Here is a 55,602-nt window from a genome sequence, read left to right as displayed (position 1 = left end):
GTCCTCCACAACCCGGCGAAGTCCCCCGCCTTCAGCGTGGACGAGCGCGTGGCCATGCTGAGAGAGCTGACGGCCGCCCTGCCCCAGGTGGAGGTGACCACCTTCCACGGCCTGCTGGTGGACTTCGCCAAGGCCCAGAACGCCCAGTTCATCATTCGGGGCGTGCGGGCCTTCAGCGACTTCGAATACGAGTTCCAGATGGCCCTCATGAACCGCAAGCTGGCCCCGGAGCTGGAGACGGTTTTCCTCATGCCCAAGGAGAAGTACAGCGCCGTCAGCAGCCGCTTCGTCCGCGAGATCGGCGGCATGGGCGGCAACCTGGCGGACCTGGTGCCCGAGGTGCTGCGCAGCCGCATCGCGGACCGGCTGATGAACCGGTAGGCTCCCCGGGGAGGGTTGGGCTCTCTTAGCCCAGGATCCGCTCGACCTTCGCCACGCGCATCACGACCACACCGCGGCACCAGGGGTACTTGGCCTTCATGCGCTCGTGGAGCGCTTGGCCCGACTGCACCTCCGCCGTCCCCGAGAGGCGGAACCCGACCGCCGGGCCCGCGGCGCTCCGCTGCCGGCCGATGATCATCTGGAAGGAGGGATCCCTGGCGAGGTTCGCCTCGGTCACCCGGTAGCCTCCTGCGGGAAACACCAGGGTCGTGGCATCGACCGCCTCGAGATAGCTCTGCCAGGTCGCCACCAGGTGCGGCCCCTCGGGCCCCTTCGTCACGAAGGTCGCGGACCCTTCTGCTTCGAGCACGGCAAGAACGGTTGCATCGAGCATCATCGGCCTCCCACCCCACGGTAGCACCCAGGCGCAGCCGGGGCCGGACAGGGCCGGCCCCGGGGGAGGGTCCATCAGCCTTCAGGTCTCAGCGCAGGGCTTCCAGGGCGTTCACGCGGCCCCGGCCCGAGTAGGGATCGACTCCGGGCTTGAGGATGTCGTCGGCGCGCTGCTCGATCCTCCGCTTCAGCTCGGCGGGCGTCATCTTGCCGTACCTGCCCACGATCAAGGCCGCCACGCCGGAGACATGCGGCGCCGCCATGGAGGTCCCGGCCGCGAAGAAGTACTGCCAAGCACCCCCGCTGGTGCGGCCTGCGGGGCTGATCACCATGTCGAAGGGGTAGCCCGCTGTGGAGGCGAAGTCGCCACCGGGAGCGGCCACATTGACGACCGAAACCCCGTAGTTGGTGTACGAGGCGGCCCGGTCGAAGTCGGCCAGCCCGTACGGCCCGGTGGCCGATACGGCCATGCCGTTGCCCGACTGGGCCGGGATCGCCCAGAGCCGGCTGTCGAGGTTCACGCCTTCGTTGCCCGCGGAGGCCACGCAGAGGGTGCCGGCCGCCGTGGCGTAGGTGATGGCCCGGTTGAGGGCCGCGATCAGCGGGCCGGACCCGCTGCCGCCCGCATTGATGCGGTCGAAGGTGGCCCCCAGGCTCATGTTGATCACGTCGGCCCGGACTTCGGGCCCCGCGGCGTAGAGGATGCCGGAGATGATCCACGAGAAGGACCCGCTCCCCGTGTCGCTGCGCAGCACCTTGACGGCGACGATCTCGGCCTTGGGGGCCACGCCCTGGATGCCGCGGTCGTTGATCGGCGCGGCGATGATCCCGGCGACATGGGTGCCATGGTTGAAGCCGTACACGATGGGGTCAATGTTGGGCTCGGCGGGGACGAAGGACCGGCTCAGCGCCAGGTTGACGTTGGGCCCGATGTCGGGATGCCCGCTCCAGATGCCCGCGTCGAGGACGGCCACCCGCGCCCGCGTCAGGCCCCAGCCCTGGTCGCCGTTGAGCGCCGTCTGGTCCGCGTGGATCTGGCGGATGTTCCACTGGTAGCTCCAGTAGGGTTCGCTGTTGAGCCCATTCGCCTGGAGGTCGGAGTCCTGCGCCGCCGTGGCGTGCACGTCGGGAAGCCACGGCACCTCGAGGTCTTCGGCGGCCTGCTGCACCCGGGCATCGGCGGTCACCTGCGCCAGGAAGGCTGGGTTGGCGGATGTCGCCAGCACCACACCGATGTCGGGTAGGCGACCCGTGATGGCGCCACCGGCCGAGGCCACCAGATCGTCCAGGTTGGTGCTGCCGCGGCCCTGCCCCCGGGCCAGGATCAGGTAGGCGCGCGGAGCGTCCGCGGCCAGGGCGACGCCCCCGGCCAGGGCGAGGGTCAAGAAGAGACCGGTGGGAAGGGACTTCATGGTCCATCTCCTTCTAGGACTGCCGGAATGCCGGCAGCAGGTTTGCATCGAGAAACCTTCATCAAGAAAAAACAACGATACGATTTTGATAACATGGTCATTTACAAAGACCATGTCAACAAACCCGTGGATCCACTGAAAGAGCGGCGACGTTCAGTTCATCGGCGCCTGTGCTCCGGTCCGGGGGTCAGCTCACCTCGGCCAGCCTCAGCCGCACCTGCTCGCGTTGCAGCCAGGCGGCTTGGGCCTCGCTGAGGCCGTGCGCCAGTGCCCGGTCCGCGGCTTCCCGGCAGCGGGCCAGGAGCCGGCGGTCGCGCACCAGATCCGCCACCTGGAACTGGGGCAGCCCCGCCTGCCTCACGCCGAAGAATTCCCCGGGACCGCGCAGCTCCAGGTCGCGCTGGGCGATGCGGAAGCCGTCCTGGGTCTCCACCAGCGTCTGGAGGCGCTCAGTCTCCGAGCCGCTGATCATGAGGAAGTGGCTGCGGTGCGCCCCCCGGCCCACGCGACCCCGCAGCTGATGGAGCTGGCTGAGGCCGAAGCGCTCGGCGTGGTCCACCACCATCACCGTGGCATTGGGCACGTCCACCCCCACCTCGATGACGGTGGTGGCCAGCAGGATCTTGGCCTCGCCGGAGGCGAACCGCGCCATCCGGGCCGCCATCTCGTCAGCCCGCACGCGGCCGTGAACCACCTCGAGCTCCACCTCCGGGAAGATGCCCCGCAGCAGGGCCTCCATGGCCTGGATGTCGCGGAGCTGCACCTTCCCTTCGTCGGAGGGGTCGATGCTGGGGCTCACCACGAAGGCCTGGCGGCCCTCGGCCAGCTCACGCCGCACCTGCTCCCAGGCCCGCTCCGCGGACTCGGGCTTGTGCAGCTTCGTGGTGATGGGCTGCCGGCCCGGTGGCAGCTCGTCCAGCACGCTCTGGTCCAAGTCGCCGAAGATCGCCAGGGCCAGGGAGCGCGGGATGGGCGTGGCGCTCATGACCAGCCAGTGGGGATCGCCCCCCTTCTCCTTCAGCGCCTCGCGCTGCTTCACGCCGAAGCGGTGCTGCTCGTCCACCACCACCAGCTGCAGCCTGTGGAAGGCCACGGCCTCCTGGAAGAGGGCGTGGGTGCCCACCACATACCGGGCCTCGCCACTGGCGATGCGGGCGAGGGCCGCGCGCTTCTCCGCGGCTTTCATGCCGCCCAGCAGGAGCTGGAGGCTGTCGGCGCGATCCCCCAGGTAGCGCCGGAAGCTGGCCGCGTGCTGACGCGCGAGCACCTCCGTGGGCACCAGCAGCGCCCCCTGCCCGCCCGTCTCGGCGACCATGGCCATGGAGAGCAGGGCGACCAGCGTCTTGCCGCTGCCCACGTCGCCCTGGAGCAGGCGGTTCATGACGCGGCCCGAGGTGAGGTCGTCCACGATGTCCTTGAAGGCCCGCCGCTGCGCCCCCGTGAGGTGGAAGGGCAGGAAGGACCTCAGCCGCTCGCGGAGTTCCGGTGAGGTGGGCACCACCAGGCCGCGGCGCTTCAGGCGGCCGGCGCGGCGCAGGGCCACACCCAGGGAGAAGGCGAACAGCTCCTCCGCCGCCAGGCGTTCGTGGGCTGGCGATTGGCCCTTCTCCAGCAGGGCGGGATCGCTGCCGTCCGGGGGATCGTGCAGCAGCCGGAACGCCGTCATGGCGTCCGGCAGATCCTTCGCCAGCTCCAGAGGGAGCCACTCCTCCGCCGCATGGGCCCGGCCCAGGGCCTCCTGCACCAGCCTCTGCCGCGCCCGGCCCGGCAGGGGTCCCAGCTTGCGGTAGAGGGGCAGGAAGCGCCGGACCCAGGCGAGATCCTCGCCCCGGCCCATGACCTCGAACTGAGGCGCGCGCATCTCCAGGCCCTGGCGGCCCACCGAGAGAGGGCCGAAGGCCAGCAGGCGGTCGCCCACCTTCAGCGATCGGCCCAGGTAGGGCTGGTTGAACCAGATGAGGCGCAGGGTGCCGGTGCCATCCTCCAGCAGGGCCTCGGTGAGGGCCATCCGCTGCACGCGCGTGGTGCTCTGGCGCAGGCCCCGCAAGGTGCCCAGGACGGTCACGATCCCCGAATCCACCGGCTCGAAGCCCCTCAGGTCCAGGCTGCCCAGGGTCCGCAGGCTGCCCCGGTCCACATAGCGGTAGGGCAGGCTCCACAGCAGGTCCCGCAGGGTGTCGACGCCCGCCTCCTGCAGCGCCGCCGCGCGCGCCGGGCCCAGGCCCCGGAGGACCGTGACCTTGGTGGATAGGGGCAGGGGCGCGAGCGTCATGGCGGCTGTTTCAGCCTAGCCGCGCCTCTATGGACTCCACCATCTTGGCGACGTAGCGGTCTCCGTACCAGGCCCCGTGGCGGGGATCCTCCAGCTTCCGGAGACCAGCCATCAGGGCCGGCAGATCCAGGATCCCGCGGTCCACGAGGCCCCGGATCTGGGTCCGGGTCCGGCCGGGGCCGGCGACGGGATGGTCCTCTGCGAGCCGCGCCAGGGCCCGGGCCATCCAGGGGAGGGCCGGGATGCCGCAGCCGGCGAGCGCCCGCCAGCCCCCTTCCAGGAACGCATCCCAGAGGCCCCGGGCCTGGGCCAGCGTCTCCTCCTCGAGCAGGACCCGCCCGGCGAACAGGCCAGGCAGGGCGGCCGGCGCGGTCTGGGACACGCCCCGGTCCAGGGGGACCAGATCGGCGAGGGTGCCCTCGGGCAGCCCTGCCAGCACCCACAGCAGGCAGGCCTGCTCCCAGGGGTCCGGACCGAACCAGAGGACGGGCTCAGCGGTGCCGCCCAGGTCGTCCAGGACCAGCTTTGGCGGGGCCTCATCCCCGGGCAGGTCCCACCAGGCGGCCCTCAATCCAGGCAACCGGGAGACTTCGGAGGTCCAGGGACCCACCGCGGGGGAATCCCGGCAGACGCGCACGATGCCAGGCAGGCCGGACCGCCGATGCACCGCGGCTGCGGCATCGCCGCAGTGGAGGTGGATCAGGCTGTCACGTGAAGCCATGGGCCTCTCCGACATGGAGACACCCAAGCATACGACCCGGGTCAATCGATCTGCCGACCCGATCTCGGACGAACCGAAGCCTTCAGCGGGCAGTACCGACAGCCTGCTTCGCCATGGCCTTGGCCAGGGCCTGCTCCAAGTCGGCCCACAGATCCTCGGGGCTCTCCAGACCCACGGAGAGGCGCATGAGGGACTGGGACACGCCGCTGTGCTCGCGCGCCGCAGGATCCACCACGCGGTGGGTGAGGGCCGCCGGGTGCTGGATGAGCGTATCCACGCTGCCGAGGGATACGGCGGCCGTCATGAGCTTCACCTCGGCCATGACCACGGAGGCGGCCTCGAAGCCCCCCTTCAGCTCGAAGGCCATGAGGGAACCGGGACCCTTCATCTGGCGGCCGAGCAGGCCCTTGGGATCCTGGCCGGGAAGGCCCGGGAAGTGGACGGCGGAGACGGCGGGATGCCTGGCCAGGCGCTCGGCGATCACCTGGGCGCCCGCCTGCTGCGCGCGCACGCGCAGGGGCAGCGTGGGCAGGCCGCGGTGCAGCAAGTAGGCCGCCAGGGGGTGCAGCACGTTGCCGGTGATGACGCGGACCTTGCGCAGCTCCGTGGCCCAGTCGTTGTTGGTGGCCACGATGCCCGCCAGCACGTCGCCGTGCCCGCCCAGGAACTTGGTGGCGCTGTGGAGGACCAGGGTCACGCCCTGCTTGATGGGGTTCTGGAGGATGGGGGTGGCGAACGTGTTGTCCACCAGCACGGGGACCTTGCCCGCCTGGCGCACCACGTCGTCCAGGTCCACCATCGCCAGGGTCGGGTTGGCGGGCGTCTCCACGATGACCATGGCCGTGTCGGGGCGAATGGCGGCAGCGATGCCGTCGGCCGCGGCCCAGGTCACCTCGAGGCCCAACATCCCGGAGGCCAGCAGGTGATCCGTGCCGCCGTAGAGGGGGCGCACGGCCACCACATGCCCGCCGCGCTGCTTCGCCGCCATGAGGCAGGCGGTCACCGCCGCCATGCCCGAACCGAACGCCACCGCCTCCTCGGCGCCCTCCATCTGAGCCAGGGCCTGCTCGTAGCGGGCGGTGGTCGGATTGTAGAGGCGGGAATAGACGGGGCTCCCGATGGGCAGGCCGCCCATGGCCATGGCCTCCAGGCTGCGGCCGCCCTCATCCAGGTCGTGCAGGGGATAGGTGCTGCTGAGATCGATGGGCAGGGCATGGACGCCTTGTTCGTGGAGCACCTCGCGGCCGGCGTGGACGGCCTGGGTCTCGATGGACAGGGCGGTGTTGGGCTTGGACATGGGGACACTCCTGTCCCCAATGTAGGTTTCATGAATTCGGCAATCCCCCGAATCTTTTTCGTGGAATGATGTCATTCATGGAACTTGACAGAATCGACTGCGCCATATTGGATCTTCTACAGAAGGATGCTCGGCTATCCAACAAGGAACTGGCCGCCGCCGTGGGTCTGGCGCCGTCTTCCTGTCTGGCGCGTGTGCAGCGCCTGCGTTCCGAGGGCGTGCTGAAGGGCGCCCATGCGGACGTGGACCCCGGAGCCCTGGGGGTGGGCCTCCAGGCCCTCATCGCGGTGCAGCTGCGCCAGCACAGCAGGGCCCAGGTGAAGGCCTTCTGGAAGCACGCCATGGGCCTGCCGGAGGTGCTTGCCGTCTTCCACGTGGCCGGCACCCATGACTTCCAGGTGCACGTGGCCGTGCGGGACGCCCACCACCTGCGCGATCTGGCCCTGGACGCCTTCACCACCCGGACCGAGGTGGCCCACATCCAGACCAGCCTCATCTTCGAGTGGGCCAAAGGCCAGGCGATGCCGAACTACCGGGCCTGATCCTCAGCGTCCGCGATCTGGGTTCCCCACTGGGTGACGGCCTCCACCACCTGGCGGAAGCCCTGTCCCTTGCAGGTGAGCTCGTACTCGACCCGCACGGGCGTGGTGGGCAGGACGCGGCGCACCAGCAGGCCCTGGCACTCCAGCTCTTTCAGCCGGGCGGAAAGGACCTTCTCGCCGATGCCCTGGACCCGCGTGGCCAGCTCATTGAACCGGAGGGGACCCTCCTGGAGGATCCACAGGATCTGGCCGGTCCAGGGCTTGCCCAGCAGGTCGATGGCCATGCGGAAGCAGCGGCAGCTGGGTGATTCGGAGAGGTTCATGAGGCGGTCCATGGGCCCGGGAGAGCTCGGGGGCACCACAAAACTATCCCAAAGAAAGCTGCTTGACAAGGGGAAGCCGTGATCTCAATATTGCTTTCATAGGGAAATAGGCTTCCCGAAAGAAAGCACAAACCGGACGACTCCGGCATCCAACCACCCATCGCCAGCGGCATCCCCGCGTGGCTGGGGAGGGTCATCGACCCGTCTTCACCAAGGAGCACCTCCCATGCGCGCCGTTCTCGCGCTGGCCCTCGGCCTGTCCCTCCAGGCCCAGGACGAGCCCTACCCCGAGATGGGCCCCCTGCCCACCCGGAACATGTTCACCCTGCTCCAGGCCCCCATGACCTACCAGCCCCAGGCCCCACGCCCCATCGGCGAGGGTCGCTGGCAGGTGACCCTCACCCATGTCCGGGCCAACGTCTTCGAGTTCTCCGACCTGATCAAGGACCACCCGCCCGCCTGGTTCCAGGGGCGCCACCGCATGGACCGGGCTTCCCTTGAGGCCCTGGCCGCCGAGTATCCCACCGCCCCCTTCGTCTTCTACTTCGACGAGGAGATTGCCCGGACCACCCTCCAGGTGCGGCGCGGCCTCACGGAACGCACGGATGTCTGGGCGGAGCTGCCGGTGGAACGCCATGGCGGGGGCGACCTGGACGCCCCCATCGAAGCCTTCCACAAGACCTTCGGCTTCGAGCAGTGGGGACGCACCGAAGTGGCCCGCAACCAGGCCGTGGTGGCCACCATCCGGTACGGACGCCTGGATTTCGTGCGGGAGGGCGCCCAGCCCACCCGCGTCCAGGATCCCCTGTTCGGCCTGGTCCACCTGATCCACCAGGACGCGTCCACGGGCCTGAGCGCCACCCTCACCGTGAAACCCCCGCTGGCCCGCACCTACAACTCGTTCAAGTCAGGCTGGGACGTCGAAGGCGGGCTCAGCGGCTGGTGGCAGCCCTCCGCCACCCAGGTGGTCTACGCGGGCGCCGCCTACACCCACCGGGGGCGCGGCAACGCCGCCTACAACCAGCTCGACTACACCTCCGACCTGGGGGCCCACCTGACCTGGCAGGGGCGCCGCAACAAGGTGATCCAGCCCTTCATCCAGCTCTACTTCCTGAGCGGCTTCAGCACACCCCAGCCCTTCGCCAAGCTGCACGACAACAGCCTCCAGCACGACCTGGGCTTCCATGCCTACCTGAACCGCCGGACCACCTTGACCTTCCGCTACGTGAACAACATCACCCACCACGAAAACACCGACGATGCCTCCTTCGCGCTGGGCGCCACCTACCGGTTCTGACCTGGATCCCCTCCCCTCCCGTCAGCGCCCGGAGCCGTCCTCCCCGGCGGCCTCGCGGGCCAGGATCTTCTCGATGCGCCGGTCCGGCACCAGCCAGATGAAGGCGACCACCCAGTAGAGGGCGAACCCGGCCCAGCGGCTGACGAAGGACAGGAGTATGGCAGCGGCATAGATCGCGATGGAGATCTTGCCCTTGAAGTCTCCGCCCACCGCGGCCTCCAGAAGCGACCCTCTTCCGTGGTGGTGGATGAGGCACTGGCTCAGCAAGTAATAGGCCAGGCCCGCCATGAGCAGGACGAACCCGTAGAGGGCCACGGGCCGGGCCGCGAAGTGGTTGGCACCCATCCAGGCCGTGACGAAGGGCACCAGGGAGAGCCAGAACAGCAGGTGCGTGTTGGCCCACAGGATCGGCCCGTTCACCTTCCTGGCCGTATGAAGCAGGTGGTGGTGGTTGTTCCAGTAGATGGCGATGTAGATAAAGCTCAGCGCATAGCCCACGAAGGTCGGCAGGAGCGGCTGGAGGGTCGAGAATGCGTCGCCACGGGGCGCCCTCAGCTCCAGCACCATGATCGTGATGATGATGGCCAGCACGCCGTCACTGAATGCTTCCAGCCGGTTCTTGCCCATGCGTGACCTCGGATCCGCGATTGTTCCATAGCCAGAGGCCGGGGGGTCAAGCCTTCAGGTGCTTTGCCGCCAGCCGCTTCAAGGTGCTGAAGCTGCGGATGGTGCCCCGCACGCCGAGGGCCCGCTCGATGACGGCATTGGAGAAGGTGGATTCGCTCTGCTTCACCTGACAGAGCCACCACACCTCGCGGCCGGTGGTTCGAAAGGCATCCACCGCCGTGGCGAGGGTCTGGAGCTTCGTTTCCTGGGCCTCCGTGAGCGGCGCGGCGAGAAAGGCCACGTTCAAGGCCTTGGCGGCGGACACTTCGGCCTCGCGGAAGGGACACCCCGCCACCAAGGCAGCCAATTCCGCTTCTCCTCGGAGAAGGACCGCCACCTCGTAACCCAGGGCTGCCTTCAAACCCGCTTCGATGCGTCTGGAAAGGACCGCCTCGGTCTCCCGGCCAGTTTCGAAGATGAGATTGCCACTGGCGATGAACGTTTCCACGTCCCGCAGACCGAAGTCCGCGAACAGCTCCCGCAGCCGTTCCATGGTGACCGTATGGCCACCGACATTGATGGCACGGAGGAAGGCAAAGGTTCGGCTCACGGCCGAGCTGCGGCCAGCGCCCGGTCCGCCAGCCGGCCCAGGTCCCCGCTGCCCTGGCTGTTGGCCAGGCTCTTGGCGAGCGCCACCAGCATGGCCTCGCCTGCGGGAGGCGGCAGCTCGGGCAGCAGGTCGGCGGCGGCCGCCACGGCCAACACCTGGTGGGCGTGGTTGAAGGTGGGGTCGTCCTGGGCTGCCGCCTCCGCCAGAGCAGCCAGGGCCGCCTCAGCCCGACCCGTCCGCGCCAGCCCACCGGCATGGGCCATGGCCAGGGCCGGCTCCACGTCCAGGATGGCCTCCGTCAGGGCCCCGGCATCCGGTTCCCCGATGTGGGCCGCCCGCACCCGCTCCTCGGGCTCGTCCGTGGGGAAGAGGTTCACCAGGGCCGCGGCCTGGCACCAGATTCGCGGATCCGCCGGCCGGGCCCGCGCCACCGCGGCCAGGTAGACGTAGGTCCAGGCGGTCTTGCCCTCCAGGTCGCGCCGGGCATCCAGCTGCTTCTCGGAAGCGGCCAGCACCAGGGCCGCCAGCGTGTCCCCGCTTCCCTGGCCCGCTTTCAGCCGAGCCGTGAACGGATCCAGGAGCGCCACCAGGCCCAGGTCGCAGATCTCGCGCACCTGGGATTCCCAGGCCGCCTCGCCGAGCGTGGCCGGGACCCAGGGCACGGACACCGCTGCATCCCCCAAACGCTTGGCGGCTCGGCGGGCCCAGAAGGTGTCCTCCGGCGTGGCCGCCACCCAGGCAGCCAAACCGAAGAGCCTCCGCCCGGTGGCCTTGGGCCGTTCCAGCCTCGCGTGCAGGTCGGCGAGATGGTCGCACACCACCGCCTTGTGCCCGACCGTGGCCATGTCCAGCTCGGTGAGCCCGCGAAGGCGCTGGAAGTCATCCTCTGCGGGAACGTCGAAACCCTGGGCCTCCGCGTAGGCCAGCCCGGGCCGGCGGGACTGGATGAAGGCCTCCAGGTTCCGCCACTGGCCGCTGCCCTTGGCGGCCGACACCTGCGCCAGGTTCTGGGGCGACCGGCGCCCTTCATGGGCGGCCATGTGCAGCTGCGTGGCCAGGGCGCGACGGAAACCCGCCTCGCTCAGCAGCGGTTGTAGCCGCAGCACCGCCCGCAGGCCGAGGATGCCGTGCGGCACGTGGGGCAGGTAGGCCTCCCAGTCGATGCGGGGGGCGAGGGCCTTCACTGCCTCACGCACCCCGTCGCGCACACCGTCCGGTTGGGCGAGCTGCGCCGCGAAGCTCCCGAAGAATTGTTCCGTCGGAGCCTCCAGCTCATGCTGCCAGCGGGGATCCACGGTCATGCGCCCTCCAGCGGCAGGTTCCAGGCGGCGGCCACGTGGCGGGCCCAGTGGTGGTTCCAGGCCCGCTTCCACACGAGGCTGCCTTCCTTCATGTCGGAGGCTTCGAGCCGCTGGCGCAGGTCGGCCTTCAGCGCCTCGGCCGCGGACCCCAGGGCCGCCTCGGCCAAGGCCAGCAGGACGGCGCGGGCATCGCGCTCCTGGTCATGATGGGCCAGGTAGCCGGCGGATTCCGGCGAGGGTGCGGCAGCCCGCAGACGCTGCCAGGCTTCGAAGGCAGCCTTCGCGGCGGGATCCCCCCTCAGAGGCTTCTTGACCTGATCCCAGCCCTTGCCCGCATCCAGCTCCGGGCCTGCGCGGACCACGGCTTCCCGCAGCTTCACGGCCTTGGCCACGTCGCGGTCGAGGTGCTTGAGGGCGACGAAGGTGCGCGGCTTCTCCCGCTTCTCGCGGCGGTCGAAGAATGCGTTGAGGGCGGACACCACCAAGTCCATGGGCACGCCATCGGCCTCCCAGGCCAGCACCTGGCGGTAGTCGTCGGTGCTGAGCAGGCCGGCGCGGCCCCAGGCCCGGAAGGCCCACTCGCGCTCCAGCCAGTCCTTCTCCTCGCGGGTATAGGGCATCAGGGCGCGGCCGGGGCTTCCTGCACCAGCACGGTGCCGTCCCTCAGCTGGAGGACGCCGTTCTGCCAGGACACCACTTCCTCGGGAACGATCTTGGCCTTGGCGAAGCCGCGCAGCCGGAAGGAGCCCGAGGCCAGGGAGCGGCCCTTTCGGTCCCAGATCTCCAGCTGCCAGAGCGTACCCTGGTGGCCTCCCACCTTGAGGAACACACCCTCCTTGGCCTCCGCGCACCACATAGCCTCGGAGGAGACCGAGGCGGGGCGGGCGGGAACGCCACGGCAGGCCATCAGGCCCACCACCAGGGCGGAAGCCAGCAGGGTTGTCGTCGCCAGGATCTTCAGAGCTCGCGCCATGCCGACATTCTACCGCCACCCCGCTAGACTGGTGACCGAGGGCAAGATGGTCCTGATCCGAGAACAGATCCGCTACAAGAGCCGCAAGGAGATCGAGAAGCTCCGCGAGGCGGGCCGCGTGGCCGCCAACGCGCTCCGCCTGGCCGCCCGCGCCGCGAAACCCGGCGTGAGCCTCCTGGAGATCGACCGCGTGGCCGAGGCCTACATCCGCCAGCAGGGCGCCTCGCCCAGCTTCAAGGGCTACCACGGCTTCCCCGCCACCCTCTGCACGTCGGTGAACGACAAGGTGGTGCACGGCATCCCGTCCAAGTACGTGCTCCAGGAGGGCGACATCATCGCCATCGACTGTGGCGCCAAGCTGGACGGCTATCACGGCGATACCTGCCTCACCGTGGGCGTGGGCAAGATCAGCGACGAGGCCCGCCGCCTCATCCAGACCGCCCAGATGGCCATGTTCGTGGGCATCGAGCACTGCCGCCCCGGCGAGCGCCTGGGCGACATGGCCACCGCCGTGCAGACCTTCGCGGAGGAGCGCGGCTACTCGGTGGTGCGCGAGTACATCGGCCACGGCCTGGGCCGGGACCTCCACGAGGATCCCCAGGTGGTCTTCGCCGACCAGCGGCCGGGCACCGGGTTCCGCATGGAGCCGGGCATGACCATCACCATCGAGCCCATCCTCAACATCGGCAGCCACAGGTGCCTGGTGGAACCCGACGGCTGGACCGTCCGTACCCGCGACGGCCAGCTCTCCGCCCAGTTCGAGCACGACATCGCCATCACCAAGGACGGCCCTGAGATCCTGAGCATTCCCGATCCTGAATTCGAGCTGGAGGACGGGCTGTAGGCCCGGTCTCCAAGGGTCGCAAGGAACGCCGCACCGGCGGCGCTGCGAGTGGGGCCCTGCTCGAATTCATGCCACGAGCTGGAGGACGGGCTGTAGGGCAGTCTTCAGGCGTGCGGGCTATGCCCGTGCGCCTACGAAAAACGCGAATGCATTTTTCGACTCACCCCTTCGCCCACCGCTTGATGGCTTCTGGCACTTCGAGCTGGGGCCCTTTGTACTCCATCAGGCGTAGCACCTCGGCCATGGGGACGTTGCCGGCCTTCCCCCGGAAGAGGGCCTTCACGACGCCTTCGGCGGCGAGGTCGCCGTCCCGCTTCAGGAAGCGCTGCTCCAGGAAGACCCACTTCTCGTCCCAGCCCAGCAGCCGCGTGTGCAGGGTGAAGGGCTCGAACAGCTCGAGGCTGCGGCGGTAGCGCATGGTGATGCCGCCGACCAGCGGCTTCCAGCGGTGGCCCAGCATGGCCCGGCCCAGCTTCGTCCGGAACGTGAGGTCGAACCGGCCAAGGTCCATGATGCTGAGGAAGCGCCCGTTGTTCATGTGGACGTTCATGTCCAGGTCGTTGGGCCACACGCGGAAATGGAGCACGGAGACGCCCATGGGATCCAGGGCCGGACGGCGCCAGAGCGTGAGCAGTTTCCAGAGGGTGCGAAAGAAGAGGACCATCCGACCAGCCTAGCGGAGCGATGCGCTACCTTGGAGCCATGGCTCTCCAGGTTCCCGCCCCTGCCAAGCTCAACCGCTTCCTTGCCGTGCTGGGCCGGCGCGCGGACGGGTTCCACGAGCTGGAGCTGGTCACCACCGTGCTGGAGGGTGTGGCAGAGCTGACGGACACGCTGTCGGCCGAGCCAGCCCCGGCGCTGACGCTCGAGATCACTGGCCCCACGGGCCAGGGCCTGACGGCGGACGGATCGAACCTGGTGGTCAAGGCCTGGCGCCTGCTGGAGGAGGCCGCCAAGCGGCCCCTGCCCGCGGCCCTGCGCCTGGAGAAGCGCATCCCCCACGGCGCCGGCCTCGGCGGCGGCAGCAGCGATGCGGCGGCGGCCCTGCGCCTGGGCAACCGGATGTTCGACCTGGGATTGGAAGATCAGGTGCTGCTGAGGATGGCCGCCCGCCTGGGCAGCGACGTGCCCCTGTTCCTCCTGGGCGGGACGGTGCTGGGCCTGGGCCGGGGCGAGCGGGTATTCCCCCTGCGGCCGGTGCCGCTGGAACCCATCCTGCTGGTCCATCCGGGCCTGCATGTGAGCACGCCCAGCGTGTACCGGGCCCTCCAGGACGTGGGCTATCCCTTTCCCGAGGCCCTGGCCTCGCAATCTGAAGGCGCCGCGGCGCCCTGGCGCAACGACCTCACGGGCGCGGCCCTGTGGGTGTGCCCGCCCCTGGCCGAGGTGCGCGACGCCCTGCGCGATACCGGCGGCGAGCCCCTGCTCTGCGGCTCCGGCAGCTGCTGGGCGGCCCGGTACGACAGCGTCCAGGACCGGGATGCCGCTGCGACGCAGATCTCCGGCCTCCGGCCCAACTGGGGCCTCTGGCGCGTCTGATCGACCCCAGGAGTAGGATGGCCCCATCCCATCCGGACGGAGGGCAGGTGGCGGCATCCACGGAAGGCGCAACGCCCAGGATTCTCGTGATCCTCGGCCATCCCCGCGTGGGCAGCTTCTGCGGGGCCCTGGCCAGTGCCTACGAGGCAGGCGCCCGGGCCGCCGGGTTCGAGGTCGAGCGCTTCGACCTCGCCGGTCTCACCTTCGATCCCCACGTGCGGCTGCCCTCGCCCCGGGACCAGGCCCTGGAGCCGGACCTGGCCCGGGCCCAGGCGCTGATCCAATGGGCCGACCACCTGGTCTTCGTCTACCCGGCCTGGTGGGGCACCCTGCCCGCCCTGCTCAAGGGCTTCCTCGATCGCGTGCTCACCCCCGGCTTCGCGTTCGCGGCCGACGAGGAGGATCCCGCCAACTGGACGAAGTTGCTGAAGGGGCGCTCGGCACACCTGCTGGTGACCATGGACACGCCATCCTGGGTCTACCGGCTCATCTACCGCCAGCCCGGCCACCAGGCCATGCGGCGCGCCACCCTGGGCTTCTGCGGCGTAGCGCCCACCTTCATTTCCACCTTCGCCCCCGTGAAGCCCGCCACTGAGGAGGCGCGGGCCCGGTGGCTGGACCAGGCGCGAGCCGAAGCGGCCCGGCTGCCCGGTCGCCTCCACCGGCACGCCCTCCTCCACCGCGCCGGGGCCTGGCTGCGGCTGCTCCGCCTGCAGTTCTACCCCATGGCCTGGGTGGCCTACACCATCGGCGCCCTGGCGGCCGCGCGGCACGGCTCCTTCTCGCACCCCGTCTACTGGCTCGGCTACCTGTGCCTCTTCCTGATGGAGGCGCTCACCGTGGTCAGCAACGAGTGGTTCGACCAGGACACGGACCGCCTCAACCGCCACGCGGGCCCCTTCAACGGCGGCAGCCGCGTGCTGGCGGACGGGGAACTCGGCCCCGGCAGCGTCCGGCGGGCCATGGCCGGGCTGGCCCTGGCGCTGGGCGCGGGGTTGGCGGCCCTGAGCGCCGCCCTGGCCCCGTCCGGCGGGCCGGGCCTGGCGGCGATGATCGCCCTGGCGGCGCTCGCCGCGGGCTACACCGTGCCCCCCCTGAAGCTCGTCTACCGGGGCCTGGGGGAGCTGGACGTGGGCCTCACCCACAGCTTCGCGGCCATCTTCGTCGGGGGCCTGCTCCAGTCCGGCATCTGGCGGGACCCGTTCCCCTGGCTCATGGGCCTGCCCCTGTTCCTGGCCACCCTCTCCGCCATCACGCTCTCGGCCCTGCCGGACCACGAGGCGGACGGAGCCGTGGCCAAGCGGACGCTGGCGGTGCTCCTGGGCCGCCGGGGGGCTGCCTGGGCCGCCCTGGGATTCGCGGTGGCGGCTGCCGCCTGCGGAGTGGCCTGGCAGCAGTGGGGCCTCTTCGGCGGGACCAGCGGACTCGTCGTCTACCTGGCCATCCCCCACGCCCTGCTGCTGGTCCGCGCCATCCTCCGCTACCTCCGCCGGGGCGCGCCCTGCGAGCGCATCGACGGCCTCATGGCCCTGGCCCTGACCTACCTCCTGTGGTTCGGGATCATCCCCCTGGCCCACCTGTCCTAGGCGCATCCCGCCGGGATCGCAGACGTGATGCCTGGGCTTTGCTCAGGCATCACGAGGGGGTCCGCCATTCATGGCAGGTCCTCGTCCCCCACCCGGAAGAGCCAGTAGGCCTTGGGTAGATGCTCGATCACGACGAGCAGGAAGTAGATCCGCTCGTAGAAGGCCATGCTCATGAGGTGGATGCCGGCGTAGGTCAGCAGCCGGACCGTCATCCGCGCGACGGCGATCGCCATGACGGACTTCAGGGCCCAGTGGATGCGCGGGCTTCCGGGGAACAGGAAGTACACCCCCAGGCTGCCCAGGCAGGGCGCGAGCATCAGGGGGAAGTAGAGGGCATGCTGGACGGACTGGAAGGTGGCGACCTTGTCGAGGATTCCCGCGCGGATCACCGGATCCACCGCCTTGAGGTACTCCGCCGGGAGCTGGATCTGGGTCCAGAAGAGCTCGACCGAGCGCAGGGCCACCTCGAACAGGCCGAACATGAAGAACCCCAGGAACGCGGCCCAGGCCAGGAGCGGGCGCCGGCGCATGCCCTGGGCGCAGATGACCCAGGCGATGAAGACCAGCGCGAACATCCAGATCAGCATGAGGGCCGAGCGGGCGAGGTGCAGCCCCGCGGCGCCCTGCAGCAGTTCCTCGGCCACATCCAGGGGAGGCCGGAAGGCGTTGAACACATAGTCCTGGAAACCCTGCACGGCGACATAGCCGAGCACGAGGAGGCCCGCCGCCACGCGGAAGGCCCGTCCGGCCGGGTCGAAGCCGGGGACCGCGAGGGCGGCCGGTGGTGGCAGGGCCGGAGAGCTCGACGGTTCCATGATCCTGCCTCCACGGAGATGGACGGGTCCGTCAGGGTGGCACCGCATGCACATGGTGTCCACACAGGAAAATGGAGGCGGAAGCCGGTGCCATCGGACTCGCCGGCCCGCCCCTCCGCCGGCCGGCGGAATTCCAGACTTCGCCGATCTGGGGTGGTCACGCGCAGGGCATCGTGGAAATCTGAAGGATCGAGGTGGCCATGGCCGAACTTGCCTTGCACGTGAGGGGGCTCAGGAAGCAGTACCCCAAGACGCTCGCAGTGGATGGCGTGGATCTGGAGGTTCCCCGGGGCGAGGTGTTCGGCCTGTTGGGCCCCAACGGCGCGGGGAAGACCACCACGCTGGAGATCATCGAGGGCCTGACCGAGGCCGACGGCGGCGACATCGAGATCCTGGGCCTCACCTGGGCGAACCAGGGGCAGGAGATCCGCGCCCGCATCGGCGTCCAGCTCCAGAGCACCAGCCTCTTCAACAAGATCACGCCCCGGGAGGCCCTGGACCTCTACGGCAGCTACTACCCGAAGCGCCGGAGCACCTCGGAGCTGCTGGACCTGGTGCAGCTCCAGGAGAAGGCCGACGCCTACCACATCACCCTCAGCGGCGGCCAGCAGCAGCGACTGGCCCTGGCGCTGGCCCTGGTGAACGATCCGGAGCTGGTCTTCCTGGACGAGCCCACCACGGGCCTCGATCCCCAGGCCCGGCGCAGCCTGTGGGATGTGGTGCGGCGCATGAAGGCCGAGGGACGGACGGTGATCCTCACCACCCACTACATGGATGAGGCGGAAGCGCTCTGTGACCGCCTGGCCATCATGGACCACGGCCAGGTCATCGCCACGGGCACGCCGGCCTCGCTCATCGCGGACCTGGCCATTCCCAGCGTCGTGGAGCTGACCTTCGAGGGCGACGCACCCGACCCCGTGGCCTTCGCCGCACGGCTGGGCCAGGCCGTGGAGCGCCGCGCGGACCTCTGGGAGATCCCCACGCCGGATCCCAAGGCCCTGCTGCCGCGGCTGCTCGAGGCCGCCGAGTCTGCCGCCGTCCCCTTCCAGCAGGTCCATGTCCGCCGGGCCACCCTGGAGGATGTCTTCCTGCACCGCACCGGCCGCAGCCTGAGGGAGTAGCGATGATGCTCTGGCGCCAGTTCGCAATGGAATGGCGGCTCTACCGCCGGGACCGCGTGGCCATGTTCTGGACCTTCGCCTTCCCGGTGGTGCTGCTCCTGGGCTTCGGCACCATCTTCCGGGATGGCGGCGGACCGAAGCTCTCCGTGGTCCGCGTGCAGGCCCCGGCTCCAGGTCCGCAGGACACCGCCCTGGACCAGGCGCTGACCGATGTGCAGCTCAAGGTGCAGGCCCTCCCGAAGCCCGAGGCCGAGGCCCGCTGGGCGAGGGGCGAGACCGCCGCCCAGCTGGAGACCGATGGCGCGGGCTATCGCCTGCGCCTGAACAGCTACCTCATGGCCCAGGCCGGGGCCACGGCGGGGCTGGTGAACCAGGCCTGGCTCATGGCCCAGGCGCGATTGAACGGATCGCCCGAGCCCCAGCGGATCCCCGTCTCGGTGGAGAGCCCAGGCCACAAGCACTCCGCCAACTACGCCGCCTTCCTGCTGCCGGGCCTGCTGGGGCTGAACCTCGTGAGCATGGGGCTCTTCAGCGTGGGCATGGTGAACGTGTCCTACCGCGAGAAGGGCAAGTTCCGCCGCCTGGCCGTCACGCCGCTGCCCAAGTGGATCTTCCTCCTGGGCCAGGTGCTGCACCGGCTCACGGTGACGGTGATCCAGGCCGCCATCCTGCTGCTGGTGGGCCGCCTGGTCTTCGGCATCGAGAACCAGGGATCATTCGTCGATCTGTTCCTCATCATGACCCTGGGCACCGGCTGCTTCATGGCCTTCGGCTTCGCCCTCAGCGGCTTCGCGGACACCTCGGAAGGCTACGCCGCCATCTCGAACCTGGTGTTCTTCCCCCTGATGCTGCTCAGCGGCGTGTACTTCACGCTGGATTCCGCTCCGGCCTGGCTCCAGCACGCCGTGGCCCTGGCGCCCCTGGCTCCCTTCCTCCGGGCGCTGCGGGCCGTGTTCAACGACGGGGGCTCCCTGGTCGGACATGGGACCGGCCTGGCCATCGTGGCCGCCTGGGGCCTGGCCGCGTTCGCTCTGGCGGTCCGACGGTTCCGCTGGGCCTGAGACCATCCATTACTTGTGCGGCCACCAGGAAGGGCCGATAACGAGCCCATGCATCCACCGAGGGAACCCCGGGATCCGGCCGAGGCTCTGGCTCTGGTGCGTCGGTACCTGAAGGCCACCTATCGCATCGCGGAAGCCGCCATGCGGGCCACGGACCTGCGAGAGCTCTACGGCCGGGTTCACACCATCATCCGCGACCTCATGCCGGCGGAGAACCTCTACTTCGCCCTGTGGGACCGGCCCTCGGGAACCGTCTCCTTCCCCTATTTCGTGGACACCCAGGATCCCGTTCCGGAACCCCGAAAACTCCGCCGGGGGCTGACGGAGTACGTGCTGCGCACGGAGCGGCCGCTGCTCCTGGACCGGGACATCCTCCACCAGCTGGAGGCTTCAGGCGAAGTCGAGCCGTTCGGAACGGATTTCCTGGACTGGCTGGGGGCCCCCCTCCTGGGCGCCGAGGGCGTGTTCGGGGTCCTGGCCATCCAGATCTACGAGGGCGACCGGCACTACACCCCCGAGGAACGGGACCTGCTCGTGTTCGTGTCGGGCCAGGTGGCCATGGCCATCGAGCGCAGGACGGCCGAGGATGCCCTGCGACTCAGCGAGGACAAGTTCTCGAAGGCCTTCCAGGCCAGCCCGGATGCCATCAACCTCACCCGGCTGGCGGACGGCTCCTACTTCGATGTCAGCGAAGGGTTCACCCGCCTCACCGGCTGGACGCGGGAGGAGGCCGTAGGTCGCTCGGTCCTGGAGCTGGGGATCTGGGCCGACCCCGAGGATCGGGATCGGGCCGTCCAGCTCATCCAGGAACACGGAGCGTTCACAGGCCTGGAAGCCCGGTTCCGGCGGAAGGATGGCGGAGTCGTCACCGGCCTCATGTCCGGGAAGCTCATGGAAGTGGATGGCACGCCCTGCCTGCTCTCCATCACCCGCGACATCACAGACCGCAAGGCCGCGGAACAGGCGCTGCGAATCGCCGAGCGGCGCCTCCGGACCGTCCTGGCCTATTCCGAGGCCATCATCTACCAGCTGGATCCCGAAGGCCGCTTCACCCTGTCCGAAGGCCTGGGGCTCGCGAAGATCGGCCTGAGACCCGGCGAGGTGGTGGGACACTCCGCCCTCCTGGAGCCCGCCGGATGGGACCCGGTGGTGCTGGACCAGATCCGCCGGAGCCTCCACGGTGAGCCCTCCCGCGAAGTGGCCCGGTTCCGGGACCGGATCTTCGACAACCTGCTCACACCCGTCTTCGACGATCGCGGCCACCTTGAATCCGTCATCGGCATCGCCACGGACATCACGGACCGCCGGCGGGCCGAGGATGCCCTCCGCCAGGCCCAGAAACTGGAGAGCCTCGGCGTGCTGGCCGGGGGCATCGCCCATGACTTCAACAACCTGCTCACCGTGGTGCTGGGGAACCTGAACCTGGCCCAGCTCAAGCTCGAGGACACCTCCCGGGCCCGTCCCTACCTCGCAAACATGGAAGCGGCCATCCTGCGCGCCACGGAGCTGACGAAGCAGATGCTGGCGTACTCGGGGCGCGGCCACTTCGAGGTCCGGCCCCACGACCTCAACGCCGTGGTCCGGGACCTGACCCACCTGCTGGAGGTGTCCATCTCCAGGAAGATCCGCCTCCACCTGGACCTGGCGCCGGCCCTCCCGGCCGTCGAGGCCGACGCGGCCCAGTTCCAGCAGGTCATCATGAATCTGGTCACCAACGCGTCTGACGCCATCGGCGACCAGGAAGGTACGATCCACATCACCACCTCGGCCCTGGATCTCGACGACTCGACCCTCCGGAACGAGTTCAGGCTCGAGGCTCCGAGACCCGGCCGCCACGTGGTCCTTGAGGTCGAGGACACGGGTTGCGGCATGACGCCGGAGGTCATGGAGCGGATCTTCGACCCCTTCTTCACCACCAAGGCCACGGGGCGCGGCCTGGGCCTCTCCGCCATGCTCGGAATCCTCCGCGGCCACGGCGCGGGGCTGGACATCCGCAGCCAGGTCGGCCTGGGAACCCGGTTCAGGCTCTGCTTCCCCGCCGTGGAGGGGGCCTCCACATGCGCGGAGCCGCCGGTCCCGATGCCCGACAAGCCTCTCCTCCGCGGTCTGGTCCTGCTCGTGGACGACGAGGAGCAAATCCTCCGGACCACGGGGATGGCCCTCGATTCACTCGGATTCCAGGTGCTGGTGGCCCAGGATGGCCTCGAGGCCCTGGAGCGCTTCCGGGAACACGGGAAGGACCTCCATCTGGTGATCATGGACCTCACCATGCCGCGCCTGGATGGCCGGGAGGCCTTCCGGACCATGCGGAACCTGGATCCGACCATCCCCGTGGTCCTCAGCAGCGGGTATTCGGAGCAAGACTCCCTCCAGACCTTCCCCGAGGGCGGACCGACGGGTTTCCTCCAGAAGCCCTACCAGCTCAAGGATCTGAAGGCCGTCATCCAGAGAGCCCTGGGAAGCTGAGACGCATCCCAAGCTAAACTGGTCGGCTGGAGATCCTCATGCCGTCTTCCAAGCGCGCCAGGCTGGCCATCTTCCTCACCGTGTTCACCGACCTGCTGGGCTTCGGCATCGTCATCCCGATCCTGCCCCTCTATGCCAAGGAGATCGCGGACCACCCGAGCGCCTGGATGGAGGGCGTCAACCATTTCCTCGGCCTCGGCGGAACGGGCACCACCCCGGGAGCCTTCTGGGCCGGCGTGGGTTTCCTCAGCTTCAGCCTCATGCAGTTCATCGCCTCGCCCATCCTGGGCCGCACCTCGGACAAAGTGGGGCGCAAGCCCGTGCTGTGGATGAGCCTGGTGGGCTCGGCCATCGGCTACCTGATGCTGGCCCTCACCAGCCGCTTCGAGTGGATGCTGGCGGCGCGGATCCTGGACGGCATCACCGGCGGCAACATCTCCGTGGCCCAGGCGGCCATGGCGGACAGCTCGGCCCCGGAGGAACGCTCCAAGGCCATGGGCATGATCGGCGCCGCGTTCGGCCTGGGCTTCGTGCTGGGCCCGGCCATGGCCGGCATCCTCAGCGGCAGCGCCTTCGGGCATCACCTGCTGGCGACCCGCGGCTGGCACCTGCCCTTCTTCGTGGCGGCGGGGCTGTCGCTGACCGCCTCACTCCTGGTGGCCCTGTGGGTGCCCGAGACGCTGGACCAGGAGGCGCGGGCGCGGTCCCGCGAGACCCGCGGCCATGCCCTGGTGAAGGCCTTCAAGCGCCCGGGCATGCCCCAGCTGCTGATCGTGTCCCTGCTGGCCATGGCGGGGTTCTCCATGATGGAGGGGACCTTCGCCTTGCTCGTGCATGCCCGCTTCGATTTCCACCAGCGGGAGGTGGGCTTCCTCTTCGCGGGCATCGGCATCCTCATGGTGATCTACCAGGGCGGCCTCGTCCGGATGGTGTCCAAGCGCATCCCCGAGCGGATGGCCCTCATCACCGGGCTGCTCCTCCTGGGCATCACCCTGCCCCTCATGCCGAAGGCCGCCTGGATGTGGCCCTTCGTGCTGCTGTTCATCCCCCTCTCCTGGGGCAGTGGCATGAGCAACACCGCCGGCTCGGCCCTCGCCAGCCGCCTGACCCCGCCGGAGGACCAGGGCAGCCTCTTCGGCGTGCTGAATGCCATGACGGGCCTGGGGCGCATCATCGGCCCGGCCGTCGGCACCTTCGCCTTCGCCCGCTGGGGCGGCCAGGCTTCCTACACGGTGGCCGGCCTCACCATGGGCCTCGCCCTCCTCCTCGCCCTCACCCTCTCCCGCAAGGTGCCCGCATGATCCGCCTCGATGGACGCTCCCTCACCGCCCCCCTGCTCGCGCGCATCGCCGCCGGCGAGGGCGTCTCCCTCGATGAAGGCGCCCTGGCCCTCGTGGCCGAGAACCGGGTCGTGGTGGACCGCATCGTGGCCGAGGGCCGCACGGTCTACGGCATCAACACGGGCTTCGGCCAGTTCGCCACGGTGGTGATCCCCCCGGACCAGCTCCAGCAGCTCCAGCTCAACCTCGTGCGCAGCCACGCCGCCGGCGTGGGCGAGCCCCTGCCCGTGGACCAGACTCGGGCCCTGATGGCGGCCCGCATCAACTGCCTGCTGAAGGCCCACAGCGGCATCCGCCCCGAACCCATCCGCCTGCTGGCAGAATGCCTCAACCGCGGCGTGGTGCCCGTGGTGCCCAGCCAGGGCAGCGTGGGCGCCAGCGGCGACCTGGCCCCCCTGGCCCACATGGCGCTGCTGCTGGTGGGTGAGGGCCTTGCCTGGTCGCAAGGGCGCCACATCCCCGGCGGCGAGGCCCTGGCCCAGGCCGGCCTGCAGCCGGTGACCCTCCAGGCCAAGGAGGGGCTCGCCCTCATCAACGGCACCCAGCTCATCACCTCGCTGGGCAACCTGGCCGTGGAGAAGTTCACGCGCCTGACGGCCCTGGCGGATGAGATCGCGGGCCTCAGCTTGGAGGCCCTGCGGGGCACCCGCGCCGCCTTCGACCCCCGCATCCACGCCGCGCGGCCCCACCCGGGCCAGATCGCCGTGGCCGAGCGCATGCGGGAAATCCTGGGCGCCTCCAGCGAGATCTCGGAAAGCCACAAGGACTGCCATCGCGTGCAGGACGCCTACAGCCTGCGCTGCATCCCCCAGGTTCATGGAGTGACGCGGGACGCCCTCCAGTTCGCCGGTGCCATCCTCGAGCGGGAACTCAACAGTGCCACGGATAATCCGATGATCTTCACAGACACCCAGGAGTCCCGTTCCGGTGGCAACTTCCACGGCCAGTATCCCGCCTTCGCCTGCGATGTCCTCGCCATCGCGGCGGCGGACCTCGCCAGCATCTCCGAGCGCCGCCAGGAGCGCCTCGTGAACCCGGCCTATTCGGATCTTCCGGCCTTCCTCACCCAGAATGGCGGCCTCGAGTCCGGCTTCATGATGGCCCACGTCACCTCGGCCGCCCTGGTGAGCGAGATGAAGGGCTTGGCCCACCCGGCCTGTGTGGACACCATCCCCACCAGCGCGGGCAAGGAGGACCACGTCAGCATGGGCCCCATCGCCGCCCGCAAGCTGTTGCGCGCCGTGGATGCCCTGGAGCAGGTGCTGGCCATCGAGGCCCGCATGGCTCTCGAGGGGCTGCGCATTGTCGGGCTCGCTCCGGCCGCGGGCCTCCAGCCCCTGGTCGCCCGCTTGGCGGAGGCCTGCGCCCCCTGGACCGACCGGGTGATGTTCAAGGAGATCGACGCCACCCTTGGCGCCCTCCGCGCCCACCAGGACGTTTGCCCATGACGACTCCCTGGCGGCCTGCCTGCGAACTGGCGCTCCGGCAATTCTCCGATGCCGACGCCATCCGGTTCTGGGGCATCGGCCACCAGGTGAACGGCGAGTATCAGCCCATCTTCAACTACCGCTTCGAGCACACCTACGCGGCAGTGCTCCTGGCCCGGTGGCTGGCGCCCCTGGTGGGCGCGGACCTCGAGGTGGTGGAGTGCGCGGCCTGGCTCCATGACGTGGCCAAGCGCCTGAAGGACCCCCAGGCCAAGGACACCCACGCCCAGGACGCCTCGGCCCGGGTGGAGGAAATCCTATCGACCACGGACTTCCCGCCGGAGAAGATCCCCGCCGTGCGCCACGCCATCGAGCACCACGTGGGCCTCAAGCTCACGAAGCGGCTGGAGCCTCTGGAGACCGCCTGCCTCTGGGACTGCGACAAGCTCAGCAAGATCGGCGCGGCGAGCCTCATCCACTTCGGCTGCATCAGCGGCGCCTTCCAGCCCATCACCACGGCGGAGATCCTCCGGCGCGGCGAGGCCTGGCTGGACCTGGCTAGGGGCATCACCGCCAGCTTCAACACCGAGCCCGCCCGGGAGGAGGGCCGGCGGCGCCTGACCTTCCTGGAGGCCCATTACGCCCAGCTGCGCCGGGAATGGTCCGATCCCATGAAGGCCACGCCCCCATGAGCGACTTCCTCTCCCTCGCCCAGGCCCTGGCCCTGGCCTTCAAGGCCCTTCAGATGTACACCGCGGCCCACCCGCGGGCCAAGGATGCGGTGGGCGCCGCCCATGCCGAGCTGGAGCGCTGGCTGGCGGAGACTGGGCGCCTCCAGTTCGTGGTCACCGGCGCCAAGGCCTTCGTCGATGGCGCGGTCCAGGATGGCCGCAATCCCCATGTCGCCGTGCTGGTGCGGCTGGTGTCCGAGCGGGGCGTGGGAGGCCTCGTCTTCGAGCGGGGGGTCACCGAGGCGGAGTGCCTCGCCTTCCTCCAGGCCCTCGCGCTCAAGCCCCAGAAGCTCGAGGAGCTGGGGGGCCTCGAGTTCCTCCTGCAGGCGGCGGACGTGCGGCGCATCAAGGTGTCGCAGATCCGCTACCAGGCGGTGCATGAAGGGCAGGAGGATGTCGTGGCCCAGCCGGCGACCGTCGCGCCCCCGCGACCCGCTGAAGATCCACTGGTGAAGGCCATCCGGGAGGCCCTGCTGGCGGTGCTGCCGGGCATCCCGGGCCCTCCTGGGCCCGGCGGGCGGCGGGGACTCGGATTCCTGCAGGGTTTCCAGGCCACGGACCTGAGCGGCCTCGGCCCCCTCGGCCATGAGCTGGGGCTGGATGACACCATGCCCTCGCCGGCCCAGCTCGGAACCCTGCGCCAGATCCTCATGGGCCTGGAGCCGGACGTGCAGCTGAGCCTCCTGGGAGGGTTGGCTTCGCTGCCGGCCCATCCCGCGGGGCTGGCCCTGGGCATCAAGGCCCTGGCGGGCGAGATCCTCTCGGTGTCGGTCACCTCCGCCCTGGCCCTGGGGGCGACCTGGCCCCAGCTCCGGGGTCCCCTCGAGCGCATCCTGCTTCCGCTGCCTGACCGCGAATCCCTCGTTCGCATCCTGGCCGCCCAGCTCCGAAGCGCCGGCCACGACGCAAGCCAGGCTGAGCTGCTGCTCCGCCAGGCGGACTGGGAGGCCCTCAGCCTGGAGGCCAAGCTGGTGAAGGTCCTCGAGGAGGGCCACCTGTTCGAGCTGAGCCTCGTCCAGCGCCTGGCCTTCCTTCGCGAGCTGCTGGACCTCCGCCAGTTCGACGCCTTCCTCCGGGTGCAGGACCTCCTGCTGGACACGCTCCGCGACGACCGGGTCGAGGTCCGGCTCAAGGCGGCCCAGACCCTGGCCGGCGTGGCCAAGTGGGCCCATGAGCCGGGACTGCCGCCCGGCGGCGAAGGCGCCCTGACCGAGGCCCTCCGTGCCCATTTTGCCTGGGAGCCGGAGCCCCCGGTGCACCGGTGGACCGCGGAGGCCCTGGACGCCCTCCTGGCGGCCACGGTCCTGCGGGGCGAGCTGGGCCGGGTGGTTTCCGAGCTGCGGGAGCTCGAGGAGCTGTGTGCCTTCCTGGAAGAGCCGCAGCCATGGCGCATGGAGGCCGTGGGACGGCTGCGGGCGGCCCTGGCGAGGCCCGAGCTGCTGGATGCCGCCGCGACCCACATCCTGGGGGTGGACCGGCACCAGATGGTCGCCGAGGTCCAGCCCTACCTGGAATTCCTCGGAGCGCCCATGGCCCGCCACCTCGTGGCCCGGCTCGAGGATGAAGGTGATCGCACCCGGCGAGGCCGCCTGGTAGAGGCCTTGCGCGGCCTGGGCCCCCTTGCGCTTCCCCCCTTGCAGGAGGCCCTGGTTTCGCCGGCCTGGTACCTGGTACGGAACGCTCTCACGCTGCTGGCGGACCTGGGGGATGCGGGTTGCCTGCCCGCCATCGCCCCCCTTCTGCGCCACGCGGAGCCCCGGGTGCGCCGCACGGCGGTGCGGGCCCTCTGGCGGCTTGGGGGACCGGCCTCGGAGTCGCATCTCCTGGCCCGGTTGGGCGAGACGGATTTCGAGACGCTCCAGGAGATCCTGTTCGCCCTGGGCCAGCTCCGCGCCGAGGGAAGCGTCGCCCAGGTGGCCGGGCTGGCCCAGGACCGGCGCGTCCAGGAACGCCTCCGCGTCCAGGCCATCGATACCCTGGGCCTCATCGCGTCCCCGCGGAGCCTGCCCGCCCTGGCCGACCTCCTGCGCCGGAAGGGACTGTTCGCCAGCTCCGAGCCCCCGCCGGTGCGCCTGGCCGCCGCCCGGGCCCTGGCACACCTGGGCCTTCCGGAGGCGCAAGCCACCCTCCGCCGAGTGATCGAGGCCGAGCCCCGGGGCGAGGAACGCGAAGCCTTCCTCAGCCTCCTGGAGCGGACCACCTGAGCGCGTGACGCGCATCACAGGACATGTGAAAATCGAGGTCTTCGCGGAGCTTCCATGTCTCTGGTCCACCTTGATCCCGGCAAGCAGGCGCCCGAGATCGTCAACGCCATCATCGAGATCCCCACAGGCTCCCGGATCAAGTACGAGATCGACCACCACACCGGCCTGGTCCACGTGGACCGCGTGCTGTTCTCCCCCTTCCACTATCCGGCCGAGTACGGGTTCATCCCCGGCACCTTGGCCGAGGACGGCGATCCCGCGGACATCCTCGTGCTCATCAACGGCGCCACCTATCCCGGCGTGGTGATGCGCGCCAGGCCCATCGGTCTGCTGCGCATGAGGGATGACAAGGGCCTGGATTCGAAGGTCCTGGCCGTGGCCACGGACGACCCCACCTATGCCCACGTGACATCCCGCAGCGACCTGCCCCCGCATTTCCTGCTCGAGGTGGAGCACTTCTTCCTCACGTACAAGGATCTCGAGCGCAAGAGCGTCTCCAGCGACGGCTGGGGTGGCAAGGACGAGGCCCACGCCTTCGTGCGGGCCGCCATCGAGGCCTTCGACAAGCAGAAGAAGTAGGATACCGATGACGGCTTCGGAGGAGGCGCCCGGCCTCGTCTGCTTCGACCTGGACGGAACCCTGGTGGACCCCCTGCTGGGCGTCCGCAACTGTCTGCGGAAGACCTGCGACGCCTTCGGCCTGGTCCTTCCGGACGAAACCACCGTCCGCGGCTGGATCGGCTTCGGCATGCGCGAATCTCTGGCCACGCTCCAGGGCCTGGAGAATCCGGAGCGGCTGGAGGAGGCCCTGGACTTCTACTGGGAGCGGTACCGGGAGGACGGCGTTTTCGAGCATGAGCTGTATCCGGGTGTCTTCCACCTCCTGCATCGGTTGAAGCGCCAGGGGCACCGCATCTACATCGTGTCCGCCAAGCCGACCCTCTTCGCCCGGCGCATCGCCTACCAGTTCGATCTGAACCTCATCTTCGACGACATCTTCGGCAGCACCCTGAAGGGGCGCTGGCAGCCCAAGACCGACGTGGTGGCGGGCCTGGTCCGCCAGGGCACCCTCTGGCCCGGCGGCGTGTTCATCGGCGACCGCGGCGTCGACATGGTCGCGGCCCGGGACCACGGCCTCGAAGCCATCGGGGTGGGCTGGGGCTATGGCAGCCGGCGGGAACTGGAGGAGGCGGGAGCCGAACGCATCTTCGACACGGTGCCGGAGCTGGATGTCTGGCTGCGGGAGCGGTTCCCGCAGGCGGAAGTGTTCGACGCCTTCAGCCGTTCGGAGTAGCCCAGCGGGTACCGGCCGGCACCTGGGCCTTGAAGGCCGAGGGCGCGGGCGGCGGGGCGACCTTCGCATCCAGCAGCTCCAGCCGCTGGCGGGCTCCCGTGGGATCCGTCCACTCGAGGGTGTGCAGCAGCCCTTTCCGTCCCGTGGCGGTCAGGGCGGGGATGTCTGGCGCCCGGGGCACCAGCTTCACGGCCTCCCCGCCGGCGGATTCGGCCCGGTAGAGGGTCCCGATCCGGGCGGGGTCCAGCAGGATCCCCAGCAGGGGGAAGTCGCGCACGGCCCGGGCGAGTTCCACCCGTTGGGCCGTCCGCGTGTCGGGATCGTACTGCACCAGATGGCGGCCATCGGAGGTCACGGTCAGGCCCGAGTCGTAGGTCACCTTGAGCTTCCCACCCCGGGCCAGCAGCAGGTTTCCCTCCCGGGCCATCTTCCCGAATACGGCGCTGTCGCTCTCCTGGCGGAAGCGGCTCGCCAGGACCGGCACCTTCGGGAAGGCGGTCCACCACCCGGGCAGGGCTGCGGCCAGGGGCCCCGCGAGCAGGGCCGCGAGGCAGAAGGCATGTGGACGGAAGGCCATCTCAGCTCCGCTTCAGCTCGACGCTGAGCTTGGCCGTGCTGCCCTTGGCCGGGGCCGGCCGCTGGATCTGCCCCTCGGCCAGGACCACCCCCTGGCGGCGCAGCTGGACGACCACCTCGATCTCCTGGCCCTCCAGATCCGAGGGAACCTCGATCCGCAGCACCGACGGGGCACCTTGGCGGCCCACCTGGGTCAGTTCCTCGAGCAGCGACGAAATCGCATCCCTGGGATCCGGGTTCTTGGAGGGCGGGGCCGACCGCCGCGTCTCGACCTTCAGGGAGGCCAGGGCCGCCAGCGGATCAGCCTTTACGATGGGCTTGGGCGCGGGCGGGGGGACGGCGGGTGCGGGTTCCCAAGGCGTCAAGGCCTCGGGGGCCGGCCCCTGGGCCTCGGCGGCCGGCCCCTGGGCCTCGGCGGCCACGGCTTCCCCCTGGAAGGCCGAGAAGGCCTCGGCATCGAACCCGGCCTCGCCCTCCTCCGTGAGGAAGGCCAGACCGTCGTCCTCCGCGGGTGGTTCCGGCAGATGGGGGGCCTCGATGAAGATGCCGGTATCGTCGTCCAGATCCGGCAGCGGGCCGATCCCGGACGGCTGGACGGGACCGTCCATGTCGAGGAGATCCGTGACGGATGGCAGATCCGACAGGGTGAGGGCCTCGATCTCGGACGATTCGGAAGGAGCCCTGGAAGCCATGGGACCGGGAGCCGCCTGAGGCTCCTCGAGCACATGGGTCTTGATGTGGGACAAGGCCAGCTTGGTGATGCCGCGCAAGGTCTCGAAGACACCCGTGCCGTCCGACGCCACGGACTGGAAGCTGGGCACGCCCCGGGGGTTGAAGACCGCTTCCAGCTCGTCCACGGAGACCACGTTCTTCAGGTCGCGCTTGTTCCACTGGAAAACCACTGGGATGTCCTGGAGGTTGAGCCCCAGCTCCCGCATGTTCTCCTCCAGGTTCATCCAGCTCTCGCGGCAGGCGTCCAGCATGGGCACCTGGCTGTCCACCACGAAGACGATCCCGTCCACGCCCTTGAGCACGAGCTTGCGGGTGCTGTTGTAGAACACCTGGCCGGGCACGGTGTAGAGCTGGAGCTTGGTCCTGAAGCCGCCCACCACGCCCACGTCCATGGGCAGCAGATCGAAGAACAGAGTCCGGTCCGTCTCGGTGTTGAGGCTGACCATCTCCCCGCGGGCTTTCTGGCTCGTCTTACTGTAGATGGTGTTGAGGTTGGTAGTCTTTCCGCACAGGCCGGGCCCGTAGTAGACGATCTTCGCCGTCATCTGCCGGGTGGCGTGGTTGAAGAAGACCATTCCTGAACCTCTTGGGAGAAATAAGTTTAGCCCGGAAAACCCGCCGGGCTCAACGCAAATGCGGCTTTTCCGCCTTCAGGACAGGTTCTTGAGAAGGGCCAGCACCTGCTGATCGTGGTCCTTCGTGCGGACCTCGGTGATGACCTTCCGGACGATGCCCTGCCGGTCGATGAGGACCGTGATCCGCTTGGCCATGCCAAGGAGGGGCATCTTCACCCCGTAGCTTTCGATGATCCGCCGGTCGGGATCCGCCAGGATGCTGAAGGGCAGGTGGAACTTCTCGGCAAAAGCCTTGTGACTCTGCGTGGTGTCCGCACTCACCCCGAGGATGACCGCCCCCGCGGCCTGGATGGCGGCAAACCCATCCCTCAGGCTGCAGGCCTCGGTGGTGCAGCCGGGCGTGTCGTCCTTGGGATAGAAATAGAGCACCACGGCCGACTTACCCTGGAAATCCGCCAGGCGGACGTGGGTCCCGTGCTGGTCCGGGGCCTCGAAGGCCGGGGCCTTCATGCCCTCCTTGACCACCCCTGCACTGGCCGCCCCGAAGATCGCCAGGATTCCCATCGCCGCCCTCCATCCCCCGCCCATGGCCGCCTCCCGAGGGGTGGCAGTGTGGCACCATCGGTTTGGCACAGAAACAGAAAACGGAGTAGACACGTTGAATGTCGCGACACGTATTGCCCTCATCCCCGGCGACGGGGTCGGTCCAGAGGTCATGGCCGAGGCCAGACCTTTGCTGGATTGGGCCAGGGTGCGGGGACGCCATCTGGAGGCGGTCCCGATGCCCTACGGGGCGGAGCACTTCCTCGCCACGGGCGAGACTCTGCCCGAGGCCGCCTATGCCGACCTCCGCGACGGATTCGACGCCATCCTGTTCGGGGCCGTGGGCGATCCGCGGGTGCCGGACGGGCGCCATGCCGAGGAGATCCTCCTGCGCCTCCGCCAGGGGTTGGAGCTCACCATCAACTTCCGCCCCTGCCGGCCCCTTCCCGGTACCGGACCCGAAGGACTCCACCTCGAGGTCTTCCGGGAGAACACCGAGGGCCCCTACTGCCTCCAGGGCAGCACCGAACCTGATCGGGCGGTGGATCTGGCGGTGCATACCGCGCCGGCCGTGCGCCGCCTGCTGGAAGCGGCCTTCGTCAGGGCCGCGCAACGGGGCCGCGTCCTCACCCTGGCCCACAAGGCCAATGTGCTCAAGCATGGCCACGGCCTCTGGGTGCGGCTGTTCCAGGAGCTCCAGGCGCTGCATCCCGAGGTGTCCGCCCGCGCCATGCACGCGGATGCCCTGCTCTGCGCCCTGGTGCAGGATCCCCGTCCCTTTGGCGTCATCGCCGCCGACAACTACCTGGGAGACCTCATCAGCGACCTCACCGCGGCCTTCGCCGGGGGCATGGGCACGGCTCCCTCCCTGAGCTGGGCGCCCCACCGCCCCTTCCGCTGCGCGGTCCTGGCGGAACCGGTGCATGGCTCCGCGCCGGACATCGCGGGAAGGAACCTGGCCAACCCCGTGGGCATGATCCTCAGCACCGCCCTGCTCTTCCGCCATCTGGGCTGGGAACCCGAGGCCATGGCGGTGGAAGAAGCCGTGGCAGCCGCCCTGCGTGACGGCGCGAAGACGCATGATCTCGGCGGTACCCATGGCACCGCCGCGATGGGCCGGGCCATCCGCGAGCGGCTGCCCTAGAAGCAGCATCTCAGGTCTTCTGGAAAAACTTTTATAGAAGCGGGGGGTTGTGGCGCAGGGGAGGAAAGCGGAGAGCAGGTGAAGGCCTGTTTCTGTTCTCCGCTTTCCTCAGCCCTTCAGCGATCCTCCGCATATCTCATCTTTTCCAGGAGAGCACTCGGCCTTCGGCAGCTGCGCATGACACCAATGGATGCTCTGTCGGCGTCAACAGCTGCGCATGACGCCAATGGATGCTCTGTCAGCGTCAACAGCTGCGCATGACGCCGACGAGCACGCCCTGGATGTCGATGTTCTCGGGGGCGTAGCAGCGGGGCTGGAGCTCGGGGTTGTGGGGAATGAGCCACACGCCCCTGCTGTCCCTTCGGAACTCCTTGAGAGTGACCTCTTCCTGGTCGATGAGCGCCACCACCCGGTCGCCGTTGCGATACTCGCCCTTGCGCTGCAGCACCACCAGATCCCCGTCGAGGATGGCGTCGTCCACCATGGAGTCACCCCGCACCCTCAGCACGAAGAGCTCCTCCTTCTGCCGGTGGATGCTGTTCGGCACTTCGATGGGGAGGGCCCGGCTCTCGGGCAGGATGGGGGAACCGGCGGCCACATCCCCACAGAACGGGAAGATCCGCACGGGGCTCAGGGGCTCGGCACGCTCTGTCCGCGGGGACACCTCATCCATCACCGGTCCCGCGGCCACCACCAGGTTGTTCCCCTTGCCGTGGCTGCGGACGAGGAATCCCTTGTCCATCAGGTGCTGGACGTGTTTGTGGATGGTTGAGACGGCACTCGACCCCACCCCTTTCGCGATTTCCGCCAGGGTCGGGCTTCGCCCTTCCTCCTGCACGAAGGTGCGGATGAACATCAGGACGGCCTGCTGGCGTTTGGTGAGATCGCTGGCTTTCATGCTCTTCAAAGTAAGAGTCGATCCCTGGGTCGTCAATCCCTTTTTTTTCGCTTTATTTCAGATCCCTCCAGAAGGCGGTTCCGACACCTTGCCTGGATGCCCTCGGTGGCCTCTGCCATACTCGAGGATGCTTTGGTGAACCTAGTATTTACGCCCTCTTCGTCGCCATTGCCCCGCTGAGAAAGGAGTCCTATGACTGCCGCCCTTGCCGCCCCCTCGCCCGTCGGTGGAGCGAAAACCCGGATCAATGATTTTTCCATCCAGGTGGCCACGGTCAACGGATCGGGTTCCCAGACGGCTAACACGGTTCTCCTGCGCGCCATCTTCCAGATGGGCGTGTTCGTCAGCGGCAAGAACCTCTTCCCCTCGAACATCGCGGGGCTGCCCACCTGGTTCACCATCCGCGCCAGCGCCAAGGGTTACGTGGCCCGCAAGGCCAGCAACGAGATGCTGATCCTCATGAACCCCGAGACGGCCAAGGAAGACATCGCCAAGGCCGACCCCGGCGCCCTCGTGATCTACGACGAGCCCCTGCAGCTCGACAAGCTGCGCAGCGATCTGGCCTACACGCCCGTGCCCTTCCAGAAGCTCGTGACAGCTTCCTGCCCCGAGCCCAAGCTGCACAAGCTCGTGAAGAACATGATCTACGTGGGCGTGGCCGCCCGCCTGCTCGGCATCGACATGGAGGAGGTCAAGAAGGCCATCGCCAAGCAGCTGAAGGGCAAGGCCAAGGCCATCGAGCTGAACCAGACCGCCTGCGTGGCCGGCTACGACTGGGCCATGGAAAACCTGGAGGATCAGGACCACATCAAGGTCGTGCGCGACAACAAGACGCAGGGCCTCATCATCATCGACGGCAACGAGGCCTGCGCCCTGGGCGCCCTCTTCGCCGGCGTGACCGTGGTGGGTTGGTACCCCATCACCCCGGCCTCCAGCCTGGTCGAGACGTTCATCGAGTACGCCGAGGAGTACCGCAAGGATCCCAAGACCGGGAAGTCCACCGTCGCCATCGTGCAGATGGAGGACGAGCTGGCTTCCGCGGGCGTGGTGCTGTCCGCCGGCTGGGCCGGCGCCCGCTCCATGACCTCCACCGCCGGTCCCGGCGTCTCGCTGATGAGCGAGTTCATCGGCCTGGGCTACTACGTGGAGGCGCCCGGCGTGTTCTTCAACGTCGCCCGCACGGGCCCCAGCACGGGCCTGCCCACCCGCACCCAGCAGTCCGACGTCGAGCTCTGCGCCAAGTGCAGCCACGGCGACACCCTGCACGTGAACCTCTACCCCGGCAACATGGAGGAGTGCTTCCAGTTCGCCTACGACGCCTTCGACCTGGCCGAGCGGTTCCAGACGCCGATCTTCGTCGTCACCGACCTCGACCTGGGCATGCAGAACTGGTCCTCCAAGCCCTTCGCCTACCCCTCGAAGCCCTATGACCGCGGCAAGGTGCTCAACCAGCAGCAGCTGGCCGAGGTGAAGGACTGGGGCCGCTACAAGGACGTGGACGGGGACGGCATCCCCTACCGCACCCTGCCCGGCACCCCCGGCGGCAAGGGCGCCTACCTGACCCGCGGGTCCGGCCACAACGCCTACGCCCAGTATTCCGAGAAGCCCGAGGACTACCTCGAGGTGATGGACCGCCTGAAGCGGAAGTACGAGACGGCGAAGTCCCACGTGCCGGGCCCCGTGTTCCGCAACCAGGGCTCCGACAAGGGCGTGCTGGCCTTCGGCTCCAGCGATCCCGCCGTCATCGAGGCCCAGGACATCCTGGCCGAGGGCGGGCTCAAGACCGACTACCTGCGCCTGCGGGCCCTGCCCTTCACCGCCGAGGTGGACGCCTTCGTGAAGGAGAAGAAGGTGGTCTACGTGGTCGAGCAGAACCGCGACGGCCAGATGGCGAACCTCTTCCGTGAGACCTATCCGGAGCACGCCACCAAGTTCAAGAGCGTCCTGCACTACGACGGCCACGCCATCGACGCCAAGTCCGTCGTGGACCAGATCACCGCCTTCGAGCAGAAGTAACTGAGGAGCCGACCATGACCACCACGACTTCTGCCACCCCGGCCCCCTCCGCCCCCACCAACAAGCTCGGCTTCACCAAGCAGGACTACGTGGGCTCCAAGTCCACCCTGTGTGCCGGCTGCGGCCACGATTCCATCACCGCCCAGATCATCAACGCCGCCTTCGAGTCCAGCCTCGAGGGCTACCGCGTCACCAAGTACTCCGGCATCGGCTGCTCGTCCAAGACGCCCGCCTACTTCATCAACCAGGGCTGGGGCTTCAACAGCGTCCACGGCCGCATGCCTTCCATCGCCACCGGCGCCTCCCTCGCTAACCGGACGCTGATCAACATCGGCGTCTCCGGCGACGGCGATTCCATGTCCATCGGCATGGGCCAGTTCGTCCACGCCGTGCGGCGCAACATCCCGATGATCTACATCATCGAGGACAACGGCGTCTACGGCCTCACCAAAGGCCAGTTCTCCGCCACCGCCGACAAGGGTTCCCACCTGAAGTCCGGCGCGGTGAACGACTTCCCCTCCATCGACCCCTGCACCCTGGCCATCGAGCTGGGCTGTGGCTTCGTGGCCCGCAGCTTCTCGGGCAATCCCAAGCAGCTGAACGCCATCCTGAAGGCCGCCTTCGCCTACCAGGGCACGGTGGTCCTCGACGTCATCAGCCCCTGCGTCACCTTCAACAACCACGACGCCTCGACCCGATCCTACAAGCACGTGAAGGACCACGACTTCCCCCTCCATGACCTGGGCTTCATCCAGTACTCCGAGGTGGAAGAAGTGGACATCCCCGCCGGCGAGACCGAGATCGTCACCTTCCCCGACGGCTCCAAGGTCTCCATCAAGGCCATCCACGAGGGCTACGAGCCCACGGACCGCTTCGGCGCCATGAAGGCCATCCATGAGTCCATGGCCAAGGGAGAGTTCCTCACGGGCCTGCTCTACATCAACCCCACCCAGCCCCCCCTCCCCGAGGTGCTGAACCTGGTGGACGAGCCCCTGGCCACCCTGGGCGAGGATCTCCTCAAGCCCAGCCCCGCCGAGCTGGACAAGATCATGCAGGCATTGATGTAGGCAACCCAGGCCAAGCCAACGATGCAGGAGGCCGCTGAAAGGCGGCCTCCTGTCGTATCTGGAGCGGAATTCAGTCGTCGTCATCCTCCGAGAGGGGCGCGCCGCCCCGCTCGGCTCCCTCTGCAAGTTGCAGCCTGACCTGAGTCCCAGGAACGACCAGGGATCCGGTGTGGGCATCGAAGGAGGTCACCAGGACGGCGCCCCATCCGCCCAAGAGCAGGAGCACAACCAGTGCCGGAATGCGGTGGAACGAGGAGATTCCCTCCTTTCCCATGCCCCGTTTCAGGCCAGTCACCATGCTCCCGATCGTCCGGTCCCGGTGGCGGAAAGCATGGAATCCCAGGCCCAGGAGATGGGCCGCCACGGCCGCCGCCATCCCATAGGCCAAGGCTTCGTGGAGATCCTCGAAGGCATCCTTCCGCCCTTGCATCATCAGACCTGTCGCGACGATCGCCAGCGACAGAACCAGCATGGCGATGGCCCCATAGGCAGCCCCTGGGTTGTGGCCGGCCTGCCTGGCATCCCTGCCTTTCAAACTGTCTCCCAGGTAACGCCACAGCGCCCCCGGGCCACACAGGAAGGAGCCGAACCTGGCATGTTTCGATCCGAAGAGCCCCCACACCACCCTTAGCGCCACAACCGCGACCATCATCAGACCTGCGAGCATGTGCCACCGGAATGCGGGGCTGTGCTCCGACGTCAGCCCGGCCAGGACCATCGCGGCCGCAAAGAGGCCTGCCAAGGCCCAATGCAGCAGGCGAGTGGGCAGGTCCCAGACCCGGATCGTCACGTGGGATGCTGGATCATCCTTGGATTCCGTTGAAGTCGAACCATTTTCGGTCATGGTAGCCTCCCGCCTGAGCAGCATCAGCCACAGTGAAAAGACGGGCCATCCAACGCATGGCCGATGCAGGGAGGGCCTCATGGGGCAAGGCATTGGACGGGAGGATCCGACAGAAGGCCGATGGCACCCGACCCGCGCCTTCGCCTTGGCGCTGCTGGCGGTAGGTGCCCTGCTCATCTTGGATCTGGCGACCGACCGCCTGCTCCGCTCCGCAGGCTGGGGTCATCTCATCGTCGAAGGATTGGCGGCGGTCCTGGCACTCGCCATGTCGCTCTGGATGTTTCGCGCGCTCCAGGCGCGCAGCCAGGATGTCCATCGGCTCCGTCGCGACCTGGCCAAGGTGCAGGCCGAGGCCAACCACTGGCGCGCGGAGGCCGCCGATCTGCTCCGGGGGCTCTCGGAAGCCATCGACCAGCAGTTCGACCGGTGGCACCTGACCGACGCGGAGCGGGAGGTGGCCCTGCTCCTACTCAAGGGATTGAGCACCCGGGACATCGCTGCCCTTCGTGACACCCGGGAGCCCACGGTCCGCCAGCAGGCGCAGGCCATCTACCGCAAAGCTGGGCTGGAGGGCCGAGCAGAACTCGCCGCCTTCTTCCTGGAGGATCTTCTGGCCCCCCATCCATTGCATTGACGCGAGCCGAGAGCTCGCTAAACTGGGGGATCCAGGGCCTGTAGCTCAGCTGGGAGAGCGCTGCGTTCGCAATGCAGAGGTCGTCAGTTCGATCCTGATCAGGTCCACCAGTCTCATGGTTACGGCGGTCTTCGGGCCGCCGTTTCTCTGTCATGGACGACCTCGCCGATATCTCCTGTCGGTCGTCAGCCCACCTATCGCAGGCTCCACTGGAGCCTGCTCCCGCTCGCACGGCTCGCGGAGGCGGGCCCCATGATCCTGATCAGGTCCACCAAAGGAAAAGCCCCCTGTCGCCAGGGGGCTTTCTCATGGGCGGGCAGGTGCCTAGAACACCGCCTCCATGGGTGCGGTCTCGCCAGCGCGCAGAGCCACCGCCTGGGCGGCCACCAGGGGCAGGCCGCGATGGGCGAAGTGGATCGCCGCCTGCACCTTGTTCTGGTAGAAGGCGGCCTCGGAGCTGCCGGCCAGGAGGGCCTGGACGGCCTTGGCATCGGCGGCGTCCACGCCTCGCTCCTGCAGCAGCGCGGTGAGCTTCCCCTTGGCCAGGACGGCCTGCTGGAGCAGCAAGTGGCCCGCCACCATGTGGCCGACCATGTCCAGGATGGGCACGGCGTTCAGACCCGTCAGCAGGGCGGCGTTCTCGTGGGCGGGGATCTCCTGGAGCACCGTTCCCAACGCCTTCGCGGCCTCGCCCAGCTGGCGGGCGGAGGGACCGAGAACCGGATCCGCGGCCAGGGCCTGGACCGCGGCCCCCACCTGGCCCATCAGGGCCTTCACGGGACGGCCCTCCTGCATGCGGAACTTCCGGCCCACCAGGTCCAGGGCCTGGATGCCGTTGGTGCCTTCGTAGATCGAGGCGATCTTGCAGTCTCGGAGGTACTGCTCCGCGGGGTATTCCATGGTGTAGCCGTAGCCGCCGAAGGTCTGGAGGGCCCACTCGGTCACCCGGAAGCCCCAGTCGGAGCACCAGGCCTTGCAGACGGGGGTGAACAGCTCTACCAGCCCCTGCCAGCGGTCGCGCTCCTCCCCGGCGGAGACGTGAGCCATGTCCATGCACCAGGCCGTGTAGGTCACGAGGGCGCGCATGGCCTGGACGTAGGCGGACTGCATGAGGAGCATCCGGCGCACGTCCGGGTGCTCGACGATGAGCGACTGCGAGGCGCCCTTGGCGGCCCCGGGGGCGCGGCCCTGCAGGCGCTCCTTCGCATAGGCCAGGGCCGCCTGGTGGGCGGCGCTGGCGTTGCCCAGGCCCTGGACGCCCACCTCGTACCGGGCGGCGTTCATCATCAGGAACATGTGGGGGAGGCCCTGTCCTTCCTGGCCCAGGAGGAAGCCCTGGGTTCCGCCGTTGCTCCCGAACACGAGGCTGCAGGTGGGCGAGCCGTGGATGCCCAGCTTGTGCTCGATGCCCGCGCAGGCCACATCGTTGGGCGCGCCGAGGCTGCCGTCCGCGTTCACACGGACCTTGGGCACCACGAAGAGGCTGAGCCCCTTGGGGCCGGCGGGAGCATCCGGCGTGCGGGCCAGCACGGCGTGGACGATGTTCGGCACGAGCTCGTGGTCACCGCTGGTGATGAAGATCTTCTCGCCGGTGATGAGGTACGAGCCGTCCGCCTGCTTCACGGCCTTGGTGGTGAGCGCGCCCAGGTCGCTGCCGGCGCCGGCCTCGGTGAGGCACATGGTGCCGGTCCATTCCCCGGTGTACATCTTTTCGCAATAGACCGCCTTCAGCTCGTCGCTCCCGAAGGTCTCGATGAGGTGGGCGGCGCCTCGGGTGAGCAGCACCTTGAGACCCAGAGCCGTGTTCGCGCCCATGAGGTACTCGCTGATGCCGGTGCCCACGGCTTCCGGCAGGCCCATGCCACCGAACTCGGGATTCATGGTGGCGCTGATCCAGCCGCCGGAGGCGAGATCCTGGAAGGCCTCGGCGAACCCGTCCGGCAGGCGGACCTTGCCGCTCTCCCACTGGGCGCCGACCCGGTCGCCGACCTCGTTGCAGGCGGCCACGCTGCCCTTGGCCACCTTGAGCGCCTCGTCGAGCACCATGGCCAGCTGGTCGCGATCGACCTCCTGATAGGCCTCGGCCTTCAAGACCGCATCCAGATCCAGCCATTCGAGGAGGTTGAACTTGATGTCACGGGCATCGTCCAGGTACTTCATGGGAACCTCCGGAAAGCGTGGCTGAGGGGATGGGTGACGGGAACGGGGACGGATCTCCATTCTTCGATGGGGAGCCCGCCCTTCCAATACCTGTCCTCAGGTAAGTTGCAGCGGGCTTCCCAGGGCGATGGCTACTTCAGTTCAGGGAACTGCTCCTCGCGGAACTCTAGGGAGGATGACGTGGGATCCGCGGCCCGCTTCCGCAGCTCCACCCGCCGGATCTTGCCCGAGATGGTCTTGGGGAGGTCGCCGAACTCGATGATGCGGATGCGCTTGTACGGGGAGATTCGCTCGCGGATGAAGCGGAACAGGGTCAGGGCCATGGCCCGGTCCGGCGCATACCCCGCCCGCAGGATGATGTAGGCCTTGGGCACGGAGAGCTTGAGGGGGTCCGGGCTCGGCACCACCGCCGCCTCGGCCACGGATTCGTGCTCGATGAGGAAGGACTCCAGCTCGAAGGGGCTGATCCGGTAGTCGGAGCTCTTGAAGACATCGTCCGCACGACCCACGAAGCAGAGGTAGCCGTCCTCGTCGCAGGTGGCCACGTCGCCGGTGCGGTACCAGCCTTCGGCCTCGGCCTTGCGCATCTTCTCCGGATCATCCTTGTAGCCGGCCATGAGGCTGGTGGGTCGGGGGTTCAGCTTGAGGGCGATCTCGCCCTCCTCCGCCTCCTTCCCCTCGGAGTCCAGCAGCGCCACATGGAAGCCCGGCAAAGGGCGGCCCATGGAGCCCGACTTCACGGCCTGCCCGGGCGAGTTGCCCACGATGGCGGTGGTCTCCGTCTGCCCGTAGCCGTCGCGGATGGTGAGGCCCCAGGCCTTCTCCACCTGGCTGATGACCTCGGGGTTCAGGGGCTCGCCGGCGCCCACCAGGGCGCGGAGCTTCACCTTGTAGGCCGCCAGGTCCTCCTGGATGAAGAGGCGCCACACAGTGGGCGGTGCGCAGAGGGTGGTCACCCCCTTGTCGACGATGGTCTTGAGGGTGGCCGAGGCGCTGAAGCGGGCCGCGCGGTAGACGAAGATGCAGGCCCCGGCGTTCCAGGGCGCGAAGAAGCTGCTCCAGGCGTGCTTGGCCCAGCCCGGCGAGCTGATGTTGTAGTGGACGTCGCCCTCCCGCAGGCCCACCCAGTACATCGTGGACAGGTGGCCCACGGGATAGGACTGGTGGGTGTGGACCACCAGCTTGGGCTTGGCCGTGGTGCCGGAGGTGAAGTAGAGCAGCATGGGGTCCGTGGCGCGGGTGGGCGCATCGGGCGCGAAGGCGGTTGAGCCCGCGTAGAGCTCGGACACGTCGTGCCAGCCAGGCACCGCGGCGCCCACGCTGATGCGGGTGAGACTGGCATCCAGGCCGTCGAACTTGGCCGTCTGGGCGGAATCCACCACCAGGTGCCGGATGCCGCCGCGCTCGATGCGGTCCTGGAGGTCCGCCTGGGAGAGCAGCAGGGTGGACGGAACCAGCACCGCGCCGAGCTTGATGCAGGCCAGCATCACCTCCCAGAGGGGGAGGACGTTGTCCAGCATGATCAGCAGGCCGTCGCCGCGCTTCACCCCCATGGCCCGCAGGGTGTTGGCCACCTGGTTGCTCCGCTGCGAGAGCTCCCGGAAGCTGACCTTCGTCTCCGTCCCGTTCTCCTCGACGATCCACAGCGCGGGCCGGTCGTTGCCCGCGGCATAGGTGTCGAAGTAGTCCAGGGCCCAGTTGAAGGTGTCGAGGACGGGCCAGCGGAAGCCGCTTCGGGCACCTTCATAGTCCTCCCGGTGCTGGACGAGGAAGTCCCTGGCCTGGAGAAACGCTTCGCGACCATTCATCTGGTCCTCCTGATTCGCTTGGGGGGTATAGAGCAATCTAGGACGGCCATGACTGGCCGTCCAGGATGAAAAACGACATGCAGGGGGAGAAAGGATCTCAAGTAGGGCCCGGCCCCGGGGGCGCATGATAGGGTGGTCGCATTGCACCCCGATCCGCGAGGCACCCTGTGTTCAGCATCATCCCTGACGGCGCAGGCTACCGGGAATTCGTCCTCCTGAAGGACGGCCAGGGGGTCTTGCTACGGATCGCCTCCCCGGAGGACACGGACCGCGTGGAGACCTTCATCCGCGGGCTCTCCCGGGAGAGCATGGCCATGCGCTTCATGGGCGGCGTGTCGAGCGTCTCCCGCAAGTTCGTGGAGGATCTCTGCGACGAGAACCCCCGCCAGCGGGCCTGCCTCCTGGCCATCGAGGGCGAGGGGGCGGAGCAGCAGGTGCTGGGCCTGGGGAACTACGTGGGCGATGGCGGGGCCGTCGCCGAGGTTGCGTTCATGATCGCGGACGCCCATCAGGGGCGGGGCATCGGCACGCTGATCCTCGAGCGGCTCGCAGGTCTGGCGGCGGGCGCGGGCTATGTCGGCTTCGAGGCCGAGGTGCTCCATGAGAACCAGAAGATGGTCAATGTCTTCCGGGACTCCGGGTTCGAGACCACCCGGGCCATGGAGGGCGGCATCATCCATGTGCGGTTCCCCCTGAGCGCCCCCGAGGCCCAGCGGGAACGGGCCGAGATCCGCGAGCGGGTGGCCACCGCCAACTCCCTGGTGCCGCTCCTGCGGCCGGGCAGCGTGGCCGTGGTGGGGGCCTCCCGGGATCCCGGCTCCGTGGGGAGCACCATCTTCCGCAACATCCTCAAGGGAGGCTTCCAAGGCACGGTCTATCCGGTCAACCCCAGGGCCAAGACCATCGAAGGCATGCAGGCCTATCCTTCCCTGGCCTCCCTGCCGGAGGCCCCGGATCTGGTGGTACTGGCGGTGCCGGCGGCCAAGGTGTCCGCCCTCGCCCGGCGGGCCCTGGACAAGGGCGCGCGCGGCCTCCTGGTCCTCACCGCCGGATTCGCCGAGACGGGCCCGGAGGGGGCCCGGCGCCAGGAACGGCTGGTGCGCCTCGCCCGCAGCCGCGGGGCGCGCCTGGTGGGCCCCAACTGCCTGGGGCTCCTCAATACCCACGCCGCCGTCCAGTTGAACGCCAGCCTGGCCACGGCGATGCCGCCGCGCGGACGGGTGGGTTTCTTCAGCCACTCCGCGGCCCTGGGCGTGGTGATCCTGCAGTACGCCGCGGAGCGCGGGTTGGGGTTCTCCTCCTTCGTCTCCGCCGGGAACCGGGCCGACGTCTCGGGCAACGATCTGCTCCAGTACTGGGAGGAGGACCCGGACACGGACCTGGCCCTGCTCTACCTGGAGACCTTCGGGAATCCGCGCCGCTTCGCCCGGCTGGCCCGCCGGATCTCCCACCGCAAGCCCGTGCTCTGCGTGAAGAGCGCCCGGAGCCATGCCGGGCGGCGCGTCGCCCAGGCCCACATCGCGGCGAGTCCCCAGAACGACGCGGAGGTGGAGGCCCTCTTCCACCAGGCCGGCGTGATCCGGGCCGACACCCTGGAGGATCTGTTCGACATCGCGCTGCTGCTCTCGCACCAGCCCCTCCCGCGGGGCGACCGGGTGGCCATCGTCAGCAATTCCGGCGGCGTGGCCACCATCTGCGCGGACGCCTGCGAATCCCACGGCATGCGGATCGCGGGTCCCGGCGTGGTGGACCTCCACGCCATGGCCACGGCGGAACACTATGAACGGGCCTGCCGGGAGGCTCTGGAGCATCCCGAGGTGGACGCCCTCATCGCCTCCTTCGCCTGCCTGGGGGACTGCGATCCTGACCTGGTGGCCCGGGCCATCCGGCGGGCCGCCGTGCGGGCCGAACAGACCACGGGCATCCCCAAACCCACCCTGCTCTCCCTCATGGGCGTGAGCGGCGCCATTCCGGTGGGGTCGACCGCCCTCGGCGAGAGCGGCGGCCTGAACCGAACCTTCCCCTCCTACCGCTTTCCGGAGTCGGCGGCCCTGGCCCTGTCCAAGGTGGTCCAGTACGCCCACTTCCGCCGGCAGCCCCCGGGCCGGTTCCAGGGCTACGCGGACATCAATGCCGGCGAGGCCCGGCGGCGCGTGGAGCAGCTGGTGGAGAAGCTGCCCGATTCCGCCCAGGCGATCCTCTCCGCAACCCAGGCCCGGGAGCTCATGGGGCTCTTCGGCGTCCCCGTCACGAACCTCCCGGAGCCCGCCGAGCGGCGAGGCCCCAGGGTGGGGCTCAACCTCACCACGGATCCCGACTTCGGGCCCATCTGGCGCTTCCACCGCCAGGGCGTGGGCTCCATCCTGCGCATCACCCCGCTCACGGACCTGGATATCGCCGACGTCCTCGAGCGGATGCACCTGCCGCCTGGCAACGGGCTGGGCGAGACTCTGGGCCGCCTGACCCAGCTCGTGGAGGAGCTGCCCTGGCTCCACACCCTGGAGGCCCAGGTCGCCGTACACGGTGAGACCGGCGCCCTCAGCCCTCTGCCCCTGCAGCCGGACCTGCGCCTGACCTTCACCCAGGTCGGGTTCCGCAAGCCCTGAATCCCGAGGAGGACCGCCATGCTCGTGAAGGAGATGATGCGCCGGCCGGTGACAGTGGTCTCCGCGGAGGCCACCATCGGAGAGGCCTACCAGCTGCTCCAGGACCGCGGCTTCCGCCACCTGCCGGTGGTGGACCGGGGACGCCTGGTGGGCGTCCTCACGGACCGCGACCTCCGCCTGGCCACCAGCAGCCTCTGCCAGCACCCCCGACCCGCCGGGGACCCCGTCTCCGCCGTCATGAGCAGCCCGCCCCTGACGGCGGATCCCCTGGATCCCGTGGAGGATGCCGCCCGGATCATGCGGGAGCACAAGATCGGCTGCCTGCCTGTGGTGGACGGCATGGAGCTGGTGGGCATCCTCACGGGCATGGACCTGCTGGACGCCCTGATGATCCTCACCGGGGTGACCAAGCCCTCTTCCCGGCTCGAGGTGGCCCTTGCGGACCGGCCCGGCGAGCTGGCCCGCCTCACGGCCTTCCTCGCGGAGCGCCACGTCAACATCCACTCCATCCTCACCTACCCCTCGCCCGAGGCTGTCCGCACGGTGCTGCGGGTGGATTCCAACCAGATCCGCCCCCTGGCGGACGAGCTCCGGCAGGCGGAGTTCGAGGTCCTGTGGCCCATCCAGAAGCCATGGCAGCACTGATCTACCGCCCGGAGTACGCCGGGTACGACTTCGGGCCGGAGCACCCCTTCACGCCGGCGCGGCTCGCCATGCTCCTGGACCTGATCCACACCCTGGGTCACGCCACCTCGCCCATCGCGGCGCCTCCGGCCACCCGGGAGGAGATCCTCACGATCCACGACGAGGCCTACGTGGCCATGGTCGAGGCCCTGGATCACGGCGGGTCCAGACCCGAGGCCGAGCAGTTCGGGTTGGGGACGCCGGACAACCCCATCTTCCCCGGCATGGACCTCGCGGCCCGCTGGCTGGTGGGTGGAACCCTCCACGGGGCGCGGCTCCTGATGGAGGGGGCCGAGACCCGGGTGCTCCAGCTGGGCGGAGGGCTGCACCACGCCCAAAAGAACCGGGCGGCGGGGTTCTGCATGTACAACGACCTGGCCGTGGCCATCCGGGCCATGGTGCGTCATGGCTGGCGCGTGGCCTACCTCGACATCGACCTCCACCACGGGGACGGGGTCCAGAGCCTCTTCTACGACAGTGATCAGGTGCTGACCATCAGCCTGCATGAGACGGGGCACTACCTCTATCCCGGCACCGGCCACATCCAGGAGCTGGGCGCCGGCACCGCGCGGGGACTCAGCGTCAACATTCCCCTGGAGCCCTTCACGGAGTCCGAGAGCTACCTGGAGGCCTTCGACGCCGTGGTGCCGCGGGCCCTGGAGTGGTTCTCGCCCCACGTCCTGGTGGTGCAGGCCGGCGCGGACGCGCATTTCGCCGACCCTCTCGGAGACTTGGCCCTGACCACCCAGGCCTTCCAGGCCCTCTACGGCCGGATCCTCGACCTGGCCGCCGACCACACCCAGGGCCGGGCGCTCTTCACCCTGGGCGGCGGCTACGAGGCCCAGGTCGTGGCCAGGGTCTGGACGATCCTCTATCTCACGCTGATGGACCTCCCCATCCCGGAAAGGCTTCCCGACGCATGGCTGGACCGCTGGCGCGACCTGCTGGGGCCGGAAGTCGGGCGGACCCTGCACGATCCCGTGCCGGCCTATCCGGAGCTTCCCGGCCGCGAGGAGCGCAACCGGCGCAACGGCGACGTGGTCGCCCGGCTGGTGGACTCGCTCTTCCGCTACTGGATGTAGCGGCAGGAAACGCCGCCGTCCCGGGGGTTTCCCTTCCGGTATCCTCGAAACATGATCGGACGCCTGCGCGGGGAACTCATCCAGAAGCTGCCGAACCTGGCCCTCGTCGAGTGCGGGGGCGTGGGCTACGCCGCGGCCATCAGCCTCTCCACCTACGGCCTGCTGCCGGAGTCGGGCTCCCAGGTAGTACTGCACACGGAGCTGTTGGTGCGCGAGAACGAGATCGCGCTGCTGGGCTTCTCCTCCACCCAGGAGCGGGAGCTCTACCGGCTGCTGGTGAAGGTGGACGGCGTGGGGCCCAAGATGGCCCTGGCGGCCCTGGGCGCCCTCAGCCTCGAGGACCTGGTGCGGGCCATCCGGGGCCGGGACGTGAAGGCCCTCACGCGCATCCCCGGCGTGGGGAAGAAGACCGCCGAGAAGATGTGCTTCGAGCTGTCGGAGAAGCTGGGCGGCCTGTCGGGCCTGGACGGCTTGGCGGGCGGGCCTGCGGGCGACCCCTGGGAGGAGAACCTCCGCTCCGCCCTGACGAATCTTGGCTTCAAGGAGGACGTGGTGCTGCCGGTGGTGGCGGACCTCCGCACCTCGAAGCCGCCCCTGGCGGAGGCCATCCGCCTTGCTTTGAAGGCCCTGCAGCGATGAGCACGCGAATCCTCTCCACCTCCCCTCTCGTCGGCCCCGCCTTGGCCGAGCTCGGCACCCGCTTTCCCGACCTCCGGCTGGCGGCCTTCCGCTCCCCGGAATGGAACGCCGCCCTGCCCGAGGCCGAGGCCCTGGTGGTGATGCTCTCCGAGCCCATCACCGAGACGGACCTCGACGCCGCGCCGAGGCTGAAGGCCATCGGCACCTACTCCGTGGGCGTGAACCACCTGCCCGTGAAGGCCTGCCAGGCCCGCGGCATCGCCGTGGTGAACACGCCCGGCGTGCTGACGGACGCCACCGCCGACATCGCCCTGGCCCTGCTCATGGCCGTGACCCGCCGCGTGGCGGAAGGCGAGGCGCTCGTGCGGTCCGGCGCGTGGAAGGGCTGGGCGCCCGACCAGCTGCTGGGCCTGGGCCTCTCCGGCAAGGGCTGCGGCATCCTCGGCAGCGGCCCCATCGGCCAGGCCTTCGCCCGCCGTGCCCAGGCCCTGGGCATGACGCCCTGGTTCTGGGATCGCGAGGGCCGAGGCGGCGAGGTGGACTTCGGCGCCGGCAGGGCCGCGCGCCTGCCCCTGGCGGACCTGCTCCCGAAGAGCCTCGTGCTGTCCCTCCACTGCCCGCTGACGGACCAGACCCGCGGCATGCTGGGCCGCGCTGCGCTTGAGAAGCTGCCCCAGGGCGCGGTGATCATCAACACCGCGCGCGGCGGCATCATGGATGAGAACGCCGTCATCGACCTGCTGGAATCGGGCCGCCTCGGCGGGGCGGGCCTGGACGTGTACGAAGGTGAACCGCGCCTCAATCCGCGTTGGCTGAAGGCACCCCGCGCCGTGCTGCTCCCCCACCTCGGCTCCGCCACGGTCGAGACCCGCGGCGCCATGGCGCAGCTGCTTTGCGACGGGCTCGCGGCAGCGCTGGCACCATCGCGGTGATACCCTGGACTCCCTCACGAGGCATCCCATGGCACGCCCCTGGATCAAGCTGCTCGACCCGGACCTGACGGCCCTCAAGGCCGCGGCCGGAACGTCGTTTGCTGACCGCCTCAAGCTGGCTCGGGCCCTCAACGGCCGCGCCCGGCACGCAGAGGCCCAAGAGGTCCTGGAGCAGCTCCTGGTCGAGGACCGCTCCCACGCGGAGGCCTGGTTCGAGCGCCTGCTCTGCTTCAGCGACAACGCCGAGGAGGAAGAGGGCCTTGACCTGCTGGCACAGCTCGAATCCCTCCGGGATGAGCACCCCGAGTGCGGCGGCCACCTGCGCAACCTGGGCTACCTGCGCCTTCTCCTCCAGGACATCGACGGGGCGGAGCTCGCCCTCCACCAGGCTCTCGCCCTCGACGGCCAGGATCCCAAGGCCCTCGAGCTCACGGGCCTCGTGCACCTGCATCGCGGCCAGGCCGCGGAAGCCAAGGCCTGGTTGCTGAAGTCCCTCAGCCTGCGGCCCACGGATCCCCGCACCCTGCGCCTGCTCGCCATCGCCATGGACCAGCTGTCCGACTGGAGCGGCGCCGAGGCGCAGCTGGTGGCGGCGCTCCAGACGGATGGGTCCTACTACTGGGGCTGGCACGCCCTCGGTGAGATGCTGCTGAAGCGCGGCGAACTCGCGGAAGGCCTGCGCTGCATCCAACGGGCTCGCAGCCTGCACGTGTGCGATCCGGCCAGCTACTTCATCCTCGCTGAGATCTTCAGCGAGCAGGGACATCTGGAGCTCGCCCAGGGCCAGCTCCACACCCTGATGCTCCTCGCCCCCCCCGCGCCGGTGCTGGCGGAGGCCCAGGCCCTGCTGGGCGAGCTGAAGCGCGACATGGGGGACCGCGAAGGTGCCGTCTCCTACTTCAGCCTCGCCACGGAGACCGATCCGGAAGCCGCGAATCCGTGGGCCGCGCTGGGCGACATGGCCCGCGAGGAATCCCGCTGGGAGGACGCGCTCCGCTGCTACCGCGAGGCCATGATGCGGGAACCCGATGCGGCGGACCTCCAGGTCCAGCTGGGCTATGCCCTCATCGAGACCCGCCAGGGGCCTGCCGCCGAGCAGGCGTTCCTGAAGGCCCTGGAGACGGATCCCGGCGAGTACAGCGCCTACCTCGGGCTGTCCGAGGTCTACCGTTCCTCCAACCGCCCCGAGGACCAGATGGGCATGGTGGACCAGGCCATGGCCCTCGCCCCCGATGACTCGGATGTGTGGAACGCCCGGGGCGTGGCCCTGGAAGTTGCGGGACGCCTGACGGAGGCCACGGAGGCCTATGAAAAGGCCCTGACCCTGGAGCCCAGCCATCGCAAAGCGGCCAACAACCTGGGTTTCGTGCTGGAGAAGCGCATGGACCAGGGCGAGCCCGACCTGCGACATCGCGCCATCGAAGCCTGGAAGCAGCGGCTGCTCATCTGCCGGGACGCGGGCCAGAGCATGAAGATGGCCACCGAGCATCTCACCAAGCTGGGCGTGGGCGAAGAGACCCTCCGCGAATGGCTGCGGCCCGAGTTCCTCGCCGCCGAGCTGGAAAGCTGACACACCGAAGTCACCCCAGCATTACCAGATAGTTACAAATCGCCAGGACGCCTCTGTGGAAAAGCCTGTGGATTGATCCTTTCTGGAAGGGCTAAACCCTGTTCCTCGATGGACTTCGGGGGTGTTTTAATGTCGATTTGCATCTATTCAAATTGAATCAAATCAATTTTTAAATTAAATACGTCTGACGGATCTGCCGGACAATTCCAATCCGGGGTTTTCCACAATTTACGCTTTCTTTCGCATTGACAGGCCGATCGCCCTTGCAGGGCATGGACCGGAGGGCGAAAAGGGTGTTCACCACCCATTCCGTCACACCGGATGCTCAGACCAGGGCCTCGGCCTCGCGGAGCTGGACGCTCACCAGGCGCGAGCAACCGGCCTCTTCCATGGTGACGCCGTAGAGCGTGTCCGCGGCCACCATGGTGGGCTTCTGGTGGGTTATGACGATGAACTGGGTGTCGACCTTCATCTTCTGGACCATGGCGGCGAAGCGGCCCACGTTCGCTTCGTCCAGCGGGGCGTCGACCTCGTCCAGCACGCAGAAGGGGCTGGGCTTGAAGTGGAAGATGGCGAAGAGGAGCGAGATGGCCGTCAGAGCCTTCTCGCCGCCGCTCAGCAGGGTGAGGGCCTTGGCGCTCTTGCCCGGGGGCTGGGCGGTGATCTCGATGCCGCATTCCAGCAGGTTCTTGGGGTCCTCCAGGCTCAGCTGGGCCTGACCGCCGCCGAAGGCCTCCCGGAACACCTCCTGGAACCGCGTGTTCACGAAGTCGAAGGCCTCCCTGAAGCGCTCCTCGCTGGTGGCGTTGATCTCCTGGATGGTGGACTCGAGGTTGCCGATGGCCGCGGTGACGTCGGCCCGCTGTTCGTTCATGAAGGCCAGGCGGGTCTCCGCCTCCTCCAGTTCCTGGATGGCCAGGGGATTCACCCCACCCAGGTCCATGCGCCGGCCCTGGAGCTCGTTGAGGCGGGTCTGGTGGACCAGCCCGCCCTCGGCCCAGGCCTCCCGCTCGGCCTCAGTGATGCCGGCCAGGAAGGCGGGGATCTCCAACCCCAGGGCCAGCTCGACCTCCTTGGCCAGTGCCTCCTGGCTGCCCTGGACCTGCGCGCCATGGATGAGCACCTCCTGGTGCTGGGCCCGGGCGTTCTCCAGGGCCTCCTGAAGCTCGCGGGCCGCCCGCTCCTGCACCCGGAGAGTCTCCTGGTCCAGCTCGAGGTGGGGCTGCGCCTCCTGGGCCAGGGCCTGCACCTCCTCCCGCTCCCTCAGCAGGCCCTGGGATTCCGATTCCAGGCCGGCGAGGCGCTGGACGCAGGCTTCCATGCGGCTGCCCTGCTCGGAGGCCTCCACCTCCAGGCGCTGCCGTTCCGCCTCCAGGTCGAAGCGGCCCCGCTGGGCCAGCTGGAGATGCCGCTCATGGCCGTCCCGCTCCGCCCAGGCCGCGTCACGGGCGCGCGCCACCTCGCCGCGCTGATCCCGGCGCTCATCCAGCCGATGCCGCGCCTCGCGGACCAGTTCCTCGGCCTGGCGGATGGCCTCTTCCAGGGCTGTGTCGTTGGCCTCCTCCGGGTGGGCTTCCAGGTCCCGGAGCTGGCCCTGAAGGCCTTTGATCTCGGCCTCGATCTGTTCCCACAGGGCGTCCGCCCGCTCGCTGGCCGCCCGGATCTCCGAGAGCTGAGTCAGCAGCGAGGTCCGCTGGGCCTTCAGAGTGTCCGCCCGCCGCCGGAGGGCCCGCAGGTCCTCGTCGATCTCGACGGATCGCTCCCGGGCGGCGCGGCTGTCGTCGCCGCCCTTGCCGCGCCGGGTCTCCAGATCCTCGATGCGGTCCAGCAGGGCCTCGCGGGTGGCCTTGGCCTCCTCCTGCTCCGCCCGCAGCTTCAGGGGAGAGGCCGCGGGGGCGGACACGCCGAGCTGCACGGGACCGAAGGGCAGGCGCACGAAGGCGGGCGAGACGAAGGCCAGGTCCGGATGGGCCACCGCCAGGGCGGGCAGGGCCGCGTCCGTGCATCGGAAGGCCCGATCCAGCAAGGCACCGAGCGGGCGGTTCGCGCCCGTCCACGTGAGGTGGTCCCGCAGGGCCTCACAACCCTCCGGGACAGGCGGCAGGTCCCCCTTGTCCTCCAAGGCCAGCAGCAGGTGGCCCGGAGCCTCGGCGGCGCGGCCCGCCAGAGACGCCTCCACGGCCAGGACCTGGAGCCAGCTGCCCAGCAGGCGCTCCAGGTCCGGCCGCAGGGCCTCGTCCACCGTGAGCAGATCCACCAGGGTCTGGGGGCGGACGCCCTGTTCCCGCAGCCAGGCGAGCCCCTTCTGCAATTCCGCCTCGCCGAAGCTCTTGGCCAGCAGGTCGGAGATCTGCCGCAGGCGCCGCTCGGCGGCGTCCAGCTCCGCCTCGGCCCGATGGTGATCCTGGGCCAGGACCCGCTGGGCCTCCTCCAGCTGCTCGGCCCGGCGGCGCTGATCCAGCGAGGCCTCCTCGGCCTGCTCGAGCTGGGACAGCAGCCCCTCCAGCGCCCGCTCCACCTGGCCCGACTCGGCCTCGAGGCTTTCCAGGCGGGGCGCGCGGACGGATTCCTCGTGGTTGAGGGTGTCCAGGCGGCCCTCCAGCTGGGCGATCTGCGTCTGGAGCCCCAGCCGCTCCTTCTGGCGGGCCAGGGCCTCCTTCTGGGAGTCGGCCTTGCGCTCGCGATGGGCATGAAGCTCCGCCTCGGCATGCCGGAGGGCCCCCTGGGCGAGGGCCACGGCCTCCTCGGCCTTGGCCAGCTCCGTCTCCTGAAGGGCGAGGCGCTCGCCGGCCTCCTTCAGCTGGGCTTCCAGCGCGGTGAAGGAATCGCCGGATTCGGCCAACCGCGCCACCAGCATCTGGATGTGCTCTTCCAGGCGGGCCCGCTGGTCCCGCGCCTCGACCCTCCGGTCCTCCTGGAAGCTGCGCTCCTGGTCGGCCAGCTGGAGGCGCTGGTCGAGACCGAGAATGGCGCTCGCCCGCTTGGCCTGGGCCTGCTGCTGCTCGTCCACGGACAAGCGCAGGGCCTCCACTTCGGAGGCCTTCTCGGAGACCTGCGCCGTGAGCTCGGCCACCCGCCGCTCGACCTCGTCAAGGTGGTCCAGGATCCGCTGCTTGGCCTCCTCCAGCTCCACCGCCTTCCCCGCCAGCAGTACCCGCTGCGTGGCCTTGATCTCCGCATCGAGTTCCTTCGCCTTCCGGGCGCGGGCCGCTTGGCGGCGGAGCGAATCCATCTGCTTGGTCAGCTCGTAGAGGATGTCGTCCAGCCGCTGGAGGTTGCCGCGGGTCTCGTCCAGCCGCTTTTCCGCGTCGGCCCGACGCAGCTTGTAGCGCGTGATGCCGGCGGCCTCCTCCAGCAGCAGGCGCCGGTCCTTGGGCTTGCTGCTGAGGATCAGGTCGATCTGGCCCTGCTGGATGAAGCTGTAGGCCCGGGTGCCCATGCCCGTGTCCAGCAGCAGGTCCTGGACGTCCTTGAGCCGCGCCTCCCGGCCGTTGATGCGGTACTCGCTCCCGGTGTCGCGGTAGAGGCGGCGGGAGATCGTCACCTCCCGCGTGGAGCCAGGCAGGGCAGGGTCCGGCATCTCCAGCGCCAGCTTCACCTCCGCCAGGCCCGTGGGCCGGCGCTGGGCCGTGCCCGCGAAGATCACGTCGGCCATCTCCGCGCCGCGCAGCATCGAGGCCCGCTGTTCGCCCAGCACCCAGGCCAGGCTGTCGGAAATGTTCGATTTGCCGCAGCCGTTGGGCCCCACGACCGCAGTCATGCCTCCTGGGAAACTGAGCTTCTGGGCGTCTGCGAAGGACTTGAAGCCATGGAGTTCAAGGGAGATCAGGCGCACGCGGTCAGCGCTCCAGGAGAAGGGGTGGGGAACATCTGCCTCCATCATTCCATATCAGACGTGCTGTCCGTCCCTTGGGAATCCGGAGCAGGCCCGTTAGACTCGATTCCTTCCCCTGTCTTGTCAGGAGCCGTCTGTGCATCCCCTCCGTTTTCTCCTGTGCGACCCGGCCACGGACGCCCGGTCGGGAGCGCCGTGCCCGAAACGCGGGGCCGGAAACGCGGAGGCAAGGCCATGAGATTTCCCTTCCTCCAGGCCCCTGCGGCGACCCTGGTGTGGCTGGAAGCCCATCGGATCCACGCCGGCATCCACCGGCGTGCCCTTTCAGGCCCCCCCACGGAGGATCAACTTGCCCAGGCCCTGTCCTCCCTGCCCCAGGGCCCCACCCGCTGGGTGCTGGACGACCTCTGGACCCCATCCGTCCTGATGAGGGACCTGGCCGAGCTGCCCAAGGGCGCCGAGGCCCAGGAGGCCTTCTTCCGGTGGCGGTTCAACCAGACCCTCGCCCTTGAGGAACCCCACTTCGTCCAAGCTCTGGAGATCGAGCCCGGCATCTGGCTGGCCTCGGGGATCCGCGAGGAATTCCGGGAGACCCTCCTCCAGTTGGGCCTCCGCCTCGACCGGAACCTGCACGGGCTCATGCCCCGCTGGCTGCACCTCTACAACCTTCTGGCCCCGTCGCTGGACCTCCCGGGCATGCTCCTCTCCCTGAGTCCCTCCGGCCAGGGCCGCTACGCCGGCACCCTGGTGGCCTGGGGACGCACCCTCTGCCTGCTCCGCCAGTGGACGGAACCCCTGGATCCCCAAGCCTGGAATGAAGAGCGCATCACCCCCAGTGCCGCCTTCCTCCAGCGGGAGTCCCGGACCCCACAGAGCCTGGCGATCTGGGGCGCTCCGGCGTGGCCTGACACGGGCCTCCCCACGCGCATCCTGGATGACCGGTTCGCCTTGGTGGAGACGCCCTGATGGCCGTTCCCGTCCTCCACCTCAACCTGGCGCCCCGGCCGACCCTGTGGCGGCAGCACCATCGCGTCCTCGGCTGGGCCGCCCTCGGCCTCGGCGGCGCGTTCCTCCTCGGCTCCCTGGGGCTCACCTGGCGGGTCTACCACCAGGCCAGCCGGGCGGGCCGCGACGCCGTGAGCCTGACCGAGGAGACCCGGCGGGCTGCGCGTTCCGAGGCCCAGATCCAGGCAGCCCTCCAGAGCATGGATGCCACCCGCGAGCAGGCCCGGTGGAAGCTGGCCGAGCGCATCCTCCAGGAGCGGAGCCTGCCCTGGTCCCGCGTCACCGCGGAACTCGAGCAGTGCATGGCCCCGGGCATGCGGCTGAAGAGCCTCCAGCGGACCCGGGGCAATGGCCAACAGGTGGTGATGAAGCTCAAGGCCGAGGCCCAGAGCCGCGTGGCGGAGGCCGCTTTCGTGGATGCGCTCAGGACGGCTCCGGTCTTCTCCGAGGTGATCCTGGAGCGCGAATCCGAGCGTCAGGGCGGCGGCTGGGACTTCGAGCTGAGCGTGCCCGCCGCAGCCGTGCCCCCGCCCTTCGAACTGCGCCCCGTGAAGACCGGCCCCGCGCCCACCGCTCCGGCCGCCCCACCCAAACCGGTAGCCGCCACGCCACGCCCAGCGCCCGCGCCTGCGGCCCCGGGGGCCGCACGCCTCACGCCCCCGCCGGCGTCGCCGGCCTCCCCCCTGGCACCGGGTGACAAGGCTGGAGCCCAGACCCGCCCCATGCCGGCGCCGAACGACGATGAAGAATCGCGTCCGCCCCGAGGCTCACGCCTGTCGAGGAGGCCCCCCCGATGAACAGTCCCCTCCGCGCGAGCCGCCTCCGCCTGGGGCTGGGCATCCTGGGACTGGCCCTGGGCCTCGGCGTGGCGATCTTCCTGCTCCCGGACGCTTCCCAGCAGCGGTCCCAGAAGGTCAAGGCCAAGCAGGAGGCCGAGCGCAACCGGAACCAGCAGGTGCAGCAGCTCCAGGAACTCCAGCAATTGGCCGATCGGATCCGCCGGGGGCGGGAGACCCTCGAGAACCTGGAAGCCCGCCTGCCGCGCGGCTCCGCCGGCGAGCTCCAGTGGAACCTCAGCAAGACCCTGCACGAGCTGGCCAAGAAGCATGACCTGCGCCTCCAGATGGTGAAGTACGGCCTGCCCAGCCGGGAGGGGACCCGCGGGTCGGACCTGGAAGCCGTGGACGTGGAATTCGTCGCCGTGGGCATCTACGCCAACCACAAGGCCTTCATGCTCGACCTCGAGGGATCCGGGCTTCCCTTCGCCGTGAGGGATGGCCGCCTGGAGGAAAGCCCCGAAGGTGCCCGCATCGACATCGTGCTGCGGGCGTTCCGCAAGGCCGGCGGCCCGGATCGCGAGGAGGAGGCATGACCACGCCGGCCCGCGCCTTCGACTTCCAGGGCATGATCCAGGAGCTCCGGGCCAACCGCCGGACCCAGGCGGCCCTCGTGGCCTTCGCCCTGGTCCTCACCTACGCCCTCTACACCGTCCTGGCGCCCGAGGCCCCCCGGACGCGGCGCGCGACAGCTTCGGGAACGGGGCCGAACCTGGACCCGCGCCAACTGGCGGGACTTAGGAAACTCCCGGACCTGGCCGCCCTCGACCGGGCGGGAGAGCTTCCTCCTGGGGCCAAGGTGCAGCGGGACCTCTTCTTGTTCGAGGCCCCCCCGCCCCCGCCCAAGCCCGTCAAGCCGC

General features: G+C 69.2%; 49 protein-coding genes, 1 tRNA gene and 1 pseudogene (1 of these 51 only partly in view). 30 read left to right on the top strand and 21 right to left on the bottom strand.

All coding sequences use genetic code 11. The features are described 5' to 3' along the window. Positions 1-381, top strand: partial view of a pantetheine-phosphate adenylyltransferase gene (gene coaD / locus MLE42_RS11940; protein ID WP_243288112.1) — the 3' portion only. 102 nt of this gene lie to the left of the window's left edge; only the last 381 of its 483 coding nucleotides appear in the window; the start codon falls outside the window, past its left edge; the stop codon is at positions 379-381. A 25-nt stretch (positions 382-406) separates the two neighbouring features. Here the strand turns inward: coaD and MLE42_RS11935 are convergent, their stop codons facing one another. From MLE42_RS11935 to MLE42_RS11915, 5 genes are all read right to left on the bottom strand, one after another. Next, positions 407-775: a pyridoxamine 5'-phosphate oxidase family protein gene (locus MLE42_RS11935; protein ID WP_243288111.1), complete on the bottom strand. Its 369-nt coding sequence runs from the start codon at positions 773-775 to the stop codon at positions 407-409. 88 nt (positions 776-863) lie between these two features. Beyond that, positions 864-2,186 (bottom strand): S8 family serine peptidase, encoded by a 1,323-nt coding sequence (locus MLE42_RS11930; RefSeq protein WP_243288110.1) that lies wholly within the window; start codon positions 2,184-2,186, stop codon positions 864-866. Between the two features lie 187 nt (positions 2,187-2,373). Continuing rightward, positions 2,374-4,458, bottom strand: coding sequence for an ATP-dependent DNA helicase RecG (gene recG / locus MLE42_RS11925; RefSeq protein WP_243288109.1), 2,085 nt, complete (start codon positions 4,456-4,458; stop codon positions 2,374-2,376). A gap of 10 nt (positions 4,459-4,468) precedes the next feature. Beyond that, positions 4,469-5,179, bottom strand: a complete 711-nt coding sequence (locus MLE42_RS11920; protein ID WP_243288108.1) for a hypothetical protein — start codon at positions 5,177-5,179, stop codon at positions 4,469-4,471. A gap of 82 nt (positions 5,180-5,261) precedes the next feature. Then, positions 5,262-6,476: a trans-sulfuration enzyme family protein gene (locus tag MLE42_RS11915; protein WP_243288107.1), complete on the bottom strand. Its 1,215-nt coding sequence runs from the start codon at positions 6,474-6,476 to the stop codon at positions 5,262-5,264. A 77-nt stretch (positions 6,477-6,553) separates the two neighbouring features. Between MLE42_RS11915 and MLE42_RS11910 the strand changes: the two genes are divergently transcribed. Continuing rightward, the gene (locus MLE42_RS11910) at positions 6,554-7,018 is read left to right on the top strand and encodes an Lrp/AsnC family transcriptional regulator (RefSeq protein WP_243288106.1); all 465 of its coding nucleotides are present in this window, start codon (positions 6,554-6,556) and stop codon (positions 7,016-7,018) included. Here the strand turns inward: MLE42_RS11910 and MLE42_RS11905 are convergent. Further along, entirely contained in the window at positions 7,006-7,353 is a 348-nt protein-coding gene (locus tag MLE42_RS11905; protein ID WP_243288105.1) for a winged helix-turn-helix transcriptional regulator, read from the bottom strand. The genes MLE42_RS11910 and MLE42_RS11905 overlap by 13 nt on opposite strands. A gap of 214 nt (positions 7,354-7,567) precedes the next feature. Here MLE42_RS11905 and MLE42_RS11900 point away from each other — a divergent pair, with 214 nt between their 5' ends. Further along, the gene (locus MLE42_RS11900; RefSeq protein WP_243288104.1) at positions 7,568-8,638 is read left to right on the top strand and encodes a DUF3187 family protein; all 1,071 of its coding nucleotides are present in this window, start codon (positions 7,568-7,570) and stop codon (positions 8,636-8,638) included. Positions 8,639-8,659: 21 nt separating this feature from the next. On the opposite strand, the gene MLE42_RS11895 is transcribed toward MLE42_RS11900, so the two are convergent. From MLE42_RS11895 to MLE42_RS11875, 5 genes are read right to left on the bottom strand one after another with little or no spacing between them, the layout of a single operon-like run. Continuing rightward, entirely contained in the window at positions 8,660-9,265 is a 606-nt protein-coding gene (locus MLE42_RS11895) for a TMEM175 family protein (RefSeq protein WP_243288103.1), read from the bottom strand. 46 nt (positions 9,266-9,311) lie between these two features. Further along, on the bottom strand, positions 9,312-9,854 hold the full coding sequence (locus MLE42_RS11890) for a DUF1697 domain-containing protein (RefSeq protein ID WP_243288102.1): 543 nt from the start codon (positions 9,852-9,854) through the stop codon (positions 9,312-9,314). Next, on the bottom strand, positions 9,851-11,155 hold the full coding sequence (locus MLE42_RS11885) for a hypothetical protein (RefSeq protein WP_243288101.1): 1,305 nt from the start codon (positions 11,153-11,155) through the stop codon (positions 9,851-9,853). Before MLE42_RS11885 ends, MLE42_RS11890 begins: the two co-directional genes overlap by 4 nt. Further along, positions 11,152-11,775, bottom strand: coding sequence for a hypothetical protein (locus tag MLE42_RS11880; protein WP_243288100.1), 624 nt, complete (start codon positions 11,773-11,775; stop codon positions 11,152-11,154). The genes MLE42_RS11885 and MLE42_RS11880 overlap by 4 nt, the downstream gene beginning before the upstream one ends. After that, a complete protein-coding gene (locus tag MLE42_RS11875) occupies positions 11,775-12,128 on the bottom strand; it encodes a hypothetical protein (protein ID WP_243288099.1) in 354 nt (117 codons plus the stop codon). The genes MLE42_RS11880 and MLE42_RS11875 overlap by 1 nt, the downstream gene beginning before the upstream one ends. Before the next feature lie 46 nt (positions 12,129-12,174). Between MLE42_RS11875 and map the strand changes: the two genes are divergently transcribed. Continuing rightward, complete coding sequence (map, locus tag MLE42_RS11870; RefSeq protein ID WP_420843096.1) at positions 12,175-12,972, top strand: type I methionyl aminopeptidase; 798 nt, start codon at positions 12,175-12,177, stop codon at positions 12,970-12,972. Positions 12,973-13,132: 160 nt separating this feature from the next. On the opposite strand, the gene MLE42_RS11865 is transcribed toward map, so the two are convergent. Continuing rightward, on the bottom strand, positions 13,133-13,636 hold the full coding sequence (locus MLE42_RS11865) for a thioesterase family protein (RefSeq protein ID WP_243288097.1): 504 nt from the start codon (positions 13,634-13,636) through the stop codon (positions 13,133-13,135). A gap of 38 nt (positions 13,637-13,674) precedes the next feature. Between MLE42_RS11865 and ispE the strand changes: the two genes are divergently transcribed. After that, positions 13,675-14,511, top strand: coding sequence for a 4-(cytidine 5'-diphospho)-2-C-methyl-D-erythritol kinase (ispE, locus tag MLE42_RS11860; RefSeq protein ID WP_243288096.1), 837 nt, complete (start codon positions 13,675-13,677; stop codon positions 14,509-14,511). A 17-nt stretch (positions 14,512-14,528) separates the two neighbouring features. Continuing rightward, complete coding sequence (locus tag MLE42_RS11855; RefSeq protein ID WP_275975896.1) at positions 14,529-16,097, top strand: NAD(P)H-dependent oxidoreductase; 1,569 nt, start codon at positions 14,529-14,531, stop codon at positions 16,095-16,097. Positions 16,098-16,165: 68 nt separating this feature from the next. Here the strand turns inward: MLE42_RS11855 and MLE42_RS11850 are convergent, their stop codons facing one another. Next, a complete protein-coding gene (locus MLE42_RS11850) occupies positions 16,166-16,912 on the bottom strand; it encodes a hypothetical protein (protein WP_243288094.1) in 747 nt (248 codons plus the stop codon). Positions 16,913-17,112: 200 nt separating this feature from the next. Between MLE42_RS11850 and MLE42_RS11845 the strand changes: the two genes are divergently transcribed. From MLE42_RS11845 to MLE42_RS11800, 9 genes are read left to right on the top strand one after another with little or no spacing between them, the layout of a single operon-like run. Further along, positions 17,113-18,033, top strand: coding sequence for an ABC transporter ATP-binding protein (locus MLE42_RS11845; protein WP_243288093.1), 921 nt, complete (start codon positions 17,113-17,115; stop codon positions 18,031-18,033). A 2-nt stretch (positions 18,034-18,035) separates the two neighbouring features. After that, on the top strand, positions 18,036-19,094 hold the full coding sequence (locus MLE42_RS11840; RefSeq protein WP_243288092.1) for an ABC transporter permease: 1,059 nt from the start codon (positions 18,036-18,038) through the stop codon (positions 19,092-19,094). Between the two features lie 48 nt (positions 19,095-19,142). After that, positions 19,143-21,560 carry a PAS domain S-box protein gene (locus MLE42_RS11835; RefSeq protein WP_243288091.1) on the top strand — a complete coding sequence of 806 codons (2,418 nt, stop codon included), beginning with the start codon at positions 19,143-19,145 and terminating at the stop codon, positions 21,558-21,560. Between the two features lie 38 nt (positions 21,561-21,598). Further along, positions 21,599-22,861 (top strand): MFS transporter, encoded by a 1,263-nt coding sequence (locus tag MLE42_RS11830; RefSeq protein WP_243288090.1) that lies wholly within the window; start codon positions 21,599-21,601, stop codon positions 22,859-22,861. Next, positions 22,858-24,348 (top strand): histidine ammonia-lyase, encoded by a 1,491-nt coding sequence (hutH, locus tag MLE42_RS11825; RefSeq protein WP_243288089.1) that lies wholly within the window; start codon positions 22,858-22,860, stop codon positions 24,346-24,348. Before MLE42_RS11830 ends, hutH begins: the two co-directional genes overlap by 4 nt. Continuing rightward, entirely contained in the window at positions 24,345-25,019 is a 675-nt protein-coding gene (locus MLE42_RS11820; RefSeq protein ID WP_243288088.1) for an HD domain-containing protein, read from the top strand. Before hutH ends, MLE42_RS11820 begins: the two co-directional genes overlap by 4 nt. Continuing rightward, positions 25,016-27,262 carry a HEAT repeat domain-containing protein gene (locus tag MLE42_RS16195; protein WP_275975895.1) on the top strand — a complete coding sequence of 749 codons (2,247 nt, stop codon included), beginning with the start codon at positions 25,016-25,018 and terminating at the stop codon, positions 27,260-27,262. Before MLE42_RS11820 ends, MLE42_RS16195 begins: the two co-directional genes overlap by 4 nt. Positions 27,263-27,316: 54 nt before the next feature. Further along, a complete protein-coding gene (locus tag MLE42_RS11805; protein WP_243288087.1) occupies positions 27,317-27,841 on the top strand; it encodes an inorganic diphosphatase in 525 nt (174 codons plus the stop codon). Positions 27,842-27,848: 7 nt separating this feature from the next. Beyond that, positions 27,849-28,556, top strand: coding sequence for an HAD hydrolase-like protein (locus tag MLE42_RS11800; RefSeq protein WP_243288086.1), 708 nt, complete (start codon positions 27,849-27,851; stop codon positions 28,554-28,556). Here the strand turns inward: MLE42_RS11800 and MLE42_RS11795 are convergent. The 3 genes and pseudogenes from MLE42_RS11795 to MLE42_RS11785 form a co-directional block, all read right to left on the bottom strand. Next, positions 28,540-29,133, bottom strand: coding sequence for a LolA family protein (locus MLE42_RS11795; protein ID WP_243288085.1), 594 nt, complete (start codon positions 29,131-29,133; stop codon positions 28,540-28,542). The two genes, MLE42_RS11800 and MLE42_RS11795, sit on opposite strands and share 17 nt — an antisense overlap. A 730-nt stretch (positions 29,134-29,863) precedes the next feature. Continuing rightward, positions 29,864-30,439: pseudogene (locus MLE42_RS16390) on the bottom strand (GTP-binding protein); the annotation flags it as partial. Positions 30,440-30,514: 75 nt separating this feature from the next. Continuing rightward, entirely contained in the window at positions 30,515-31,003 is a 489-nt protein-coding gene (locus tag MLE42_RS11785; RefSeq protein ID WP_243288083.1) for a peroxiredoxin, read from the bottom strand. Here MLE42_RS11785 and MLE42_RS11780 point away from each other — a divergent pair. Further along, on the top strand, positions 30,948-32,126 hold the full coding sequence (locus tag MLE42_RS11780; protein WP_338029970.1) for an isocitrate/isopropylmalate dehydrogenase family protein: 1,179 nt from the start codon (positions 30,948-30,950) through the stop codon (positions 32,124-32,126). The two genes, MLE42_RS11785 and MLE42_RS11780, sit on opposite strands and share 56 nt — an antisense overlap. 244 nt (positions 32,127-32,370) lie before the next feature. Here the strand turns inward: MLE42_RS11780 and lexA are convergent, their stop codons facing one another. Further along, on the bottom strand, positions 32,371-33,024 hold the full coding sequence (gene lexA, locus MLE42_RS11775) for a transcriptional repressor LexA (RefSeq protein ID WP_243288081.1): 654 nt from the start codon (positions 33,022-33,024) through the stop codon (positions 32,371-32,373). A gap of 192 nt (positions 33,025-33,216) precedes the next feature. On the opposite strand from lexA, the gene MLE42_RS11770 reads away from it, so the two are divergent. Together MLE42_RS11770 and MLE42_RS11765 are read left to right on the top strand one after the other, a co-directional pair. Next, positions 33,217-35,040 (top strand): 2-oxoacid:acceptor oxidoreductase subunit alpha, encoded by a 1,824-nt coding sequence (locus MLE42_RS11770; RefSeq protein ID WP_243288080.1) that lies wholly within the window; start codon positions 33,217-33,219, stop codon positions 35,038-35,040. A 14-nt stretch (positions 35,041-35,054) separates the two neighbouring features. Beyond that, positions 35,055-36,107 carry a 2-oxoacid:ferredoxin oxidoreductase subunit beta gene (locus MLE42_RS11765; protein WP_243288079.1) on the top strand — a complete coding sequence of 351 codons (1,053 nt, stop codon included), beginning with the start codon at positions 35,055-35,057 and terminating at the stop codon, positions 36,105-36,107. 70 nt (positions 36,108-36,177) lie between these two features. Here MLE42_RS11765 and MLE42_RS11760 read toward each other — a convergent pair whose 3' ends face one another. Continuing rightward, positions 36,178-36,951, bottom strand: coding sequence for a cytochrome b/b6 domain-containing protein (locus MLE42_RS11760; protein WP_243288078.1), 774 nt, complete (start codon positions 36,949-36,951; stop codon positions 36,178-36,180). A 79-nt stretch (positions 36,952-37,030) separates the two neighbouring features. Between MLE42_RS11760 and MLE42_RS11755 the strand changes: the two genes are divergently transcribed. Together MLE42_RS11755 and MLE42_RS11750 are read left to right on the top strand one after the other, a co-directional pair. Then, positions 37,031-37,585 (top strand): helix-turn-helix transcriptional regulator, encoded by a 555-nt coding sequence (locus tag MLE42_RS11755; protein ID WP_243288077.1) that lies wholly within the window; start codon positions 37,031-37,033, stop codon positions 37,583-37,585. 34 nt (positions 37,586-37,619) lie between these two features. Beyond that, a tRNA-Ala gene (locus MLE42_RS11750) sits at positions 37,620-37,695 on the top strand. 214 nt (positions 37,696-37,909) lie between these two features. Here MLE42_RS11750 and MLE42_RS11745 read toward each other — a convergent pair. Beyond that, a complete protein-coding gene (locus MLE42_RS11745; RefSeq protein WP_243288076.1) occupies positions 37,910-39,745 on the bottom strand; it encodes an acyl-CoA dehydrogenase in 1,836 nt (611 codons plus the stop codon). A gap of 131 nt (positions 39,746-39,876) precedes the next feature. Continuing rightward, positions 39,877-41,553, bottom strand: a complete 1,677-nt coding sequence (locus MLE42_RS11740) for an AMP-binding protein (RefSeq protein WP_243288075.1) — start codon at positions 41,551-41,553, stop codon at positions 39,877-39,879. A 167-nt stretch (positions 41,554-41,720) separates the two neighbouring features. Between MLE42_RS11740 and MLE42_RS11735 the strand changes: the two genes are divergently transcribed. The 6 genes from MLE42_RS11735 to MLE42_RS11710 are packed head-to-tail and all read left to right on the top strand — an operon-like array spanning position 41,721 to position 49,066. Next, on the top strand, positions 41,721-44,159 hold the full coding sequence (locus MLE42_RS11735; RefSeq protein ID WP_243288074.1) for a bifunctional acetate--CoA ligase family protein/GNAT family N-acetyltransferase: 2,439 nt from the start codon (positions 41,721-41,723) through the stop codon (positions 44,157-44,159). An 18-nt stretch (positions 44,160-44,177) separates the two neighbouring features. Further along, positions 44,178-44,804 carry a CBS and ACT domain-containing protein gene (locus MLE42_RS11730; RefSeq protein ID WP_243288073.1) on the top strand — a complete coding sequence of 209 codons (627 nt, stop codon included), beginning with the start codon at positions 44,178-44,180 and terminating at the stop codon, positions 44,802-44,804. Beyond that, a complete protein-coding gene (locus MLE42_RS11725) occupies positions 44,792-45,925 on the top strand; it encodes an acetoin utilization protein AcuC (RefSeq protein WP_243288072.1) in 1,134 nt (377 codons plus the stop codon). Before MLE42_RS11730 ends, MLE42_RS11725 begins: the two co-directional genes overlap by 13 nt. A 51-nt stretch (positions 45,926-45,976) precedes the next feature. After that, positions 45,977-46,564 carry a Holliday junction branch migration protein RuvA gene (gene ruvA / locus MLE42_RS11720; RefSeq protein ID WP_243288071.1) on the top strand — a complete coding sequence of 196 codons (588 nt, stop codon included), beginning with the start codon at positions 45,977-45,979 and terminating at the stop codon, positions 46,562-46,564. Next, the gene (locus tag MLE42_RS11715; protein ID WP_243288070.1) at positions 46,561-47,496 is read left to right on the top strand and encodes a 2-hydroxyacid dehydrogenase; all 936 of its coding nucleotides are present in this window, start codon (positions 46,561-46,563) and stop codon (positions 47,494-47,496) included. Before ruvA ends, MLE42_RS11715 begins: the two co-directional genes overlap by 4 nt. Positions 47,497-47,524: 28 nt before the next feature. Further along, positions 47,525-49,066: a tetratricopeptide repeat protein gene (locus MLE42_RS11710; protein ID WP_243288069.1), complete on the top strand. Its 1,542-nt coding sequence runs from the start codon at positions 47,525-47,527 to the stop codon at positions 49,064-49,066. A 325-nt stretch (positions 49,067-49,391) separates the two neighbouring features. On the opposite strand, the gene smc is transcribed toward MLE42_RS11710, so the two are convergent. After that, a complete protein-coding gene (smc, locus tag MLE42_RS11705; protein WP_243288068.1) occupies positions 49,392-52,946 on the bottom strand; it encodes a chromosome segregation protein SMC in 3,555 nt (1,184 codons plus the stop codon). Positions 52,947-53,135: 189 nt separating this feature from the next. Here smc and MLE42_RS11700 point away from each other — a divergent pair, with 189 nt between their 5' ends. From MLE42_RS11700 to MLE42_RS11685, 4 genes are all read left to right on the top strand, one after another. Then, positions 53,136-53,867: a hypothetical protein gene (locus tag MLE42_RS11700; protein WP_243288067.1), complete on the top strand. Its 732-nt coding sequence runs from the start codon at positions 53,136-53,138 to the stop codon at positions 53,865-53,867. Beyond that, positions 53,867-54,703 (top strand): hypothetical protein, encoded by an 837-nt coding sequence (locus tag MLE42_RS11695; protein WP_243288066.1) that lies wholly within the window; start codon positions 53,867-53,869, stop codon positions 54,701-54,703. The genes MLE42_RS11700 and MLE42_RS11695 overlap by 1 nt, the downstream gene beginning before the upstream one ends. Then, the gene (locus MLE42_RS11690) at positions 54,700-55,278 is read left to right on the top strand and encodes a hypothetical protein (RefSeq protein ID WP_243288065.1); all 579 of its coding nucleotides are present in this window, start codon (positions 54,700-54,702) and stop codon (positions 55,276-55,278) included. Before MLE42_RS11695 ends, MLE42_RS11690 begins: the two co-directional genes overlap by 4 nt. Beyond that, positions 55,275-55,602, top strand: a 328-nt coding sequence (locus MLE42_RS11685) for a hypothetical protein (protein ID WP_243288064.1), incomplete at its 3' end; no start/stop codon positions are given. The genes MLE42_RS11690 and MLE42_RS11685, both read left to right, overlap by 4 nt.

This window comes from Geothrix terrae, assembly GCF_022808775.1.
Taxonomy (GTDB): domain Bacteria; phylum Acidobacteriota; class Holophagae; order Holophagales; family Holophagaceae; genus Geothrix; species Geothrix terrae.
This window is presented reverse-complemented; position numbering and strand designations above follow the sequence as displayed.

What these genes read in the sequence shown, in the direction of transcription:
- MLE42_RS11935 (WP_243288111.1), bottom strand. Translation starts at nt 775, where the DNA reads ATGCTCGATGCAACCGTTCTTGCCGTGCTCGAAGCAGAAGGGTCCGCG.
- MLE42_RS11930 (WP_243288110.1), bottom strand. Translation starts at nt 2,186, where the DNA reads ATGAAGTCCCTTCCCACCGGTCTCTTCTTGACCCTCGCCCTGGCCGGG.
- recG (WP_243288109.1), bottom strand. Translation starts at nt 4,458, where the DNA reads ATGACGCTCGCGCCCCTGCCCCTATCCACCAAGGTCACGGTCCTCCGG.
- MLE42_RS11920 (WP_243288108.1), bottom strand. Translation starts at nt 5,179, where the DNA reads ATGGCTTCACGTGACAGCCTGATCCACCTCCACTGCGGCGATGCCGCA.
- MLE42_RS11915 (WP_243288107.1), bottom strand. Translation starts at nt 6,476, where the DNA reads ATGTCCAAGCCCAACACCGCCCTGTCCATCGAGACCCAGGCCGTCCAC.
- MLE42_RS11910 (WP_243288106.1), top strand. Translation starts at nt 6,554, where the DNA reads ATGGAACTTGACAGAATCGACTGCGCCATATTGGATCTTCTACAGAAG.
- MLE42_RS11905 (WP_243288105.1), bottom strand. Translation starts at nt 7,353, where the DNA reads ATGGACCGCCTCATGAACCTCTCCGAATCACCCAGCTGCCGCTGCTTC.
- MLE42_RS11900 (WP_243288104.1), top strand. Translation starts at nt 7,568, where the DNA reads ATGCGCGCCGTTCTCGCGCTGGCCCTCGGCCTGTCCCTCCAGGCCCAG.
- MLE42_RS11895 (WP_243288103.1), bottom strand. Translation starts at nt 9,265, where the DNA reads ATGGGCAAGAACCGGCTGGAAGCATTCAGTGACGGCGTGCTGGCCATC.
- MLE42_RS11885 (WP_243288101.1), bottom strand. Translation starts at nt 11,155, where the DNA reads ATGACCGTGGATCCCCGCTGGCAGCATGAGCTGGAGGCTCCGACGGAA.
- MLE42_RS11880 (WP_243288100.1), bottom strand. Translation starts at nt 11,775, where the DNA reads ATGCCCTATACCCGCGAGGAGAAGGACTGGCTGGAGCGCGAGTGGGCC.
- MLE42_RS11875 (WP_243288099.1), bottom strand. Translation starts at nt 12,128, where the DNA reads ATGGCGCGAGCTCTGAAGATCCTGGCGACGACAACCCTGCTGGCTTCC.
- map (WP_420843096.1), top strand. Translation starts at nt 12,175, where the DNA reads ATGGTCCTGATCCGAGAACAGATCCGCTACAAGAGCCGCAAGGAGATC.
- MLE42_RS11865 (WP_243288097.1), bottom strand. Translation starts at nt 13,636, where the DNA reads ATGGTCCTCTTCTTTCGCACCCTCTGGAAACTGCTCACGCTCTGGCGC.
- ispE (WP_243288096.1), top strand. Translation starts at nt 13,675, where the DNA reads ATGGCTCTCCAGGTTCCCGCCCCTGCCAAGCTCAACCGCTTCCTTGCC.
- MLE42_RS11855 (WP_275975896.1), top strand. Translation starts at nt 14,529, where the DNA reads ATGGCCCCATCCCATCCGGACGGAGGGCAGGTGGCGGCATCCACGGAA.
- MLE42_RS11850 (WP_243288094.1), bottom strand. Translation starts at nt 16,912, where the DNA reads ATGGAACCGTCGAGCTCTCCGGCCCTGCCACCACCGGCCGCCCTCGCG.
- MLE42_RS11845 (WP_243288093.1), top strand. Translation starts at nt 17,113, where the DNA reads ATGGCCGAACTTGCCTTGCACGTGAGGGGGCTCAGGAAGCAGTACCCC.
- MLE42_RS11840 (WP_243288092.1), top strand. Translation starts at nt 18,036, where the DNA reads ATGATGCTCTGGCGCCAGTTCGCAATGGAATGGCGGCTCTACCGCCGG.
- MLE42_RS11835 (WP_243288091.1), top strand. Translation starts at nt 19,143, where the DNA reads ATGCATCCACCGAGGGAACCCCGGGATCCGGCCGAGGCTCTGGCTCTG.
- MLE42_RS11830 (WP_243288090.1), top strand. Translation starts at nt 21,599, where the DNA reads ATGCCGTCTTCCAAGCGCGCCAGGCTGGCCATCTTCCTCACCGTGTTC.
- hutH (WP_243288089.1), top strand. Translation starts at nt 22,858, where the DNA reads ATGATCCGCCTCGATGGACGCTCCCTCACCGCCCCCCTGCTCGCGCGC.
- MLE42_RS11820 (WP_243288088.1), top strand. Translation starts at nt 24,345, where the DNA reads ATGACGACTCCCTGGCGGCCTGCCTGCGAACTGGCGCTCCGGCAATTC.
- MLE42_RS16195 (WP_275975895.1), top strand. Translation starts at nt 25,016, where the DNA reads ATGAGCGACTTCCTCTCCCTCGCCCAGGCCCTGGCCCTGGCCTTCAAG.
- MLE42_RS11805 (WP_243288087.1), top strand. Translation starts at nt 27,317, where the DNA reads ATGTCTCTGGTCCACCTTGATCCCGGCAAGCAGGCGCCCGAGATCGTC.
- MLE42_RS11800 (WP_243288086.1), top strand. Translation starts at nt 27,849, where the DNA reads ATGACGGCTTCGGAGGAGGCGCCCGGCCTCGTCTGCTTCGACCTGGAC.
- MLE42_RS11795 (WP_243288085.1), bottom strand. Translation starts at nt 29,133, where the DNA reads ATGGCCTTCCGTCCACATGCCTTCTGCCTCGCGGCCCTGCTCGCGGGG.
- MLE42_RS11780 (WP_338029970.1), top strand. Translation starts at nt 30,948, where the DNA reads ATGCCCTCCTTGACCACCCCTGCACTGGCCGCCCCGAAGATCGCCAGG.
- MLE42_RS11785 (WP_243288083.1), bottom strand. Translation starts at nt 31,003, where the DNA reads ATGGGAATCCTGGCGATCTTCGGGGCGGCCAGTGCAGGGGTGGTCAAG.
- lexA (WP_243288081.1), bottom strand. Translation starts at nt 33,024, where the DNA reads ATGAAAGCCAGCGATCTCACCAAACGCCAGCAGGCCGTCCTGATGTTC.
- MLE42_RS11770 (WP_243288080.1), top strand. Translation starts at nt 33,217, where the DNA reads ATGACTGCCGCCCTTGCCGCCCCCTCGCCCGTCGGTGGAGCGAAAACC.
- MLE42_RS11765 (WP_243288079.1), top strand. Translation starts at nt 35,055, where the DNA reads ATGACCACCACGACTTCTGCCACCCCGGCCCCCTCCGCCCCCACCAAC.
- MLE42_RS11760 (WP_243288078.1), bottom strand. Translation starts at nt 36,951, where the DNA reads ATGACCGAAAATGGTTCGACTTCAACGGAATCCAAGGATGATCCAGCA.
- MLE42_RS11755 (WP_243288077.1), top strand. Translation starts at nt 37,031, where the DNA reads ATGGGGCAAGGCATTGGACGGGAGGATCCGACAGAAGGCCGATGGCAC.
- MLE42_RS11745 (WP_243288076.1), bottom strand. Translation starts at nt 39,745, where the DNA reads ATGAAGTACCTGGACGATGCCCGTGACATCAAGTTCAACCTCCTCGAA.
- MLE42_RS11740 (WP_243288075.1), bottom strand. Translation starts at nt 41,553, where the DNA reads ATGAATGGTCGCGAAGCGTTTCTCCAGGCCAGGGACTTCCTCGTCCAG.
- MLE42_RS11730 (WP_243288073.1), top strand. Translation starts at nt 44,178, where the DNA reads ATGCTCGTGAAGGAGATGATGCGCCGGCCGGTGACAGTGGTCTCCGCG.
- MLE42_RS11725 (WP_243288072.1), top strand. Translation starts at nt 44,792, where the DNA reads ATGGCAGCACTGATCTACCGCCCGGAGTACGCCGGGTACGACTTCGGG.
- ruvA (WP_243288071.1), top strand. Translation starts at nt 45,977, where the DNA reads ATGATCGGACGCCTGCGCGGGGAACTCATCCAGAAGCTGCCGAACCTG.
- MLE42_RS11715 (WP_243288070.1), top strand. Translation starts at nt 46,561, where the DNA reads ATGAGCACGCGAATCCTCTCCACCTCCCCTCTCGTCGGCCCCGCCTTG.
- MLE42_RS11710 (WP_243288069.1), top strand. Translation starts at nt 47,525, where the DNA reads ATGGCACGCCCCTGGATCAAGCTGCTCGACCCGGACCTGACGGCCCTC.
- smc (WP_243288068.1), bottom strand. Translation starts at nt 52,946, where the DNA reads ATGGAGGCAGATGTTCCCCACCCCTTCTCCTGGAGCGCTGACCGCGTG.
- MLE42_RS11700 (WP_243288067.1), top strand. Translation starts at nt 53,136, where the DNA reads ATGAGATTTCCCTTCCTCCAGGCCCCTGCGGCGACCCTGGTGTGGCTG.
- MLE42_RS11695 (WP_243288066.1), top strand. Translation starts at nt 53,867, where the DNA reads ATGGCCGTTCCCGTCCTCCACCTCAACCTGGCGCCCCGGCCGACCCTG.
- MLE42_RS11690 (WP_243288065.1), top strand. Translation starts at nt 54,700, where the DNA reads ATGAACAGTCCCCTCCGCGCGAGCCGCCTCCGCCTGGGGCTGGGCATC.